56 protein-coding genes and 1 tRNA gene (2 of these 57 cut by a window edge) are annotated in these 57671 nt (G+C 40.7%); 36 read left to right on the top strand and 21 right to left on the bottom strand.

Going from position 1 to position 57671, the window contains the following annotated elements; genetic code table 11:
• On the bottom strand, positions 1 to 1164 hold the 5' portion of the coding sequence (locus tag ABJD64_RS07465; RefSeq protein WP_348180092.1) for an ATP-binding protein. Its footprint begins 816 nt before the window's first position; 1164 of the gene's 1980 nt are visible here — the first part of the coding sequence; it begins with the start codon at positions 1162 to 1164; the stop codon falls past the left edge of the window.
• Between the two features lie 176 nt (positions 1165 to 1340).
• On the opposite strand from ABJD64_RS07465, the gene ABJD64_RS07460 reads away from it, so the two are divergent.
• Complete coding sequence (locus ABJD64_RS07460; RefSeq protein ID WP_348180090.1) at positions 1341 to 2234, top strand: EamA family transporter; 894 nt, start codon at positions 1341 to 1343, stop codon at positions 2232 to 2234.
• A 44-nt stretch (positions 2235 to 2278) separates the two neighbouring features.
• Here the strand turns inward: ABJD64_RS07460 and ABJD64_RS07455 are convergent, their stop codons facing one another.
• Positions 2279 to 3070, bottom strand: a complete 792-nt coding sequence (locus ABJD64_RS07455; protein ID WP_348180088.1) for a hypothetical protein — start codon at positions 3068 to 3070, stop codon at positions 2279 to 2281.
• A gap of 77 nt (positions 3071 to 3147) precedes the next feature.
• A complete protein-coding gene (locus ABJD64_RS07450) occupies positions 3148 to 4635 on the bottom strand; it encodes a polysaccharide biosynthesis C-terminal domain-containing protein (protein ID WP_348180086.1) in 1488 nt (495 codons plus the stop codon).
• A 109-nt stretch (positions 4636 to 4744) separates the two neighbouring features.
• Here ABJD64_RS07450 and polX point away from each other — a divergent pair, with 109 nt between their 5' ends.
• The 3 genes from polX to mgrA all read left to right on the top strand — a co-directional run bounded on the left by polX (position 4745) and on the right by mgrA (position 8156).
• A complete protein-coding gene (gene polX, locus ABJD64_RS07445) occupies positions 4745 to 6439 on the top strand; it encodes a DNA polymerase/3'-5' exonuclease PolX (RefSeq protein ID WP_348180084.1) in 1695 nt (564 codons plus the stop codon).
• A 68-nt stretch (positions 6440 to 6507) separates the two neighbouring features.
• The gene (locus ABJD64_RS07440; RefSeq protein ID WP_348180082.1) at positions 6508 to 7011 is read left to right on the top strand and encodes a histidine phosphatase family protein; all 504 of its coding nucleotides are present in this window, start codon (positions 6508 to 6510) and stop codon (positions 7009 to 7011) included.
• Between the two features lie 155 nt (positions 7012 to 7166).
• Positions 7167 to 8156: an L-glyceraldehyde 3-phosphate reductase gene (mgrA, locus tag ABJD64_RS07435; RefSeq protein WP_348180080.1), complete on the top strand. Its 990-nt coding sequence runs from the start codon at positions 7167 to 7169 to the stop codon at positions 8154 to 8156.
• 68 nt (positions 8157 to 8224) lie between these two features.
• Here the strand turns inward: mgrA and ABJD64_RS07430 are convergent, their stop codons facing one another.
• Entirely contained in the window at positions 8225 to 8878 is a 654-nt protein-coding gene (locus ABJD64_RS07430; protein WP_348180078.1) for a hypothetical protein, read from the bottom strand.
• A gap of 172 nt (positions 8879 to 9050) precedes the next feature.
• The gene (locus ABJD64_RS07425) at positions 9051 to 9929 is read right to left on the bottom strand and encodes a TPM domain-containing protein (RefSeq protein ID WP_348180076.1); all 879 of its coding nucleotides are present in this window, start codon (positions 9927 to 9929) and stop codon (positions 9051 to 9053) included.
• Between the two features lie 41 nt (positions 9930 to 9970).
• Here ABJD64_RS07425 and ABJD64_RS07420 point away from each other — a divergent pair, with 41 nt between their 5' ends.
• From ABJD64_RS07420 to manA, 6 genes are all read left to right on the top strand, one after another.
• On the top strand, positions 9971 to 10564 hold the full coding sequence (locus tag ABJD64_RS07420; RefSeq protein WP_348180074.1) for a LemA family protein: 594 nt from the start codon (positions 9971 to 9973) through the stop codon (positions 10562 to 10564).
• Positions 10565 to 10628: 64 nt separating this feature from the next.
• Positions 10629 to 10925 (top strand): thioredoxin, encoded by a 297-nt coding sequence (trxA, locus tag ABJD64_RS07415; RefSeq protein WP_348180072.1) that lies wholly within the window; start codon positions 10629 to 10631, stop codon positions 10923 to 10925.
• 56 nt (positions 10926 to 10981) lie between these two features.
• Complete coding sequence (locus ABJD64_RS07410) at positions 10982 to 11413, top strand: rhodanese-like domain-containing protein (RefSeq protein ID WP_348180071.1); 432 nt, start codon at positions 10982 to 10984, stop codon at positions 11411 to 11413.
• Positions 11413 to 11712, top strand: coding sequence for an antibiotic biosynthesis monooxygenase (locus ABJD64_RS07405; protein WP_348180070.1), 300 nt, complete (start codon positions 11413 to 11415; stop codon positions 11710 to 11712). The genes ABJD64_RS07410 and ABJD64_RS07405 overlap by 1 nt, the downstream gene beginning before the upstream one ends.
• A gap of 66 nt (positions 11713 to 11778) precedes the next feature.
• Positions 11779 to 11850: transfer RNA gene (locus ABJD64_RS07400), tRNA-Arg, on the top strand.
• 374 nt (positions 11851 to 12224) lie between these two features.
• Positions 12225 to 13430 (top strand): mannose-6-phosphate isomerase, class I, encoded by a 1206-nt coding sequence (gene manA / locus ABJD64_RS07395; protein ID WP_348180068.1) that lies wholly within the window; start codon positions 12225 to 12227, stop codon positions 13428 to 13430.
• A 63-nt stretch (positions 13431 to 13493) separates the two neighbouring features.
• Here manA and ABJD64_RS07390 read toward each other — a convergent pair whose 3' ends face one another.
• The 4 genes from ABJD64_RS07390 to ABJD64_RS07375 all read right to left on the bottom strand — a co-directional run bounded on the left by ABJD64_RS07390 (position 13494) and on the right by ABJD64_RS07375 (position 20782).
• On the bottom strand, positions 13494 to 16709 hold the full coding sequence (locus ABJD64_RS07390) for a M43 family zinc metalloprotease (RefSeq protein ID WP_348180066.1): 3216 nt from the start codon (positions 16707 to 16709) through the stop codon (positions 13494 to 13496).
• 335 nt (positions 16710 to 17044) lie between these two features.
• On the bottom strand, positions 17045 to 18310 hold the full coding sequence (locus ABJD64_RS07385; RefSeq protein WP_348180065.1) for a sodium:proton antiporter: 1266 nt from the start codon (positions 18308 to 18310) through the stop codon (positions 17045 to 17047).
• Positions 18311 to 18434: 124 nt separating this feature from the next.
• Positions 18435 to 19064 carry a response regulator transcription factor gene (locus tag ABJD64_RS07380; protein WP_348180064.1) on the bottom strand — a complete coding sequence of 210 codons (630 nt, stop codon included), beginning with the start codon at positions 19062 to 19064 and terminating at the stop codon, positions 18435 to 18437.
• On the bottom strand, positions 19061 to 20782 hold the full coding sequence (locus ABJD64_RS07375) for a sensor histidine kinase (RefSeq protein WP_348180063.1): 1722 nt from the start codon (positions 20780 to 20782) through the stop codon (positions 19061 to 19063). Before ABJD64_RS07375 ends, ABJD64_RS07380 begins: the two co-directional genes overlap by 4 nt.
• A gap of 128 nt (positions 20783 to 20910) precedes the next feature.
• Here ABJD64_RS07375 and ABJD64_RS07370 point away from each other — a divergent pair, with 128 nt between their 5' ends.
• The 8 genes from ABJD64_RS07370 to ABJD64_RS07335 all read left to right on the top strand — a co-directional run bounded on the left by ABJD64_RS07370 (position 20911) and on the right by ABJD64_RS07335 (position 27743).
• Positions 20911 to 21441: a PH domain-containing protein gene (locus ABJD64_RS07370; protein WP_348180061.1), complete on the top strand. Its 531-nt coding sequence runs from the start codon at positions 20911 to 20913 to the stop codon at positions 21439 to 21441.
• A 109-nt stretch (positions 21442 to 21550) separates the two neighbouring features.
• Positions 21551 to 22225, top strand: a complete 675-nt coding sequence (locus ABJD64_RS07365; protein ID WP_348180060.1) for a DUF4386 domain-containing protein — start codon at positions 21551 to 21553, stop codon at positions 22223 to 22225.
• A 120-nt stretch (positions 22226 to 22345) separates the two neighbouring features.
• Positions 22346 to 22675, top strand: a complete 330-nt coding sequence (locus ABJD64_RS07360; protein ID WP_348180058.1) for a metalloregulator ArsR/SmtB family transcription factor — start codon at positions 22346 to 22348, stop codon at positions 22673 to 22675.
• Positions 22668 to 23135, top strand: coding sequence for an SRPBCC domain-containing protein (locus ABJD64_RS07355; RefSeq protein ID WP_348180056.1), 468 nt, complete (start codon positions 22668 to 22670; stop codon positions 23133 to 23135). Before ABJD64_RS07360 ends, ABJD64_RS07355 begins: the two co-directional genes overlap by 8 nt.
• 12 nt (positions 23136 to 23147) lie before the next feature.
• The gene (locus ABJD64_RS07350; RefSeq protein WP_348180054.1) at positions 23148 to 23384 is read left to right on the top strand and encodes a DUF1059 domain-containing protein; all 237 of its coding nucleotides are present in this window, start codon (positions 23148 to 23150) and stop codon (positions 23382 to 23384) included.
• Between the two features lie 165 nt (positions 23385 to 23549).
• Positions 23550 to 24047 carry a ClbS/DfsB family four-helix bundle protein gene (locus ABJD64_RS07345; protein WP_348180053.1) on the top strand — a complete coding sequence of 166 codons (498 nt, stop codon included), beginning with the start codon at positions 23550 to 23552 and terminating at the stop codon, positions 24045 to 24047.
• Between the two features lie 111 nt (positions 24048 to 24158).
• Positions 24159 to 25457 carry an MFS transporter gene (locus ABJD64_RS07340; RefSeq protein WP_348180051.1) on the top strand — a complete coding sequence of 433 codons (1299 nt, stop codon included), beginning with the start codon at positions 24159 to 24161 and terminating at the stop codon, positions 25455 to 25457.
• A 456-nt stretch (positions 25458 to 25913) separates the two neighbouring features.
• On the top strand, positions 25914 to 27743 hold the full coding sequence (locus ABJD64_RS07335) for a tetratricopeptide repeat-containing sensor histidine kinase (protein ID WP_348194981.1): 1830 nt from the start codon (positions 25914 to 25916) through the stop codon (positions 27741 to 27743).
• A gap of 53 nt (positions 27744 to 27796) precedes the next feature.
• On the opposite strand, the gene ABJD64_RS07330 is transcribed toward ABJD64_RS07335, so the two are convergent.
• On the bottom strand, positions 27797 to 28471 hold the full coding sequence (locus ABJD64_RS07330; protein WP_348180048.1) for an FISUMP domain-containing protein: 675 nt from the start codon (positions 28469 to 28471) through the stop codon (positions 27797 to 27799).
• A gap of 107 nt (positions 28472 to 28578) precedes the next feature.
• Positions 28579 to 30756, bottom strand: a complete 2178-nt coding sequence (locus ABJD64_RS07325) for a transglycosylase domain-containing protein (RefSeq protein ID WP_348180046.1) — start codon at positions 30754 to 30756, stop codon at positions 28579 to 28581.
• A 185-nt stretch (positions 30757 to 30941) separates the two neighbouring features.
• On the opposite strand from ABJD64_RS07325, the gene ABJD64_RS07320 reads away from it, so the two are divergent.
• Positions 30942 to 31823, top strand: coding sequence for an arsenite methyltransferase (locus ABJD64_RS07320; RefSeq protein ID WP_348180045.1), 882 nt, complete (start codon positions 30942 to 30944; stop codon positions 31821 to 31823).
• Positions 31824 to 31859: 36 nt separating this feature from the next.
• Here ABJD64_RS07320 and fdhF read toward each other — a convergent pair whose 3' ends face one another.
• Together fdhF and ABJD64_RS07310 are read right to left on the bottom strand one after the other, a co-directional pair.
• Entirely contained in the window at positions 31860 to 34586 is a 2727-nt protein-coding gene (gene fdhF / locus ABJD64_RS07315) for a formate dehydrogenase subunit alpha (RefSeq protein WP_348180044.1), read from the bottom strand.
• Positions 34587 to 34598: 12 nt separating this feature from the next.
• Positions 34599 to 36245, bottom strand: coding sequence for an NADH-ubiquinone oxidoreductase-F iron-sulfur binding region domain-containing protein (locus tag ABJD64_RS07310; RefSeq protein WP_348180042.1), 1647 nt, complete (start codon positions 36243 to 36245; stop codon positions 34599 to 34601).
• Positions 36246 to 36483: 238 nt separating this feature from the next.
• Between ABJD64_RS07310 and ABJD64_RS07305 the strand changes: the two genes are divergently transcribed.
• From ABJD64_RS07305 to ABJD64_RS07265, 9 genes are all read left to right on the top strand, one after another.
• A complete protein-coding gene (locus tag ABJD64_RS07305) occupies positions 36484 to 37140 on the top strand; it encodes a LysE family translocator (protein WP_348180041.1) in 657 nt (218 codons plus the stop codon).
• 6 nt (positions 37141 to 37146) lie between these two features.
• A complete protein-coding gene (locus ABJD64_RS07300; RefSeq protein ID WP_348180040.1) occupies positions 37147 to 37953 on the top strand; it encodes a hypothetical protein in 807 nt (268 codons plus the stop codon).
• 165 nt (positions 37954 to 38118) lie between these two features.
• The gene (locus tag ABJD64_RS07295) at positions 38119 to 38781 is read left to right on the top strand and encodes a hypothetical protein (RefSeq protein WP_348180038.1); all 663 of its coding nucleotides are present in this window, start codon (positions 38119 to 38121) and stop codon (positions 38779 to 38781) included.
• A gap of 4 nt (positions 38782 to 38785) precedes the next feature.
• Positions 38786 to 39622, top strand: coding sequence for a DPP IV N-terminal domain-containing protein (locus tag ABJD64_RS07290; RefSeq protein ID WP_348180036.1), 837 nt, complete (start codon positions 38786 to 38788; stop codon positions 39620 to 39622).
• A gap of 111 nt (positions 39623 to 39733) precedes the next feature.
• Complete coding sequence (locus tag ABJD64_RS07285; protein ID WP_348180034.1) at positions 39734 to 39967, top strand: thioredoxin family protein; 234 nt, start codon at positions 39734 to 39736, stop codon at positions 39965 to 39967.
• 47 nt (positions 39968 to 40014) lie between these two features.
• Positions 40015 to 40749, top strand: coding sequence for a hypothetical protein (locus tag ABJD64_RS07280; protein ID WP_348180032.1), 735 nt, complete (start codon positions 40015 to 40017; stop codon positions 40747 to 40749).
• On the top strand, positions 40746 to 41009 hold the full coding sequence (locus ABJD64_RS07275) for a DUF2024 family protein (protein WP_348180030.1): 264 nt from the start codon (positions 40746 to 40748) through the stop codon (positions 41007 to 41009). The genes ABJD64_RS07280 and ABJD64_RS07275 overlap by 4 nt, the downstream gene beginning before the upstream one ends.
• A 67-nt stretch (positions 41010 to 41076) precedes the next feature.
• Positions 41077 to 41685 (top strand): MarR family transcriptional regulator, encoded by a 609-nt coding sequence (locus tag ABJD64_RS07270; RefSeq protein WP_348180028.1) that lies wholly within the window; start codon positions 41077 to 41079, stop codon positions 41683 to 41685.
• A 6-nt stretch (positions 41686 to 41691) separates the two neighbouring features.
• Entirely contained in the window at positions 41692 to 42261 is a 570-nt protein-coding gene (locus ABJD64_RS07265; protein ID WP_348180026.1) for a pentapeptide repeat-containing protein, read from the top strand.
• On the opposite strand, the gene ABJD64_RS07260 is transcribed toward ABJD64_RS07265, so the two are convergent.
• Entirely contained in the window at positions 42258 to 42914 is a 657-nt protein-coding gene (locus tag ABJD64_RS07260; RefSeq protein ID WP_348180024.1) for a DUF4159 domain-containing protein, read from the bottom strand. The two genes, ABJD64_RS07265 and ABJD64_RS07260, sit on opposite strands and share 4 nt — an antisense overlap.
• Before the next feature lie 78 nt (positions 42915 to 42992).
• Between ABJD64_RS07260 and ABJD64_RS07255 the strand changes: the two genes are divergently transcribed.
• Entirely contained in the window at positions 42993 to 43583 is a 591-nt protein-coding gene (locus ABJD64_RS07255) for a sugar transferase (RefSeq protein WP_348180022.1), read from the top strand.
• Positions 43584 to 43586: 3 nt separating this feature from the next.
• Entirely contained in the window at positions 43587 to 44699 is a 1113-nt protein-coding gene (locus tag ABJD64_RS07250; protein WP_348180021.1) for a DegT/DnrJ/EryC1/StrS family aminotransferase, read from the top strand.
• Positions 44700 to 44704: 5 nt separating this feature from the next.
• Here the strand turns inward: ABJD64_RS07250 and ABJD64_RS07245 are convergent, their stop codons facing one another.
• From ABJD64_RS07245 to ABJD64_RS07230, 4 genes are all read right to left on the bottom strand, one after another.
• On the bottom strand, positions 44705 to 45160 hold the full coding sequence (locus ABJD64_RS07245) for an RES family NAD+ phosphorylase (RefSeq protein WP_348180020.1): 456 nt from the start codon (positions 45158 to 45160) through the stop codon (positions 44705 to 44707).
• Positions 45157 to 45582 carry an MbcA/ParS/Xre antitoxin family protein gene (locus tag ABJD64_RS07240; RefSeq protein WP_348180019.1) on the bottom strand — a complete coding sequence of 142 codons (426 nt, stop codon included), beginning with the start codon at positions 45580 to 45582 and terminating at the stop codon, positions 45157 to 45159. Before ABJD64_RS07240 ends, ABJD64_RS07245 begins: the two co-directional genes overlap by 4 nt.
• A 77-nt stretch (positions 45583 to 45659) precedes the next feature.
• Positions 45660 to 46556 carry a DUF6089 family protein gene (locus ABJD64_RS07235; RefSeq protein ID WP_348180018.1) on the bottom strand — a complete coding sequence of 299 codons (897 nt, stop codon included), beginning with the start codon at positions 46554 to 46556 and terminating at the stop codon, positions 45660 to 45662.
• Between the two features lie 92 nt (positions 46557 to 46648).
• Complete coding sequence (locus ABJD64_RS07230; RefSeq protein ID WP_348180017.1) at positions 46649 to 47260, bottom strand: class I SAM-dependent methyltransferase; 612 nt, start codon at positions 47258 to 47260, stop codon at positions 46649 to 46651.
• Positions 47261 to 47317: 57 nt separating this feature from the next.
• Here ABJD64_RS07230 and ABJD64_RS07225 point away from each other — a divergent pair, with 57 nt between their 5' ends.
• Positions 47318 to 49936, top strand: coding sequence for a WG repeat-containing protein (locus tag ABJD64_RS07225; RefSeq protein ID WP_348180016.1), 2619 nt, complete (start codon positions 47318 to 47320; stop codon positions 49934 to 49936).
• On the opposite strand, the gene ABJD64_RS07220 is transcribed toward ABJD64_RS07225, so the two are convergent.
• Positions 49933 to 51276 (bottom strand): serine hydrolase, encoded by a 1344-nt coding sequence (locus ABJD64_RS07220; protein ID WP_348180014.1) that lies wholly within the window; start codon positions 51274 to 51276, stop codon positions 49933 to 49935. The genes ABJD64_RS07225 and ABJD64_RS07220 overlap by 4 nt on opposite strands.
• 283 nt (positions 51277 to 51559) lie before the next feature.
• On the opposite strand from ABJD64_RS07220, the gene ABJD64_RS07215 reads away from it, so the two are divergent.
• Positions 51560 to 52435, top strand: a complete 876-nt coding sequence (locus ABJD64_RS07215; RefSeq protein ID WP_348180013.1) for an MBL fold metallo-hydrolase — start codon at positions 51560 to 51562, stop codon at positions 52433 to 52435.
• Between the two features lie 42 nt (positions 52436 to 52477).
• On the opposite strand, the gene ABJD64_RS07210 is transcribed toward ABJD64_RS07215, so the two are convergent.
• Entirely contained in the window at positions 52478 to 52711 is a 234-nt protein-coding gene (locus ABJD64_RS07210; protein ID WP_348180012.1) for a hypothetical protein, read from the bottom strand.
• Positions 52712 to 52802: 91 nt separating this feature from the next.
• Here ABJD64_RS07210 and ABJD64_RS07205 point away from each other — a divergent pair, with 91 nt between their 5' ends.
• On the top strand, positions 52803 to 53399 hold the full coding sequence (locus ABJD64_RS07205; RefSeq protein ID WP_348180011.1) for an HAD-IA family hydrolase: 597 nt from the start codon (positions 52803 to 52805) through the stop codon (positions 53397 to 53399).
• Between the two features lie 26 nt (positions 53400 to 53425).
• On the opposite strand, the gene ABJD64_RS07200 is transcribed toward ABJD64_RS07205, so the two are convergent.
• A complete protein-coding gene (locus tag ABJD64_RS07200) occupies positions 53426 to 53665 on the bottom strand; it encodes a hypothetical protein (protein WP_348180010.1) in 240 nt (79 codons plus the stop codon).
• Between the two features lie 259 nt (positions 53666 to 53924).
• Between ABJD64_RS07200 and ABJD64_RS07195 the strand changes: the two genes are divergently transcribed.
• The 3 genes from ABJD64_RS07195 to ABJD64_RS07185 all read left to right on the top strand — a co-directional run.
• A complete protein-coding gene (locus ABJD64_RS07195; RefSeq protein WP_348180009.1) occupies positions 53925 to 55571 on the top strand; it encodes a Zn-dependent hydrolase in 1647 nt (548 codons plus the stop codon).
• A gap of 89 nt (positions 55572 to 55660) precedes the next feature.
• A complete protein-coding gene (locus ABJD64_RS07190) occupies positions 55661 to 56542 on the top strand; it encodes an alpha/beta hydrolase (RefSeq protein WP_348180007.1) in 882 nt (293 codons plus the stop codon).
• A gap of 148 nt (positions 56543 to 56690) precedes the next feature.
• Positions 56691 to 57671, top strand: partial view of an acyl-CoA desaturase gene (locus ABJD64_RS07185; protein WP_348180006.1) — the 5' portion only. The gene runs 111 nt beyond the window's last position; the window shows 981 of its 1092 coding nt (coding positions 1–981); it begins with the start codon at positions 56691 to 56693; the stop codon falls past the right edge of the window.

Genomic DNA, 57671 nt, shown 5'->3' with positions numbered 1-57671 from the left:
CCTGCAGATTTTATCATGCATGAGCGGTACAGAGATAAGGCTCTTGACACCTTGATGTTGTAACATTGATTTTGAGTGCCCTTCTGGCAAAAGCTGAGTATCTGAGATGTATAGAAAATCCCCTATGAAATGAGGTTCAAGTAAATCATTAAACTCGATCATAGACATTTCTTGAGATTCATCAATGGCCGGCTTTACTCCATCTGCACACCATTCGAAGGTGTTGCTCACGGTTCGGTTGACATAATCAAAATCAAAAAGGTAGGATCGGTCGGCTTGAACAAACTTTCCAATTTCCATTAGAGAGTTATAAATAACTTGGTCAACGTCTGAGAGGGGGGTATTGATATATCTGGAAGAAATCTTCATTAAAATATCTTGTAATTCCGCTTGTGCATTCAGCTCATTTTCCGCTTCTTTTTCCTTCGTAACGTCGCGAACCGTTGCTTGCAAGAACTGTCTTTCACTAAAATCTACTCTCGTGAGCAGTACTGTGGCTGGAAAACATTCGCCGGTCATGCGTTTATGAGTCCATTCAAAAAAGTGAGAACCATTGATCATGGCAGTTTGAATCATGCGCTTTGCCTTTACTGAAGAAAGCTCTCCGTTCGGCTGTACTTCCGGGGAGACTTCCCAAGGGCCAATGCTCGTCCATTCTGCCATATCTTTTACTTTGAACATGTCCAGTATGGTATGATTACCAGTGGTGAATTTCCAAGAAGGTGGCTCCAAAGTCATAATGGCATCCGTTGAAGTATAAAAAAGCCTTTTGTACATTTCGTTTGCCTGATGCCGTTCTTCTTCATGTTTTTGGCGCTCGGTGATGTCAGATACCAATGCTGAAAATCCAAATGTTTTTTTGCCATCCTTCAATGGGGCGTACATTATGTTGTAGTATCTCATTGAGTCCCCATCGCCGAAGGGCCTGATTACGGTGAAACTATCTCCGGCCAACGCTCTATCGAAATGCTCTTTAGCCAATGATCTGGATTGGCCCTTGGCAAAGAAGTCTAAGATACACTCACCTTTCTGAATCTCTTTGCCATACATGTTTTTGAGGAGATTGTTACCACTTCGATTTACGGTTAATACACGGTATTCGGTGTCGAGCGAAAATGCAATAAGCGTATCGTAGCTGTTTAGTATCTGTTCGTGGTAGTTCATTTATCTAGCTGGCTTGTCAGGTTAGGTCGACCCCTCACTAAATATATAACATCGTACGCATAGGAGCAAGCTGGTTTGTTACTTACCAATCCATGTATTACATTTTCTCATCTGCCTGATTAACACTATTCATCAACTAGTATTGTTTAGCTTGCGTTAAATGTGGAACATTGACAATGAATAAAAATCTTTGGTTGTTTGTCATTCCTGCTTTGATCTGGGGATCTACCTGGTTTACTATCAAATTTCAGTTGGGGATAGTGGATCCGTTGGTTTCGGTCGTGTATCGATATTTATTGGCAGGTGTGCTGATGCTTTCCTTTTGTGTTCTGGCCAAAAAGAAAATGAAATTTTCTCTAGGCGATCATGGATTTATGGCCTTACAAGGGTTGTTACTTTTTGGAGTTAACTATTGGTTGGTCTATGAGGCAGAAGTTTATCTTGCCAGCGGACTTATTGCTGTAGCCTATTCTACACTAGTTTTTCTTAATTCTGCTTTTGGTGCTATTTTTCTGAAACGAGCCATTAACAAGCAGGTGATTATTGCGGCCCTTTTTGGCTTGTCCGGTACTATCCTGATATTCAGCAATGAGTTTATGGGGCTTAGCTTTACCAAACAAACAATTCAGGGAACGATTATTACAGTATTATCAGTAGTGATAGCGTCATTGGGCAATATTACTTCGGCTAGAAACTCAGCTAATCAAATTCCGGTCATTCAGGCCAATGCTTTTGGAATGCTCTATGGTGGAATATGGATGTTTATTCTGGCACTGGTACTTGGCCGACCTTTTAGTTTTGATCCGTCAGCAGGCTATATTATTTCTTTACTTTACCTCACTATTTTTGGTTCTATCATTGCATTTGGAACTTATCTCACACTTATTAGTCGGGTAGGGGCGGATAAGGCGGCCTATGCGCTGGTTGTTATTCCGGTCATAGCAATTGGGATATCATTGGTTTTTGAAAATTATCAAATGACTCCATACGCAGCGGTAGGGATAGTACTGATCATGATTGGAAATGTGCTGGCCATACGAAAAAAGAAGCAAGTGACAGCAAAGGTTTAATTCAAAAAGGCTTCAGTCAAACACGCCCAGTGCGTCTTTAGGAATTATTTGATTTCAATTCCATCACACGTTCCTACAAATGGAACTCCCGTTAGCTCAAAAGCATAGGTGATAAGACCTACGTACACCTCGTCAGCATAAGTCGGAGCTTCTCCTGGCAATTCTCCTGTGCCGTTGTATAAGGTCCAATTATCGCTGTTTGAGGATGTATTAGGCACTTGCCAATAGACAGTGATGGAGCGATCTTCATTTCCAACTATTCTAATATCTGCTCTTCCATCGGGAACTGTATTGGCGCCTATATCATTGACGCTAGAGCTACCTTCGTTAGTATTTTTACCTTCAATGGTGAATCGAGTAGAGCCTCTATGACCTATAACCACATGGCTGGAACTTGGAGCGGTCAGGTCTAGCACATGAACCTGAACCCCGCAAAAATTGTAAGGATTGTTGTCGCCGGTTGGAGCAGTTTGGGAGTCATCCTGAGTGCCTATGCCTATGTTTCGAGCAATGAACTCAAAGGGAAATTTCAGTTTTTTGGCATCCAACCTCCCCTGATCTTCATGGAAGTGAAGTGTGATATTGTTTTCGTTACTTGTAAGGTTGGCATGATAACGTCCATTCTTTCTCGTCACATCTGGTAGGGCAGAAGCATTGTTAGTGACGTAGTCAATGAGTTCGCCGTCTCCTTCAAAATTGTCTGAAAATTCACTTGTTACTTCATCATCAGAATTGTCACCAGAATCATCACTTGGATTGGTGTCGCTGTCTTCGCTGCAGAAGGCTAAAAATAGGAACAGAAAGCTTAGGGTAAAAAGTTGGGCTATTTTTTTCATAAGGATGAAACGTATAATGTCTAAAAAACTTATGCTCGGAGCAAATATTAATTACCTCAATCAATCAATCAATCAAGTTAATCAGTAGATGCCTTTTTTAAAAAATGTTTTATTCCGCCGTTGATTTCGGCTGAAACATTAAAGAATAAAACAGCTCCACAATAGACAATGCCGATCACAACAGATCTCACTACAAGATCAACCAGAACGTGCTCAAGACGAGGTAAAGCCAAACCTACAAGCAAAACAACAATTCCAATAAGTAGTAGTATTCCGTTTTCTCGGGAAAAAGGGATGAAACCGAATTTATATTTAATAAAAATCATCTTGGTCATACCGAATATGAAAAGTGCTGAAAGTGAGGCGAATGCCGCACCTGAAATCCCATAGGCTGGTATTAAAACTAAGTTGAGCACAATCATCAATACCGTCAGTAGTGCGATTGTTACTACATTAAACTTGTAGTATTCAGACATAGAAATGATTTGACTGCTGTTGGCAAATGCCATGTCCATGACCTTAGATAACCCTATAAAGTACACCACATAACGACCCGTAGCAAATTCTGAACCATTGGACATAAGGGCAAATAAGTTGTCCAGATTACACACGAGACCTATAAAAAACAGTCCCCCAACGACCATTTGATTGATTGAGGTTTGTTTGTAGATTTTCTCTATTGCGACGAAATCTTGATTTTCCAATAGGTCCGAAACAAGTGGTGTAGTGATTTGTGCAATCACTCGTCGGGAAAGCTCGATCATGACAGCGAAATAGAAAACTGTTGAATATATACCATTAGCGCTGAGTCCAAGTGTTGATGAAATCATGATCTGATCTATATTCAGAATAATATTGGTACTACCCGCTCCGATCATAACGAAAAGCGAATAAACACCTATTCTCCTGATTAAAGACTTGTCGATGAGGTTTAGCTTGAGTGAGAATTTCAATTCACCCATCCATAGAATGTAGCCAATCAGAGAGAGTAGCATCAGCCCGTAGATAATAATTAGCCCATAGGCCAGCTGGTGGAAGGAGATGAATTGCAAATAGTAAAGAGAAACCCCGATGGTCAACATAATCCTTAGAAGGATCTCTTTAATAATATTTTGGATAATTATTTTTAAAAACAAGCGACTGTAGGCTTCAAGTAAGCTATGAAGCGAAAGAAAAAAAATCAGTACAACTACGACTAAAAAATATTCTGATAAAAGTGCAGATTTAGCGCTGAAATAAGCAGTAATAGGTGCCTTGAATGCATACAATACTCCACAAGTGAGTAGAAATCCGAAAAGGACGACGAGCACACAGAAGGTAATCAGTTGTGTAAGCCCCTCTGGTTTTTTCTTAAGCTCAGGGGCAAACTTAAGAAGGGCTTGACCAATACCCAATTGGGCAAATGACATGATCAAAAAGGCCGAGGATGGAATAACCCGCAGTAGACCAATTTGCTCAGTAGTCATAAACGAGGGGTATAGGATGATGGTGTTAACGAAACCGATAGCCGCACCCAAATAAGTGAAAAAGGCAGAAATGCTACTCTGTTTGATGACTACTCCCAACCGTTTTTTGAGCTTTGATACGACGCAATGATAACTTATAAACCGTAAATTGGTATTTATTTCTAAAGCAATTTGTAAGTTTATAATTCGATTCTAAATAACTACCGCAGTGACCAACGCAGAAATAAAAACCAAGCTCAAATTAGCCTCTAAACTCATGGAGCTCCATGGTGAAAACCCTTTTAAAATCCGTGGCTATCAGACCGCTGCAGATACAATCAGTGATCTGGACAAGGAACTCCATGGCCTGACTACAGATGAAATACCTCAAATAGAAGGGATTGGTAAGGGTATGGCGGCCAATATCGTGCAGTTGCTGGAAAGAGGTTCTTTTGACGGCATGGACCAATTACTTACGAATACACCAGAAGGTGTGGTAGAGATGTTTAAAATCTCGGGCTTTGGTCCGAAGAAAATTGCAGTGCTTTGGAAGGAAGGTGGTGTAGAATCACTCGACGATTTATTAAGGTTTTGTCAGCAGGGTAAGGTGGCTAAACTTAAGGGCTTTGCCGAAAAATCTCAAGAGACCTTGATGAACGCTGTGGAGTTTACTATTTCATGCAGAGGATATGAAAGGTATGCGAATGTGGAACCAGTCATGAAAGATCTCCTGTCGTTTTTCGAGAATCACGCGGCGGTTGCATTATTTTCAGAGACCGGTGATTTGAGACGTAGAATGGAGACGGTAAACCAGATGGATTTTTTGGTAGCTTCCGATGATTTTGAGTCGACTCGTAAAGCAATTAATCAAAATGACAAATTGGAAGAAAACGAGCTGATGTCTGGACCATTTAGTTGGTATGGGTATTATGAAAAATGTCCCATTCCTGTTAAAATACGATTCTGTGCTACAGATCATTTTTACAATACTTTAGTTGAGACCACAGCGCATCCCAGACATTTGAATGCAACCATAGAAGGAGAGCGGACATTAAAAACCACAATTGTTGAAAAGGTGTATCCTTCGGAACAAGCAATATATGAAGCAGCAGGTTTAGCTCCGGTGGTTCCAGAATTGAGAGAGGGAGAATTTGAGGTGGAGCTTGCCAAACAAAACAAACTCCCGAACCTTATTGAGATGAATGATCTCAAAGGGATTCTTCATAATCACTCCACATACAGCGACGGAAGGCATACACTTCGACAAATGGCTGAGCACTGTCGAGATTTGGGCTATGAATACCTTGGCATCTCGGATCACAGTCAGACAGCAGTTTATGCCAGTGGATTACAAGATTTTAGGGTCAAGGAACAACAAGAAGAAATCAAAAAACTAAATGAAGAATTAGCTCCTTTCAAGATTTTTTCAGGAATTGAATCAGATATTCTCAATGACGGCTCGCTCGACTATACAGATGATATATTGGCCAGCTTTGATTTCATTGTAGCGTCTGTGCATTCCGGTCTTACTATGGATATTACAAAGGCTACCAACCGCTTATTGGCTGCTATTCACAATCCATATACTACTATTTTAGGACACATGACAGGGCGACTGATTTTAGAACGAGAAGGCTATCCGGTAGACCATAAGGCCGTTATTGACGCTTGTGCTGAAAGAGGAGTGGTCATCGAGATCAATGCCAGCCCCTATCGCCTGGATATCGATTGGAGATGGGTGCATTATGCGTTGGAAAAAGGTGTGATGCTTAGTATCAACCCAGATGCGCATAAGATGGAAGGTTATAAGGATATGTATTACGGACTGCTAGCTGGACGAAAGGGAGGATTGACAAAGGACATGTGCCTGAATGCCATGACTCTTCCTGAGATTTCTAAATACTTTGAAGGGAGAAGGAAATGAAACCAACGTATAAAACCGTTATGATCATGTCATGGCGGTTCCATGTGACCAATAAAAATTATTAACGGATGAAAGCCCTCTATTTAGTCCGCCATGCAAAATCTAGTTGGAAAGACGCTTCATTAAGCGATAGAGATCGCCCCTTAAATAAAAGGGGGGAACGTGATGCACCGCGAATGGCAGAATTCTTGTCTGAAAAAATAACTTGTCCAGACACTTTTATATGTAGCCCGTCTCGTAGAACAAAGGATACTGCAGCGAGTTTTTTGCAAGTGTTTGGTAAAACGGATGCTGATTTGAAACTGGAGGAGGACTTATTCCATGGTTATGAGGAAGATATGGCCAATATCCTCAAACATGTAGATGGCAACTATCAATCCGCCATGCTTTTTGTTCATAATCCAGGTATTACAGATTATGTCAATGAGTTGACAGGTTCTAATATTTTAAATATTCCTACTTGCGGCGTGGCTGGAATCAAGCTTGAAATAAATAACTGGGCAGAAATAAACAAATGTCCTGCTGAATTGCTTTTTTATTATTATCCGAAAGGCCTAAATTTACCCTCATAATTGAGATTTTTCTCAGTTCCCCCCAAAACTCGTAGTAATTTCAATGAATCTCAATTGCGATCGAGGCGAATTAAATCGCCATTAATCGTTTGAGGTAGGAGATTTATTGCCCGAATTTTATGAATTGAAACAGCTAAAAAACTAAATCAGAAACTATGTCTTATAAACCAGCATCCGACAGATACGAAAAAATGAAATACCGCAGATGCGGAAAATCGGGACTATTACTTCCCGCAATATCCCTTGGTCTTTGGCATAATTTTGGCCATGTCGACCTTTATGAAAATGGTAGACGTATGGTCAGACATGCATTTGATCAAGGCATCACACACTTTGACCTAGCCAACAATTATGGACCACCTCCGGGCTCAGCTGAAGAGAATTTTGGTAAGATGATAGAGCAAGACCTGAGGCCTTTTCGCGATGAGTTGATTATTTCTACCAAAGCCGGATATCTTATGTGGGATGGTCCATATGGGGAGTGGGGTAGTAGAAAATACATTCTTTCAAGCTTGGACCAATCGCTGAAGCGAATGGGATTGGACTATGTAGATATTTTTTATCATCATAGACCTGACCCGAATACACCCGTTGAGGAGTCAGCCTTGGCTCTGGATCATGCCGTAAAACAGGGTAAGGCCCTGTATGTAGGAGTATCAAATTACCAGCCAGAACAGACTGAGGAGATTACCAAAATATTTAAGGAATTAAGAACACCATTCATTATACATCAGCCTCGCTATTCTATGTTTGATAGATGGGTAGAAGACGGCTTATTGGATACATTGGAAAATCATGGGGTTGGAAGTATCGTGTTTTCTCCTTTGGCTCAGGGGCTATTGACGGACAAATACCTGAAAGGAATACCGGAAAACTCAAGAGCGGCTAAAGAGTCTGGATTTCTAAAATCAGATCAGGTCACGGAGGAAAAAATCAATAAAGTATTGGCTTTACAAAAAATAGCTGAAACGAGAGAGCAGACTATTTCTCAATTGGCTATTGCGTGGTTATTGAGACGCGATGTAGTAACCTCTGTGCTGATCGGAGCCAGTAGTGTAGACCAGTTGCAGCAAAATCTGGCAAGCATTGACAATATTGAATTTAGTGATTCGGAGCTTCAGGAAATTGAAAATATTCTGAAATGATGTAAATCTAAGAGCCATGACAGCAATAATCAGTCATGGCTCTTAATTCATAGATAGTTGTTGGCGTGCTAGTCTTCAATCCTCATGTCATCAGATAGCTCATTATCTGGTTTGACCACATTGGTAAAGCCGTTATCCAATAGCAGAGCTTCACATTTTTTGATGGCGTTGGCTATGCCTTGTGCCGGTTGGTTGGTTTTTATACCCTCGATCACCAGGCCAAGTATTTCGTTCCAGTCATTTTGTTGAATTTTTGCATTGATGCCTGAATCACCCAGGACCTGCACCTGATGTTCCAACTCGCTGATGTAAATCAGAATGCCGATCCGATCACCGGTATCGAAAACCTGTTCCTGAAGAAAAATATCCCTGGCCTTGGTAAGTACACGATGACCTACGACCTCATTGGGTGTGAAAGACACACGAAGGGAATGGAGAAAGTAGGGAATGGCAAAACCTACTAAGAATGTGACAATACCCAATAAGCAAATGGATAGTACACTAGCAGATGCGGGTAAAAGCCATAGATAGGAAAGTACGGCGATCAAGGAAAGATAGAGTGTCAAAAACACACCAGCTAACTTCCAGCAGGCCATGAGATAGCTATCGCTGCTACGAGCAAAATAGACAACCATTTCGCCCGCAGTTTTTTGTTCTAACTCTCGAACGGCTTCTTTGACTAGTTGCTTATCGGCTTCGGAAAATTCGAATTTCTTTTTCATGTGTTTGTAATTTGACACCTATTGGTCACATGGAACCTCCATGAGATTATCATTCTTTTGCGAGTTGAATGATTTCACATGTCGGTTTCATTTGTTTCAATCATTAGCCTCTAACTGTTGGCTATTAAAAATCATTAATTCTTTGTCATTGTTGAATTAAACATTCAACAAACTACCAGTCTCCGGAAGCACCGCCTCCACCAAAACCGCCTCCACCACCAGAAAATCCACCGAAACCTCCGCCCCCAGAAAATCCACCTCCTGAACCACCGTAGTACCCTCCTCCATAGTATCCACCGCCACCTCGTCCGCCAGTAGAATTGCTGAATAGGACAAAAAGAGATACAATTAAAGAAAAGAAGCCCATAATGATATTGGACATAGCCCAAGCCAATAAAAGTGCGATGAGTACCGCCACTATGAATTTGACGGAAGACTTCTTTATCAGGCTTTTGATTATACTCAATCCTATCAGCCCAAATAAGATCAACCCAATAGAAAAATTCTTACCCGAGCCTTGAGGTTTGTAATTCTTTTTGGTAACAGCAGGGAGCTCCTCTCCATTGATCAAATCTATGATGGCGTCTAACCCTTTGTTGATACCGGTGGCGAATTGACTATGTCTGAACTCTGGTGTAATGATGTTTTCAATGATTCTCTTGGCATATATATCCGGAATGGCTCCTTCCAGGCCATAACCGACATCTATTCTCATTTTCCGATCCTCCATAGCAATAACCATAAGTACTCCGTCATCTACGCCGCCACGGCCAATTTTCCATTTTTCAGCTACACGAATGCTATACTGCTCTATTTCTTCGGGTTTGGTCGAAGGCAAGATAAGCACTGCAATTTGACTTCCTTTATTCTCTTCGAAACGGGCCAATTTATCTTCGAGGTACCCAAGATCGCCATCGGAAAAAGTGCCGGACAAATCAGTAACCCGCTGTTTGAGTTCTGGAATTGCCACATAGTCCTGAGCCATTGTAAGATTGCTCAGAAAAATGAAACTAATAAGGGCAAAAAGAGTTTTAGTATTCTTGATTTTCATTCCAGCTAAAGTACTAGATTTGTTTTTTAACCAATAGAATTATGAATAAAAAGACTTTAATCATATTAGCAGTTGTCGCCATAGCAGTGATCTGGATGTACAGTTCTATAAAAGGAATGTACAATACAATGGTGACCATGGATGAAAGTGCGATTGCTCAGTGGGCAAATGTAGAGACCCAATATCAGCGCAGAGCGGATTTGATACCTAATTTGGTGAACACTGTGAAGGGCTATGCTGCTCACGAAAAGGAAACATTGGAAGGCGTGATTCAGGCGAGAGCTAAAGCCACCAGTATGACCATTGACCCTAGCAATTTAAATGCACAGACTATTCAACAATATCAACAAGCTCAAAGTGGATTGTCTTCTGCACTTTCGAGGCTATTGGTCACCGTAGAGAAGTATCCTGATCTCAAAGCTAATCAGAACTTTTTGGAACTACAGGCTCAGCTTGAGGGTACTGAGAATAGAATTGCCGTAGAACGGAGAAGGTTTAACGAAAGCGTGCAAGGGTATAATACCTATGTTCGTAAGTTTCCGAATACTATGTTCGCAGGTATGTTTGGTTTCGAAAAGAAAGTAGCATTCGCAGCTCAGGAAGGAAGTGAAAATGCTCCTAAGGTGGAGTTTTAGAAATCTAGAGAAATATTAATAGTTACAATGAAACTCCTTTACTTGCTTCCATGTTAATAAGCATATGGCAACATTTTCTGATATGATCAATGCGAACCAGCCGGTGCTGGTCGATTTTTATGCTGACTGGTGTGGTCCTTGTCAGCAAATGGCCCCAGTACTGTCTGAGTTAAAAGGGGAGCTCGATGGTAAAGCCCAGGTAATTAAAGTAGATGTTGATAAGAATCAAAAAGCTTCTCAAATTTATCAGATTCGAACGATTCCTACGATGATTCTTTTTAAAAAAGGACAAATTCTCTGGAGACATTCAGGTACTTCTACCAAGCAACAGCTCAAGTCTGTGATCGAATCTCATATATGAAAGCCTTAGCCTTTGTATTACTTTGTTCGTTACCTATTCAAAACCCACAAGAGGATATGAAAAAAAAGGCTTTTTATACGATGATCAATGCGTTGATCAGCCATTCTGTAGATGAGGTAAAAGCTGATCAAATTACTCAGGAAAACAGGGTTTGGTTAGATGCCAGAGCAAAGGCTGAATTTGATGTCAGTCGGATCGAAAATGCTCAATTTGTAGGGTATGACAATTTTGACATTGAATCGGTAAGTGAGATTGATAAAAATGCTGAAATCATCGTCTATTGCTCTATTGGATATAGGAGTGAAAAAGTGGCTGAAAAGTTGGTTCAGGCAGGATTTACCAATGTCAAGAATCTTTATGGCGGTATTTTTGACTGGCACAACTCTGGAAAACATGTAGTAGACAGTCTAGGAAATCAGACAAATAAAGTACATGGTTTTGGACGAACCTGGGGCGTATGGTTGAATGATGCAGAGACCGTATATTGATGTATAAGGTCATTTGGCGATATCAAGTTAAACCCGAAGGTGTCAAAGAGTTTCTGAAAATCTATGACTCCAGTGGAGAATGGGTACAACTCTTTTCTAGGTCTCCGGATTTTATTAAGACCGAATTATTCTACGAAACCAATGCGATTCAATATTTTCTCACCATAGATTATTGGAAGTCCAAGAAGGCCTATAAGGAGTTTTACAAGGCGAACAAGAAAGAAGTAGGTCAGATTGATGCTATGGGTGAAGGACTAACCATTTTTGAAGAGCGGCTTGGCGAGTTTATCACCAAATGAGTAGAGTTTCCATCCAAACTTGAGTGATAGCAATAAAATTAATAGTTTTGAGCCATCAACTCTAATGGCCTCGTAGTTCAATGGATAGAATAGAAGTTTCCTAAACTTTAGATGCAAGTTCGATTCTTGCCGAGGCTACTTTTAACATGAAGTTTCCTAAAACGATAGATCCAGACGGTGCGCCGTGCGATCGATCCCTGGAGGGGCTACTCGATCAGTTATCCCGTCTTCCTAAACTTTAGATGCAAGCGGTGAGCCGTGAGATCGATCTCTGGATGGGCTACTTTCTCCCATTGATATAAAAGTAATAGTCAACGATTTAAAAAAAAGTATAAAAACTTAACCGGAGAGCATTAGTTTTAGAAATAGAGACACTCAAGAATGGATGTGATGGAGTAACATGACGCTAATTTTGTCAATTCTTCCCCGATCCATATTAACTTGCAAGACCAAACAACATCCGACTCAGTTGATTATTCAATTGTTTACAACACAATTTTTTTAAAGAATCAATGTCGAAGTTATATCCACTTAAAGGGAAAGTGCAGCATTATGCCTGGGGAGGCGAAGCATACATTCCCAATCTATTGAACATCAGGGCTGAAAACCCTCCATACGCTGAATATTGGCTGGGTGCTCATGTCAACGCACCTTCAGTTTTGAAGTCAGAAAATGGAGAACAAAACCTGGATAATTTCATAGAAACAAACATAGACAGCACACTCGGACAGTCTATCGCGGCGAGATTTGGCAGATTACCATTTCTTTTCAAAGTTTTGGATGTAAAAGACATGCTATCCATCCAGGTACATCCCACAAAAGTGGAGGCGGAAAAAGGCTTTGCCAGAGAAAATGAAATGGGTATTCCACTCAACGCGCCCAATAGAAATTATAAGGATGATAACCATAAGCCGGAAATTATGGTTGCCCTTAGTGAATTCTGGTTGCTTCATGGTTTTTTGCCAGAAGTTGACCTAAAAGCTGTTTTGAACCAAGTCCCTGAATTGAGCTATTTGCTTAAAAATTTTGAAAATGGAGGGTATTTTGAACTCTACAAAAAGGTGATGGAGCAGTCAGACGAAGAACGAAATCAAGTATTACGACCGTTAATTGATCGAATTTTGCCCTTGTATAAAGCCGGGCAATTGGATAAGGCCAACCCCGATTATTGGGCGGCCAAAGCAGTCGATTCAGCGGAAGATCGATCGGTGTTGGATAGAGGAATTTATTCTATATACTTTTTTAACATTGTCCGCGCTGAGCCCGGACAGGCTGTGTTTCAAGATGCTGGGATTCCTCACGCCTATTTGGAAGGACAGAATATGGAACTGATGGCCAATTCGGATAATGTGCTTCGTGGAGGACTGACTCCAAAACATGTTGATGTAGCTGAACTACTAAAACATGTGATTTTCGAGGAGACTCATCCAAACATTATGCATGGTGAACTACAACCCGATGGCCTGGAAAGAATATATAAGAGTCCCGCGCCCGATTTTGAACTAAGTAAGATTGATTTGAAATCCTCGGACCGATACTTGTCAAGAGCCAGTACAGCTCAAATTCTAATAGTTCTGGAAGGTGAGGCAGAGGTGACCGAGGGGCAAAAAAAGGTAGTTTTGAAGAAGGGTGAATCTGCGTTTATAACTTCCAATTGTGATTATGAGGTGATAAGCCCTGCACCGACGACTACTATGTATAAGGCTACTGCGCCTTAAAAGGCACTGCGCATAAGATAAAACAATAAAGCCGGTATTGCCGGCTTTATTGTTTATTACTAATTAATCTACTTTTACAATATGATGTACTTCGCGCAATCGCTCAGTTTTAATCTGTAGAACGTAGAAGCCTCCTTCTAAGCTCGCTCCGATTTGCAAGCGATTGTCAGATCTTGTTATAATTTCCTGATACCTTATTGCACCTGTCAGGTCGAATAGAGAGACCTGAATATGATCTTCAGTAAAGGAACTTAAATCAATATTAATATGGTCATTGAAAGGATTAGGGTACATTTTGACCGTTCCGGACACAACTTGATCAGGCTCAGGGCCAGCAGATCCGGAATTTACAGAGACTGAGTAATCTTCTACTTCGCTGAAATACTCGGTACCACACGGATTTGGTGTTCCTCCATAAAGAGTTCTTACACGTAATCTGGTAGTTCCGTTGGATGCAGAGCCAGGTACTGTAATATTGGCTGAATAGCTGCCGCCCGAACCGGAACCTGACAGTACTTCTTCGTTAGCATCATCAAAATCACCATCCTGATTCCAATCGATCCATGCTTTTGCATTTGTACCACTCCAGGTGTTGTGAGGAGTTACAGTAATCGAAGTTCCATTAGATATGGTTGTGCTTTGTGAGGTAAAGTCAGAGTAGCCACTTGCGTCATAAGTTGTGGAATTATCAATTTGACCGATTTCCACTTGCTTAATATACTGGCCGCTAGGTGCACCGTTAGTTACATCGCAATAGTCAGCGGGTGGGTTGGTTGTTCCTGTGATATTGACTGTGTAGTCTTCCACTTCTCCATCACCAATGCTGCCACAAGGGCTAGGTGCAGAGTTGTATTTCATAGAAACTCTCATTCGTGTAGAGCCTAGAGCTACGGACGCATCTGGCGTAATTGTACCGTTGACTGCAGAATTTGAAGCAGAGCCCGCATCAAACACTGATTCACCAGCGTCATCGAAATCCCCATCTTGGTTGTAGTCGATCCATACTTTGAAGTACTCATTGTAAGCAGAGCCCGAAAAGCCCGGAGTCAAAGTGATTGAATGACCTTGTCCTCTGGCTAAATCAACCGTTTGGGCAGTAAAGTCAGAATACAATTGTGCACCTGATGTATGATTAAGGCTTCCAACCTGAACACCGGCAATCCATTCATATTGGACCCTGCTACCGGATGACTCACAATAATTTGGACCTGTGACTGGGTTGACAGTGATGTGATTCGACTTTGTCAAGCTGTTATTTCCATCCGCATTAGTCGCTTCCAAGGTTACAGCATAAGTACCTGCTGTGTTATACGTGACTTGTGGATTTTGATCCGTGCTTGTGGAAGGTGTGCCACCGGTAAATGTCCAATTCCATGAAGTGGGAGAGTTTGTGGATTCGTCAGAAAATGTTACAGATTGTCCCGCGTCTATGGTAGTCGCTGAAGCACTAAATGCAGCTACCGGTGGGTTTCCAGCGTTACCTGTTGTTTGTCCGGCAGTGATTGTTCCGTTGGGATCTTCATTGTAAGCATAGTCCAAAACGGTATACTCATTACCACTGGCAGAAACCGAGACTCTAAACCAACCGTGTACGTTCCATCCCAGGGAATTAGGTGCTTGAAATCCGATATAACCGGTTTGACCATCCCAAACAGAATAACTGCTCGTTCTGAGATTGTGTTCGTCAGGATAAGCACCGCCTGCCACCCAGTTGGATGCGGCACTGATTGGCGTACCACTTGACAATCTTGTCAAATTACGTGAAGTGCCTTCGCAAATCATTGATTTTAGGTAGGTCTCAAATCTCAGATCTCCATTGTCGTACCAGGCCCCGTATTTATTTCCGTTTAAGCTGATCGTAAAAGGTTTCCATGTGTCGGTGGCATTTACAGTCTGATCAGCCATGTTTTCATACACAATTTGGTATGGGTCTATAAAGTCGATAGAAAATGTCATGCTGGCGCTAAACAAACTACCTACGCCTCCCGAAATAGCCGGGTTAAGGAAGGTTATGGATAAGTTGTTTGCACTATTAGAAGCTGCATGGTTGCTAGCGGAACCGGAAATTGTAAAACTGGCTGTCGAATTGTTGCTTACATTAATACTTACATTTAGTCCGTTTGGAATGTTTGATGTAGTATAGTGGATCCCTTCTGTCAAAGTTCCCGTAGTAGCAAACGATGCTCCATTTGCTGTTGTTATACTTGCATTTCCACTGACGAGACCATTGTTGGATTGGTCTTCTCGATAGGAAGAAGTGGACAAAAGAAGATGTGCACCTATGCCATTCACGCCTGTGGCATCCAAATTGGAAGCTTGCCAGAGTGGCTGTCTTGTCGAATGGTTCAGTGCTGCTTCCATACGACTTACCTGGCCTGCGGTAAACATCCGATAACATTCAGAATAATCCATGAAGTTTTCTCCGTTGGCAGGGCCGGCGCCAGTACACTTTTCTATCGTATAGTTGCAAGTACCTGAGTTAGAAGTGGTAGCCGGTGTGTCACTCACGTTATCACCTGGAGCTGCACAATCATTGTCAAAAGTATGCGCTAGGTTTAGATAGTGACCGAACTCGTGGGTTAATACCCTTCTGAAATTCTCATCAGTGTTCGAGCCAATGTATCTCCCATTGTACACCACGCGTGCCAGATTGTTGTTAGACATCCAGTCATCCGGATACCAGGCAACACCAGATCTATTGGTCGTGCCATCGTTGTACAAGTCGAGCATAATGTAAATGTTCATGTACTTGTAGTTATCCCAGGCGTATTGTTGAATTTGAGCATCATAGCCGCTACCGTTACCAAAACCCGACAGTACAGGGTTGAATGTAATTCCCGTAGTTGCATTGCCATTGGGGTCAATCTTTGCAAGTTTAAATTCAATATCAAGCGTAGACTTTATGCCGCTAAACAACGCTGATACATCACCCCAGTCGTTGTTCAAGCCATTAAAATCTTCGTTGGTTTTTTGCAGAGCATCTTCTATGATGGATTGAGTAACTACATCTCCTAAAAAGTCTGTACCAAATACGTGGAATACCACAGGAATGGTGTAGCTGGATGCTGCCGTTTTTTGAGCAGCTTGCGAAGTATTAAATACCTCTGTGAATCGGTTAAATTCTTGAGCTTTTTCTCTTGAACCTGGTCTGGTTCGATAGAGCTCTTCCATAGCTTTTGATGTCCCGCAGCCGATACCCTCGGACTGCGCCATTAAAGTTGGCTGGTTGATAATTGATGACAACAAAATGGCCATCATAATACATAAAGTACCTCTCATAGATTTATAGGTTAGTGAATAAATGATTTACAAATTGTAAATTCTAAGCAATTGAAGGGACTACCAAGTAATAAATTGGCGACTGATGATATGATCTTATCCAGATGATGGAATGTTCTGTTACGGCGCGTGTTTTGTTTACTAAAATTTTGATTTTAGATATAAAAACGGTTGAATATTTCGATAAATTGACTTGTTGTGAAATAACTTAAAATGAACATTTCTGTTGTCACTTAAGGTATTGTCGATTTAGCCAAAGGCAGACTATATAGTATCAGTTGGATGTGAAATGATTGCAGGCAATTAGAAACAGGGGGCTATTTCCAATTCTATCTTTAACTCGATTGATTTTGCACTTGTTTGGCTTGATATGATCTCATCAATCTACCTAGGGTAAGGCCTTGGTAAAGTACCGAGCAAACTACTACGACATATGTCATCGTGACAATAATCTCCTGGCCATGAAATCCGGAAAGGGATAAAGAAACTGCTACAGGTAATCCACCGCGCAATGCACCCCAGGAGAGTACGGAAATTGTGCCATTGTCAAAGGCATGACTACGAGACATCAACTTAATAGGAAGAAAAACACTGAGCCATCGGCCAAATAACACAATGTTGAGGGCAAAAAATCCGGCAGCGAAATAATCGAGTCGCAGTGGAATCACAAGCATCTCAAAACCGATCAATACGAACAGCATAGCAGCTAATGACTCTTCCATTAGTTGCCAAAACTTGAATACATAGTACCCAACGGCACTTTCACCATCCGTCGAAGTTTCTGAATTCCTTATTACCAGTCCTGATATTACGGCAACCATCATGGACGAAATAGAGAGGTAATGGGCTACAAAAGATCCAACCATAACCAATGCCATGGTGACTAGTACCTCCACCTGGGCCTCATCATTGTCTATGTATTTCAAAGCTTTATAGCCTAACCAGCCAAAAAAGAGTCCGGCAATTAGCCCGCCTCCTAAATCTCTGATAAATACCCAGATTGAGCCACCAAGGCTCAACGAACCGGAAACGACTTCTTCTTTATATAGACTCACGAGTACAAGAGCCAAAATGATAGCAATACCGCCGTTCAAAAGAGCCTCGCCTGATATCTTGTTTTCCAACTCACTTGAGAGTTTATGTCTTTGTATCATTTTGGTAATGGCAACGGGGTCTGTTGAAGAAATCAGGGCCCCGAAAACCAAACAGCCGATATAATGCAACTCAATGTTCATAAAATCGAGCAGGTAATAGATTAGCGTACCAATAACAGAGGTAGAGATGAGTACGCCGAAAAAGGCTAGTACTAGTACAGGTACTAATTGATCACCCAACTTACCAAAATCGATGTTGAGAGCTCCGGCGAACAACATGACACTCAATACAAATCTGACTAGTACCTCTTCCATGTCATAGGCCTTTACCTGTTCGGCCAGGTGGAATTCCGGAAACATGCGTCCAAACACCAAAACCAATAGCGATAGAATAAGCGCTAAAATGCTCAACCCAATTGAGGAGGGAAGCTTAAGATAAAAGGTGTTCAGAAATATAAATAATCCTGAGAAAAAGATTAATACTGCAATGATGTCAAATATATGCATGCTTCAAAACTTTGCTTCAAATTAGCCATATAATGACTGATTTCAAGCTACTAAGTTAATTTTTTACACCGAAGGTCTGTCTCTGCATAATCTGGTATACTAAAATCAGTAAAAATACTGAGGTCTAAATGAGCTTTAAATGTGCGGCTTTTTTTATCAATTCAGCTGTATTCTGTACGCTGAGTTTTTTCATCATATTTACTCGATGAGTATCTACAGTACGTGCACTTACGAATAGTTGATCTGCGATTTCTTTAGTCGTGCGCCCTTCAGAAACCAACTCCAGAACTTCCATCTCTCGATCGGATAACTTTTTATGGGACTCTCCTTCTAAGGCCATGTTGCCAATCATCAGCTCCGATATTTCATTGTTGAAATACTTTTTGCCAAGGGCTACTGCATCTATGGCTGCCATTAACTCAATCTCATCTGCATTTTTGATCAAATAACCATATGCTCCATTTCGAACCGCTTTCACTACATATTGTCCTTCGGCGTGCATGGTTAGAACTACAAATCGACAATTCGGATATTTGTCTCTGGCCACTTTTATGGCATCCAAGCCATTTGTTTCTGGCATCGTGATGTCGATCAAAACCACATGAGGTGAAAACCTGTCCATAAGATCGAATAGCTCACTGACAGAAGCCGCTTCTCCAATGATATCCAGAGATTTATTTTTGGATAATAGTGCTATGATGCCCTCACGAAACAATTGATGATCATCAGCTACAATAATTTTGATTTTACTCATGCGGTTGGAATTTCAATTTCTAAGGTAGTTCCGGTAGGCTGACTCTCAATGTCAAGTGTACCGTTGGCTAATTTTACTCGTTCACGCATATTGCGGAGACCATTTCCCTTCGTGCTTTGATCAGGGTCAAATCCGATACCGTTGTCAGACACAAAGAAACTTACGTGCCTTTCGAAGGCAGTAACTGACAGCTTAATTTCATTGGCCTTTGAATGTTTGACAGCATTATTGAGAGATTCCTGTGCAATCCGATATAGTGTGATTTGTATGGAGTCATCAATATTGGCCTCACTCGGCATATCATTTTTGTAGCGAATTTGGATTGCAGAACTTTCATTAATTTGATCTACCAGGTTGCCAATCGCTTCTCCTGCACCAAAGTCTGCAAGTACACTTGGCATCAGATTATTCGACATTCGTCTGACTTCGCTAATAGTTTCATCAATATGATTGAGTAAGCTCTTTTTTGTTGTGTTTTGGAGCCCTGCTGTTTGAATATTCATTCGCAATGTGGTAAGCATAGGCCCCAGTCCGTCGTGCATTTCTTTGGATAATCTGGAACGCTCAATTTCTTCCCCATTCAGCATGGAACGTTGATTTTCGAGTAGTAGGCGCTCTTCATTCTTGTGGTACTCTTGAAGCTTCTCCTTCATTTGCTTCAGCGCCTGACCTAGTTTATCCTTTTCACTTAGCAGCTGATAAGTGGCATTGAAATTTCCCGCACCGATTTTTCCAGCAAATACAATAGTTTCATTCAAGGCATTTACCAATTTGTTTAAAGCTTCAAACATGTGTCCAATTTCATCGTGACGGGTCTGGGTTGAGTAGATAGGATTCAAAATTCCCTTTGACATGTCAATAAGCTTTTGTTCCATTTCTACAACCGGACTTACCACTTTTTTTGAAAGGTAGTAGGACCCTACAAGTACCGCGATGATGATTATCAGCAACATGATCATGAGGTTGTTTTTCAATTCCTCTAATGGGAAAAGAGCTTCCTGATGATTGATTTCCGTTAAGATGACCCATTTCAAACCATTAAGTTCTATTTTTTCATAACTGCTAAATACTTGCGTGCCTCTGTAGTCGGTAATTAGATCTTCCCCAGGCTGATTTGCAAATGCTCTTGTAACACCTTCGGACTTCACACTGACATTTTTGGGGCTGTCACGTAAAAATCGGGATTTAGTTCTAAGCTTGAAGTCACTGCCCACAATATAGGACTCCCCGGTTTGGCCAAGACCAGTTCTTTCAAGAAGGATACCCTGAATCTCAGGCTCTTCAGCCAATGCAATTAAAAACCCGCCATTGATGATTGAAATGAAGCCTACAGTGATTTCGTGAGAAGGGTTGTGCGGAGTCAGATCAAAAAGGCTTATTTGACCAGCATGGACTTCTACCTCGGAGGCAATTGGGTAGCCGAGAAGCGAATCAGGTTGAGTGGCATACACTCCTTCATGAAAAAATAAACCGGACGGAGGGGTCAAATCAGGTTTTTTAGATCTTAAGCTGAAAGCCTCATACCTCTCATTAAGCTCTTTTCTTATTTTCACAATTTTTAGCTGCTTCACCGAGGAGAGTTGTAACAGGACTCTTTCTTTAAGTGCGGCATCAAACTGGACATAAAACAAATAAGATAAAAATGCTGATACTACCAGCGAAAGCCCAATCATAATTAGAGCCAACTTATTGCCAATATTTAGTCGATTAAATAGCATCGATACAAAAATAGACTTTCTAGGAACTCAAGTAATATTAACTATTCAAATATATGAAAGAGCACGGGGTAGTATAGCATTACAATGTTTTATATCTTTCAGATGATGTAATCGACAAAAGACTTACTATGACAAAATCATCTGCTACCATTAGAGAAGCCGAATTCAGCCCCAATATCAAGTTATATACCTTATTGTACGTTTCTTTTTTTATAACCATTTCTTTTATAGGAATTGCCATACTGCCCATTTGGTTTTTTGGTTTGGGTCAGTACATCAGTAGACGATATTATGAAAGTTTATCCTGCCAATTGACTGCTCATCATCTTCAGTTCAAAAAGGGAGTGATGTTTAAGGTGGAGAAGACTATTCCATTGGAGAACATTCAGGACCTGACCTTTATTGAGAATCCGCTGCTCAAATGGCTCAATTTGAGAATTCTTAAAATCGAGACAGCGAGCCAAAGTCATCCGATGAGAAGTGATATGCAACTGGTGGGGATCGTAGACCCCAATGAATTTAAAGAGGCTGTTCTTGCTCAACGCGAACTGTTGTCCAATCGAAAGGATGGAAATTTATCTGACTCGAATGGCCAGAACGAAGTTGTGGAGATATTGAGAGATATAAAGGAGCTTTTGATCGAATTGAAAAATAAATAAACCGATTATCAATACTTGGAGCTTGGCTGCTGATGAATAGACCTTTTCTAATGATGCAACCTTAGCTGAAATAATGGCATCATCATATCAACTCAAAAAACCAAATAAAATGACCAGCACGAACAAAAAAGTAAGAATCATAGGAGTATTATTCCTATTGCAAATCACCACGGCCATCGTGAGCTATAGCGTGATGTTAGACCCCATTTTGTATGATCTGAATTTCATCCAGCTACTGGCAGCCAATGAAGTCACAGTTACTGTTGCTATGATTTTGGACTTAATATGCGGATTATCTGTATTTGGAATCGCAGTTTTGCTTTTTCCTATACTAAAAAAGTACAACGAACGGATTGCACTCTGGTATGTCGGTCTAAGGTTAAATGAATTGGTAACGTTTGTAATTGGTGGTGTAATGCTCTTGACACTGCTATCCTTGAGTAAAACTTATCAGGAAGCTGACTCATCCAGTCTTGACAGTATGGCCATATTGGCCAAGTCACTGTTGAGAGCAAGAGGAAATACTCAGGATATCAGTCTTTTTATCTACTGTTTTGGGACCTCGATGTTTTATTACTTATTGTTTCAAACCAAATTGATTCCCAGATTCATTTCTGTCTGGGGTCTCATTGGCGTTGTTCTGCTCTTCGTGGAAATAACAGCCAACATTTTCAAGACGTCAGCGGGAGGTATGATGATTATGATGCCTTTGGGTTTGAACGAGATTTTCCTTGGATTCTGGCTCATCTTTAAAGGATTTGATGAGCAAAGGTTAGACGCATAGACTCATTACTGCATACTACACCAACTAGAGTGCGAGTAGATAGGTGAAAAAATTTCTCATTAAAATTTGCGTAACCGATTAGTTACGTTTATACTTGTAACTGAACGGTTACTTAAAATAATGAGACGAGATGTTTTTCAGGCCATTGCCGACCCCGTAAGAAGAGATATTATAGAAATGCTGGCAGAGGAGGCACTTACAGTAAATACGGTAGCCGAAAAGTTTGATGTCAGTCGACCCGCCATTTCAAAACACTTGAAAATATTGAAAGAATGCGGCATAATAACTATCGACAAGCAAGGAAGAGAACGGCTTTGCCAAATAAAGCCTGCGAACCTTATTCCCGCTTTTATGTGGATAGAGCAGTACCGTAAGCTTTGGGAAGACAGACTGGATTCTTTCGAAGATTATTTAATCAAATTACAATCAAAAGATAAAAAAGATGAGTGACAAGAATGATTTAAGTAAAAGGACTCTGACCCTGGAGAGAACTTTTAATGCACCTATCAGATTGGTATGGGAGGCCTGGACGCAACCTGAGCATATTGCTAAATGGTGGGGACCTAAGGGAATGGAAACCAAGGTAATTGAACACAACTTCAAGGAAGGCGGCGTTTGGAAATTTTCAATGACCATGCCTGACGGTAAGGAGTTCATTACAGAAGGAGTGTACGCTGTAATTGTAGAATTTGAAAAAATCATCTCATCAGCTGATTTCAAGCCCATGACAGAAGGAGTGGAGATTCAAGCCTATTTTAAAGAAAATGGAGATAAAACCAATTTTACCTTTAGCGTGGTACATGAAACCGAAGAATACTGTAAGCAACAGGAGGAAATGGGCTTCTACAACGGATGGGTTTCAGTATTTAATAACCTGGAAGAATTTTTAGGACTAATAGTCAACAAATAAATTGATAAAATCATGAAGACAATGACTTGTAAGCAACTTGGAGGGGCCTGTGAAAAAGAATTTCATGCAAATACTTTTGAAGAGATGGCTAAACTAAGCAAAGAACATGGAACTGAAATGTTTCAGAAAGGTGATGAAGTACATCTTGAGGCCATGAACGAAATACAAAAAATGATGCAAAAACCGGATGCTATGCAGCAGTGGATTGAAAGTAAAAGAAAGGAATTTGAAGCTCTTCCTGACGATTAGTACGTGAAAAAGATGATAGCCTTGTCCGTTTTAAGCCACAGGTCTTCCAAGACAATCATTGGATGAATCAGTTGTTTATAAAACTGATGTAGATCATCATAAAACCCAAGTCAATCCTGGCTTGGGTTTTGTATTTTTATGGAAACCCCGAATGACAAAAAGGAAATGGCAAGACCAAAAACAAAAGGTGAGTTAATCAGTCTTAGTAATAAGAACTTTGACAAGTTGATAGGCTTCATAGATCAGATGTCTGTTGAGGAGCAAGATGCCGAATTTCCAAAAGGGACACTTAATAGGAATATTCGTGATGTACTGACTCATCTCCACCATTGGCATTCCATGCTACTCAACTGGTACAAAGTGGGTTCTTCAGGCAAAATACCAGAAATGCCAGCCAAAGGGTATACCTGGAAAACTACCCCTGAATTGAATAAGAAAATTTGGAAAGACTATCAAAAGGTTGAACTCAGCGAGGCCAAAAAGATGATAAATGGCTCTTTTGCAGAAATTCAAAAAATTATTAACAATCACTCCAATGAAGAACTCTTTGAGAAAAAGAAATACAAATGGACGGGGAGTACTTCATTGGGTGCTTATCTGATTTCTGCTACTTCGAGCCACTACGACTGGGCGCTCAAGCTGATTAAGAAAGCAATGAAATAACAAGCTCCTGATCCCCTTTCTCAATCTTCTGTAAATGAGCACAAGGATAGATTTCGTACAACCATATTGTGCGGCCTAAATTAGAATATTTATCTTAGGTGAAAAACACCTATGCTTAAGTCAAATATATTTCCCATCCTGTTGGTCAATTTCATCGGAATTTTGGGAATCAGCGTGGTCATACCCATCTTGATCTTTATTGTGACAGATTTTGGTGGAAATGGTTTTGTTTATGGCCTTCTCGGCGCTACCTATCCATTTTTTCAATTCATCGGAGCACCCATTCTCGGCAAGCTTTCCGATAGGGTAGGACGTAAAAAAGTACTTGTTATCTCCCAAGCAGGTACATTTTTTTCATGGTCATTATTTCTTCTTGCATTTTTTCTACCAACGATAGAAGTATGGAAGCAAACCACTTCTTGGACTGGAAGCTATCTAATGACGCTTCCATTACTGATCATTTTTGTTGCAAGAATGCTGGATGGTTTTACCGGTGGCAATATTTCTGTGGCCAATGCGTATATGTCGGATATTTCGACCGACGAAGACAGAAGCGAAAACTTCGGAAAAATGGGTGCTTCATCAAGTATGGGCTTTGTTGTTGGTCCGGCCCTAGCTGGATTACTTGCAAGCACCATTATGGGAGAGATACTGCCGATCATTATTGCTTCAGCGATATCTCTGGCGGCCATTTTCATTATCATTTTCAGACTGAAAGAGAGTAATCCCTGTGTGGTGGATACCAATAGTATTTCCTTTAAAGGGTTTAGGCAATTCTTTCAAGTGTCCCATAAACCATGTTATACTGAAGGGCAGGTGGAAATGGAGAAAGAGTCTAATGATGGTTGGCGATCAATTATCAAAGTGGAAGGTGTCCCGTCTCTGTATGTTATTTATTTCATCACCTTTTTGGCATTTAGCCTGTTCTATGCTGGATGGCCTGTGTATGTAAGTAGCCAGTTGGGTTGGTCATCTATCCAGTTGGGCATCTTTCTGGCCTATTTTAGTTTGGTTATGGTTTTTGTTCAGGGCCCGGGATTGAAAATTCTATCCAAGCGATTAAGTAGTAAACGTCTGATCCTGTATGGATCTTTAGTGCTCAGTGCTGGTTTCGCGATATTGACGACAGGAAATGAGATGATATTGTTTGTCGCAGCTACGGTGATGGCCGTCGGCAACGGTGTCATGTGGCCTAGCTTTATGGCAGTCTTGTCCAAGGCTGGTACATCCGATTCCCAAGGCAGTATTCAAGGATATGGTAGTTCTATGGGAAGTATAGCAAGCATACTTGGTCTGGTGATGGGAGGGTTACTTGTACAAAGTTTAGGGACCTGGGTTTTTCTAATGGCAGCTGGTTTGTTTTTGATAATTGCTGCTTTCTGCTTTAGTATAGATAGCCAAGACGGCTGACTGTAATCCGTATTCTTACTTTTTTTTCGAATCTTTTCTATGAACTTAAGGGGTAATTTTTCCTTGAGAGGGTATTTGTTTAATAGTGCCAATTATTCTTTGTATCAGCGGATATATAGAGATTTATGATATTTCAAGAATAAATACTTAAATTATTCGATCGGACTATTGACCTGACTTGAAGACCCCAATCTTAACCTTGGCACCAATTAATACCTAGAACGCAATGCCTTTTGAGCGGTTTAGAAAAGGTTGAAGCGTAATTGTCAATCTGAAGCTATGGAAATGATTAGATCAATATTTGTCATATTACTTATACTGTCAACCTTACATAATTTAAATGCACAAACTCCGGAACTTGACAGTTTGGAGGCAATTTTAAAAGATTATGCTGCCGAAGATACGTTCAAAGTTAATTTGTTAAATAAAATTGGCTTAAAGTCTAATCGATATGACTTGAACAAAACATTCTCTTACGGGCAAAAGGCTGGGCAAATTGGAGAATCCATTGGCTTCAAGAAAGGACAAGCTGAAGGCCTTAGACTGGTCGGTGAGTATTATATGCGAAAATCTGAGCCTGATAGAGATTCTGCATTATTAAATCTCGAGCAAGCTTTGCACTTATTTGAAGAGCTGAATAATAGACGAGGCATAGGGCAGACCTATAGAAGTCTGGGTACTTGCTATTTCTTTCTCAATAACTTTTATAAATCTCTTGAATACTCACACAAATCATTGAGCATACTGGAAGAACTTGGACTCAAAGAGGAAATAGCTAACATACTGACCAATATAGGGTCTCTTCACTCCATACAGTACAACCCCAAGGAAGCGCTGGATTATTACACAAAGGCACTGAATATTTTCGAAGAACTGGGAATTAAGTTTAAACGAGCCGTCTGCCTATACAATATCTCCGACATGCATATCAGAATTGGCAGTTACTCAGATGCCCTCGATAACCTTGAAAAGTCTATGGTCATTCTGGAAGAACTCAATTTGAAAACCATGATACCCAGTGGACTCAACAACCTGGGGAACATCAAAAAACTACAAAAAGACTATACAGAGGCTCTTACATACTATAACCGCTCGCTAAACCAGAGCGAAAGTTTGGGATTGAAGGGTACAGCATGCGACAATCTTATAGGTTTGGCCGAGGTGCACTATGCACTGAAAAACTTTAACAAAGCAGAAGAATATGGTATACGAGGTTTGGCTCTAGCTGATGAAATGAGCATTCTCGAACGACAAAAACAAATCCACGCTGTTTTATCAAAAATATATGAGGTAAAAAAGGACTATAAAAAGGCATATACTTTTCATAAACAATTCAAAATACTCAGTGATAGTCTCTTTAATGAGGAAAATATCAAAAAACTTGCTGGCTTGGAGTATCAATACGAATTTGATCAGGAGAAACAAGCCATACTACTCGAGCAGCAAAAGAAAGATGTCCTGCAGGCCGAAGCATTTAGAAGACAAAAATTAGTTAGAAATGCCTTTATCTATGGCTTTGTATTAGTGCTGCTATTGGTCCTGGCCATCATGTACAATTTAATTCAAAAACAAAAGGCGAATAAGAAGCTGACGGCTTTGAACAAATCTAAAGACGATATCTTTTCCATTGTGGCGCATGACTTAAGAGCACCGGTAGGCAACATCAAGGCATTCATTGAACTTATTCTTTCAAATCAGAAGAATTATGACCATCAGGAAACCATGACCATCATGGCTCGGTTAGGAACACAAAGTGCCTCCGTATTTAATATATTGGAAAACCTTTTCGCCTGGGCGAATAGTCAGCGACAGAACATCGTTCTAAATGCCTCCAGTCAACCTTTGAATCACGCGATTGAAAGCAACATTAATCTGTTAAAGGACAGCGCAAAGGCAAAAAATATTAGCATTACCAATAAGGTTAATTCTGAATTAGCTGCCTTCTATGATCTGATGCTTATTTCTACTGTAGTTAGAAATTTGCTGGCCAATGCTGTTAAATTCACGCATGAAAACGGAGAAATCATCATCAACGCAGAAGAAGTAGAACAATATGTTCAGGTGTCAATAACCGACAGTGGAGTAGGCATTGATCCGAAGAAAGTCAAATCTATATTTGATCCTGAAGTCTATGAAACCACCTTGGGAACAAATTCTGAAAGAGGTTCGGGTTTGGGATTAAAATTGAGCCATGAGTTTGTAACGAAGCACAATGGCAAGATCTGGGTGGAAAGTGAAGTAGATAAGGGAAGCAAATTTGTTTTTACTTTGCCTAGAGAAGAGTAAAAAAGTTTCTTACTAATTCGACATAAAAACGTGTGGGAATGACTTCGGTCTTTTTACTGATCTTCCTTAATGCAGCGTATCAAGAACCTTCTAAGTAATTCCATCTCGTCCAATTCTAAATGATGATCATGAGAATGAATAACCGTGAATTCGTTGAACAAATGTATGTGAGATTTACCCGGGTAACTGATTTTCACAGGCTTGTAACCTTTATTATTTTGCTCCCTTTTCTCTGTGGTCAAATTCTGTAACCAATAATCAGCACTTTCTGGTGCATACATAAAGACTGATCCTTGAAAAATGCCAGCAGGAACAATATTCAAAGGATTATCTGCCGTGAACAAATCGAAATGCCTAGAAAATTTAGTTATTGTAATATCAGCTTTTCTTGAGTTAATTTTGGGTGCAGCTCCTGTCATTTTTGATAGAAGATCAAAGTAACCAATCCAGTCATCAGCTGTTGGAAGCCGCCAATCCACAGGGCAAATTGAATCCAGTTCATTCATATGATACCAACGTCCCTTTATCTGAGGGTATCGAATTTCTTCTTTGGTGCTTAATTTTTTGGATAAATCTGTCTCCAAATTTAGGTTCTCCAGCATCCATATTTGCCCGTTTACCTCTCCGATACCGTAAGACTGATCATCTCTTTGGTCCACTAAAACCTCAGATTGTGCTAAGGTGTTCAACGGCAAGCAAAGAGCAAAGAACCAAACGATTTTATTCATACTCGATCAATTTTAGTATTGAAAATTAACAGAGAAGGTTTATAAAAACAGCATGGAATTTACATTTTTCTATTAGTACGCATTTGTACTAGGTTTACCTTTATCTCTCACTTTTTCTTCTTAAAAATATCCCAAAACCGCTTCTTTTTCTTCTTCTTAGGTGTGTCTGATTGATTTTCAGATTCTTCCTTGCTTTCCGAATTTTCCAAGCCACTGCCCCTATCCTTTTTGGTTTTCTTCTTGAAAGCCTTTACCAGGAAGTTGTCCTCACGATGGAGTTCGCAGTCCGCCAGATCATTAGGAAATGAGAAGTATGAGTTAAGTCGTTCGGACAGTTGGGAATCATTTTTCACCTTCAGGTGAAACTTGGCCCAAATCGGTAAGGCCATGTTGGCACCCTGACCATCTTTGATTGAACTAAAGTGCAAGCCAGGGTCATCAGCACCGACCCAGACAACACCGAGCCATTCCGGCGTGTAGCCTACGAACCAACCATCAGCATGATTCTGCGTGGTGCCGGTTTTGGCAGCAATTGGGTCGTGTATACTATACCAGTTACGTATTCTTCTGGCTGTCCCCCGATCCGCAACGGATCGCATCATGTTGGTAATTTGATGGGCCACTCGGGCGGAAAGTACTCGCTCAGATTGTTCAAGTGCATGACTGTATATGTCGTTTCCATTTGCATCTTCAATCTTGGCAATGATCATCTGCTGATGTTGCCAGCCCCCACTCGCGAATGGCGTGTATATGCGGTTGATTTCTTCTACGGACATGTTGGCTACGCCTAACGCAATAGAAGGTACTTCAGGTAAATCGTCCTTAGCACCCAGTTGCTCTGCAAAGGCAATTACATCTTCGATGCCAGATTCCATTAATAGCTTTACACTAATCGTATTGATGGAATGGGTTAGACCACCGAGCAATGAAGAACTACCATCATATTCTCCGCTACTATTTTGAGGTGTCCAGTCATCATATTGCGTGTATTGCACCTGTTGGTTCGAGATGAAGTCACAAGGTGCGTAGCCATCATCCAAAGCTTTGGCATAAACGATTGGTTTGAATACTGAACCCACCTGTCTTTCTGATAAGATATGGTCGTATTGTGAAGCTTGGTAATCACGTCCACCCACCCAGGCCAGCACCTGCCCATTGTGAGGATTGGTCACTAGAAATCCGGATTGCAAAGTGGCATCAATCTCTTCAGAAAGCTTGCCCTGCTGTTTTAAGTCCGAATCAAAGGCTTTTTGCAGCTGATTGAGATGAGCCACCACGGCCTCTTGTGCATACTGTTGCATACGTGAGTCAATAGTCGTATATATTCTCAAGCCATCTGTTTCCAAATTGTACGCATCACCTTCCTCGTTAGAAAGATCTTCGAGCAGCTTTTGTACCTGTTGCCGCAGGTGCTGCGTAAGGTGCAGGGCAGACGAAGCTTCGCTTGTATTTCTGCTATATTTTAATTCTAAAGGAAGATCCTTTAATTGACTGGCTTCCTCTGATGTCAAAAAAGTTTGCTTTTCCATCTGGGACAGCACCACATTTCTTCGCCTTTTGGATTTTTCAGGGTTCAGTCTGGGATTGTAAGAAGTGGGTGATTTTAGCATGCCTATAAGCACGGCCGCCTGCTCAGTTTTGATATCAGCTGGAGAGGTGGAAAAGAAGCGCTCACAAGCCGTTTTGATACCATAAGTGTCTTCACCAAGTGATACCGTATTGAGGTACAATTCCAATATCTCATCTTTGGTGTATACCTCATTCAGTTTGTTGGCTATGATGATTTCGCGTGCTTTCACCGCCGGCATGGTCAACCAACCATGGTCTTGCCTTCCGAATACATTTTTGGCCAACTGTTGGCTTATGGTACTGCCGCCGCCGGCATTTTGTCCCAGAATGATTGATTTTACGACCACACGAATCATACTCTGATGATCCACCCCTCGATGTTCATAAAATCTGGAATCTTCAGTGGCGATGAGCGCATCAATGATAGTTGGAGAAATGTCTTCGATAGCAACTTCCGATCTGTTTTCCAGAAAGTACCTTCCTAGAACCTGACCATCTTTACTATAAACTTCTGAAGCTTGAGCATTGATCAAATTTTGCAAATCTTCATTAGTAGGCACCGGGCCAAATACACCTACATAAACAGCACCGAAAAAACCAATAAAGAATAAAAGGCCAAGTATGGTCAGCCTAAGTGACCATTGAAACAGGTGGATAACCGGGCTGGTGCTTTCTTCTTTTTCTTTGCTGGAACTCTTTCTCTTTTTGGAACTCATAACTTGCTAGTGGAACGCAATATTCTTCAAATATTTTATCATTTAGTAGCTTCTCACTGATATCTTATGATGCATACTACAAAGCACTTCATCAAACCATGATAATTGTCATTTTTGTAGGAATTCCAGAACTTTCTTAACCATTTCAAATACTTTATCGTATTTTTACAATAAATAGAAAAATCATGAATACTTCTGAAGAATTAAAGCAAATCGTAAAAGACAAATACGCCAAAATTGCTACGCAAGAAACAGCTATCAACGCGTCCTCCTGTTGTGGAGCGACACCTTCGTCTGGGGAAGTATATAATATCATGACTGATGATTATAGTCAGGTTGAAGGATATAACCCTGACGCTGATCTGGCTTTGGGATGTGGATTGCCTACGGCGTTCGCGAATATTCAAAAAGGAGATGTAGTGATTGATTTAGGTTCAGGAGCCGGAAATGACTGTTTCATTGCAAGACACGAAACGGGAGCCGAAGGAAAAGTAATCGGTATCGATTTCACGGAGCCTATGATCGACAAGGCCAGAATCAATGCTGATAAATTAGGGTTCAATAATGTAGAGTTTAGATATGGAGATATAGAAAACATGCCAGTTGCTGATAATACTGCTGATGTGATGGTGAGCAACTGTGTCCTTAACCTGGTTCCCAACAAAGAGCGTGTAATCTCAGAGATTTATCGAGTGTTGAAACCCGGTGGTCACTTTAGTATTTCAGATATTGTATTGATTGGAGATTTGCCGGCCGAACTGCAAAACGACGCTGAAATGTACGCTGGATGTGTGTCTGGAGCCATTCAAAAAGAGGAGTATCTAGGGTATATCAAGGGTTTGGGTTTTGATAACATGGTCATCCAAAAAGAAAAGACTATCGATATCCCTTACGATATTTTATCTAAATACCTGGATGCCGAAGGACTTGCACAGTTCAAATCCGGGACAACTGGTATCTTCAGTATCACCGTATATGCTGAAAAGCCAGGATCTAAAACCAGCAAGCCTAAAATGAAACTATCAGAATTGCAGGATAGCTGTGCTCCAGGCAGTGGGTGTTGTTGATTAGCGATTAGCCAGTTGCCAAAAACTAACGGCCAATTATGCTTCCGCCAATTGTTTATGTTTCCCTTTGCTTTTTCGGATACGAACAGACACCACCTTATACTCTGGACACATCGCTTCTGAGCAATGCTCATCCGAAGTGATGATATTTAACATGACTTCCGGAAAATGAAAGGTTGAACTCAATATGCCAGGTTTCATTTGTTCAGTTACAGCAGCCTTAATATCTACTTTCCCTCTGGCACTTTCCACGCAGACAAAATCGCCATCAGCGATGCCCTCTTTTTTGGCATCAGCCGGATGAACGAGAAGTAGATCTTCTGTGAGTATCTCTACATTTCCGGTTCTCCGAGTCATAGCTCCACAATTGTAGTGTTCCAACTCTCTGTTTGTCGTAATAATGTAGGGAAAGTCCTTTTCGTTTCTTTCAACCTCGCGAGACTTCTGATAGTCGTAGTACTGAAATTTACCTTTTCCTCTTTTAAATTCTTCAATATGAAGCATTTGGGTATCAGTACCATCTTCCAGTACAGGCCATTGCTTACCGTTGTCGCCCAGCTCATCCCATTTGACTCCTTTGAAGAAAGGTACGATCTGCGATATTTCTTCGAGCATGCCTTTTGCGGTATAGTCAGGCTGCTCATAACCCATTCTGTTCATTACATCCACGATGATCTGACCGTCTGGTTTACATCCTTCCAGAGGCTCAACCACTCTGTTTACGCGCTGAATTCTACGCTCTCCATTAGTGAACGTTCCTTCTTTTTCAAGGAAAGAAGCACCAGGCAGGATCACAGTCGCTCTCATGGCGGTCTCCGTCATAAAGAGTTCCTGTACGACTAGCAATTCCAGGTTTTCCATCGCGGCGATTACTTTGTTGGTGTTAGGGTCTGTCTGCACGACATCCTCACCAATGATCCATAACGCCTTCAAATCTCCAGCAATGGCCGCATCAAACATTTCAGGTATCTTGAATCCTATGTGACTAGGTACATCAGCCCTGTAGAATGCATTGTATCTGCTGTTGACCTCAGGGTCAGTTACATCCAGGTAGCCTGCACCCTGGTGAGGTTGCGCACCCATATCAGCCGCCCCCTGTACATTGTTTTGTCCGCGCAAGGGATTTACTCCTGCACCCTTTTTACCTATGTTTCCGGTAATCATTGCCAGATCAGCAATCAACTGGACAGTAAACGTGCCTTGCAAATGCTCAGTTACGCCCAAACCATGAAACTCCATGGCAGCTTTTGAGCTGGCATACGCCAATGCCGCTTCTTTTACTAAATCCTTATCTACTCCAGTCTCCTCAGCCATTTCATCCATGTCTAGCTTCAGAATTTCGGCTTTCATTTCGTCGTATCCTTCAGTACGCGTTTCTATGAAAGCTTTATCTTCAACACTTTCCGAAATGATATAGTACAGCATCATATTCAAAAGAGCGACATTAGTACCTGGCTTCAACTGTAGGTGATAGGTAGCATATTTCGCCAATTCGATCTTTCTTGGATCAATCACAATACTTGGAACCCCTTTCATCATCCTTTGTTTGATCTTGGCGCCCGTTACAGGATGTGCGTCTGTTGGATTGGCCCCGATCACAAGGATAAATTCGGCAAAATCTAAATCTTCAATGGAGTTGGTAGCTGCACCAGTTCCGAACGAACGCTGCATTCCAAGGGCAGTAGGCGAATGACATACACGTGCGCAACAGTCAATATTGTTGGTGCCCACGACCGCTCTGATGAATTTTTGCATGAGATAATTCTCTTCATTGGGTGTGCGTGCGGAGGATATACCTGCAATCGCATCTGGGCCGTTACTGGCTTTTATTCTATTGAATTCACTTACGATATGGTCATAAGCCTCATCCCAGGTCACTTTTTCAAATTCACCATTTCGTTTGATCATCGGACTGGTCAATCGATCAGGGTGATTGTAAAATTTAAATGCATATCGGCCTTTTAGGCAAGTATGTCCTCCATTAGCTGCTGCATCATATGGGGCTTGAATGCTTAAAATCTCACCGCTGGAAGTGGAGACTTCCAGATTACACCCTACACCACAGTAGGTGCAAATGGTCCTTGTTTTTTCAGTGGCCTCAATGGCTTTGGATTGAAAGACGTCCGAGATCGCTGAGGTAGGGCAGGCCTGAGAGCAGGCACCACAACTTACGCAGTCTGATTCCATAAAGGTTTCGTCCTGTCCTTTGATAATCATAGAATCAAACCCTCTTCCCGCCATGCTAAGTACCATTTGGCCTTGTACTTCGTCACACGCTCGAACGCATCGATAGCAATTAATACATTTGGACATGTCCGAGGTCATATAGGGATGACTCAAATCCTTTTCCCTATCCAGGTGATTGTCACCGGCAGGGTAACGGACTTCTCTGATACCCACCTGTGCAGCCACAGTTTGCAGCTCGCAGTTGCCATTTACTTCACAGGTAAGACAATCCAGCGGATGGTCGGTAAGTACCAGTTCCAGGATGTTTTTTCTTAACGATTTAATGGAAGGTGTATCGGGATAAATATACTGACCTTCGACTACGGGTGTATGGCAGGAAGCCATAGTCTTGGAGTTGCCGTTTTCTTCAAGCGCCACATCTACACTACACACCCTACAGGAGCCAAAAGGGTCAAGGTTAGGTGCATCGCATAAGGTGGGTACGGCATTTTCTCCTTTATGTCTTTTAAGAAAGGAAAGCATGGTTTCGCCTTCTTTGATCTCAAATTTCTGGTTGTTAATGTATGCGTATTTCATAGTCTCTATCCCTTAGTTGAAGTACTGCTTCAGTTCATCCCCAAAATATTGTAATGCATTTCGCACCGGTAGTGGAATACCACCTCCATGTGCGCACAATGAGCCCTGCTCTAAAGTGGTAAGCAAATCGTCAAAAAGAGCCTGGTCAATTTTGTAATCGGATACCAGCGCTTTTGTCGCCAACTCTTGTCCTCGCTTTGTTCCAAGCCTGCATGGAAAACACTTCCCGCAACTTTCATAAGAAGCAAAATCAAAAAGATGTTCAATGAATTTCATCAGTGGGTAGTCGTCAGGTATACAAACAATGGAGGCATGCCCCAATAAGAACCCCTGTGTGGCAAACGATTCAAAGTCAATTGTTAAGTCTTCAATTTTGGATACCGGAACAAGACCGCCCAGCGGGCCCCCGATCTGCATGGCCTTTACCGGTTTTTTAAATCCACCACCCAATTCGTTTACCACGACCGCAAGCGGGGTACCCATGTCCACCTCGTATAGACCAGGGTTGTTGAAAAAACTGTCCAGACATATCAGCTTGGTGCCAGATGATTGTTCTGTTCCAATAGCCTTCCAGGCTGCTCCACCATTTTCCATTACAAAGTGCATGGCAGCCAAAGTTTCTACGTTGTTTACCACCGTAGGCTTATTGAACAACCCTTTTTGTGCAGGATAGGGTGGTCGTACCCGGACCTCAGGTCTTTGACCCTCGATGGAGTTAATTAATGCCGTTTCCTCACCACATATGTATGAGCCCTGCGCCCGAATCACCTTAAAGTCGAAATTGAACCGGCTACCCTCAATGTTTTCACCAATCAACCCTTTGGTTCGCAATTCGTCAATGGCGTTTTGAATAACAATAGCCGATTCGGGATATTCAGCCCTGATATAGACCACGCCGTGACTGGCACCTGTGACATAACCTGAGATCAACATGCCGAAAAGTACCGAATGCGGTTGGTGTTCCATCAAATACCGATCGGAATATGCGCCTGGATCACCTTCATCGGCATTACAAATAATGAATTTGGTGTCGCTGGAGGTATTTCGGCAAAATTCAAGCTTAGTTCCTATCGGGAAGCCAGCACCCCCGCGACCTCGAACAAAAGAGGTTTTTATTTCTTCCAAAACCACAACAGAATTCTTTTTGATCGCCGCTTTGAAGGGCTCGTAGTATTCGTCCACGGTTGTGAATGGAGCAGTGAGTATTTGCTGTCCGGCGGCCTTTATATTATACTCATCATTGCCTGTTCCTGATTCTTTGAGAAGATCTGATATGGGCCGACTGGTCCCGGAGTAATTTTTTCCGTCATAATGAAAAGCATTATTCTCGTGGCATCTTCCCAGGCAGGTCATATGCCCGATTTCTTCTTCCTTAAAATGAGATTTTAGGTTATCAATCAGGCCTTCTTGTGTTCCCGCGCAGAGACAGGCTGTGCCATTGCAGACATATACTTTTTTTCCTTTGTTTTCAGGCTTGAGAAAATCATAGAAGGTTGCCGTACCATAAGTATTTGCTTTGCCTATTAAAAATTCGTCAGCAAGCCGATCAAGATCTTCTGAGCTGGGTGTTCCTGTCGGCTCAGCCAACTTCCCCAATCGATCAAACAGGTTATCTTTTAATCCTTTTCTCCCTGATAATTCACTTAAATTTTCTGACATGTCAGCGTATGTTCCCAGGACTTGCAGCAAGTCTTGAGAGTTTTGGGTTAATAATAAAAAAACTGCGAGAATAAAGTTAAAGAATTAATTGCAATGGAGAATTGCAGATGAGCATGAAGTATCACCTTATGATTATTGGTGTCATTTATGATCTTTATTAAAAAAAGAGCGTTCTATTGATGAATCTATCACACTGACTTATATTTATCTTTAGTCATACGATAAAAAATTAAATCAAATGATACTACCAAGTCCTGACAACATCCTTCTATTTATTACGGCTGCCACTATACTAATTATCGTACCCGGACCTGCGGTGCTCTACATTATGATGAAAAGTATGGAACAAGGTTATAAAGCAGGCATTGCTTCTGTTCTTGGTGTGGGCATTGGCGCTATGGTCCACGTCATAGCCGCGGCTGTTGGTGTATCGGCACTGTTGGTTGCTTCGGCCACTGCCTTTTCTTTATTGAAATATCTTGGAGCATTGTATTTGATCTATTTGGGTATTAAGAAATTGACTGATAAGACACCGGTGATAGAGGAGAAAAAGATTGATAAAAAGTCGCTCTTTAATATTTTCTATGAAGGAATTATTGTAAATATTCTGAGCCCTAAGTCGGCTATTTTCTTCTTTGCATTCCTACCACAGTTTATCAATCCGGAAAGAGGAGGAACGACCTCTCAGATACTCTTTTTGGGTTTGTTGTTCTTCATAATAGCCCTGATCAGTGACATGTGCTATGTGCTCTTGTCTGGCAAATTGGTCAAGCAATTCAGGGCAAGCACACTTTATCCAAAAATTCAGAAATATGCCAGCGGCTCCATTCACATTGCATTGGGTTTATTGACACTCACGGTCAATAAACCAAGTGATTTTACTGGGTCAAAATAGTAACCTGTGAGGTTAAAAAAAATTACAACGCTTCTTGCAGGAACAGTTGTATTTATACTCCTGACCGTTCTCACTCAAATTGGTGGTCTCATATTTGTCATCGGACTTATTGTCAATGAAAAACTTAATGTCAAAAGAGCCTTCTACAAATTCGGAGTTATGTTGGGTCTGTATTTTCTGGGTACCTATCTGATGGTTCCGATACTTGCCGGACTATTTGGAAGGGAACGAATAGTGACTACCCAAAATATAAGTCCTACCAACTACATGACTGTTTTCCTTAACCGAAATTACGTACGACCTGAACTCAATCATATATTATTGAATGCAGAAAAATCCTTGAAGGGAACAGGAATTGAAATTGGTTATTTAGATGCCAGTTTTCCCTTTGTGGATGGGTTTCCGCTACTTCCTCATCTAAGTCACAAAGACGGCAAGAAGCTGGATATCAGCTTGATGTATGAAAATGAACTTGGAGAACTAACGAATGATAAGGTGTCAGTGAGTGGCTACGGTGTTTTTGAAGAGGCAAATGATATGGAAATCCAACAAACCAGCCTCTGTAAAGCCAAGGGCTATTTCCAATATGACTACCCAAAGTATTTGACCTTGGGACGAATTAATGAAAACCTGAAGTACTCAAATAAAGGAACTCGCCAACTGGTTCAAGCACTATTGTCTGATGCTGATTTGGGTAAAATGTTTATTGAACCGCATCTCAAACAAAGGTTAAAAATCAATGATAGTAGAATAGCCTTTCATGGATGTAGAGCAGTAAGACACGATGACCACATTCACATACAGCTAAGATAGTAGGCATCCATTAATCCCAAACTTCACGTTCTATCACATTGCTGTTAATTCTGGTTGCTGAAAGTCGTAAAATAGTGGCGTGAAACCAGCATGTAAGGAATACACCGCTTCGGCGGACCAATCTCGGCGAGGAACCGCTGGCCAGAAAAGACAAAATATAAACAGATGAAACGAAGAATAATTACTTTTCTTATGCTTTTGGTGAGCTGGGTGTCCCTGGCACAGTCCAAACTAATCACTACTAAAACCGAGTCTGGCAAGACTGTCAAATTTATTTTGCACCTGCCCAAATCATACGATGCTTCCGAAGTCTATCCTGTAGTAGTTGGCCCTTCAGAACTGGAGAATTTGAATGGCTCGTATTATTGGAAAAACTTCAAGTCGAATGATTCCTGGATATTGATAGATGCTGAAACCTATAAGGGCACAGGTCAGGTGAATGCACTAAAAGCGATTCGAAAATATTTGCAAGCCAATCATAGTATAGAAGGGGATAGGTTTCACGCGGTATGTTTCAGCGCCAATAGCTCACCCATTTTTAAACTGGTAATGGCGGCTCCTGAACTTTTCCATAGTGTAACAGGCATGCCGGCAAGCGTTTCAGCAAGTGACTCGGAATACAAAAAACTTGAGGACGTGAAAGTACAGTTCCTCGTAGGAGAGGATGATGGATACTGGTTGAGAAGCAGTCGATCGCTTCATGCAAAATTTCAAAAATTGGGTCTTGATTCGAGATTGGAAGTTTTTCCGGACGTAGGGCATTTCTTGATTTTGGTTCGAGGCCAACCTCTGATGGATAGATTGGATAAGTTCAGACCAAAATTATAGTAGAATGAAGCTTCTATTTTTTGCACTATGTATTTACTCATCTGTTACTTACGCCCAAGAGTATGAAATCCTCTTTACCAAACAGGTAAACAACAACGACAATATTTATAGCCTCAATCATTTGGGTCAGCTGACGCAAATCACAGATAACCCGAGGAAGGACAGTAGTCCTATGCTATCACCGAATGGTAAAAGGTTGGTATTCACATCTGAAAGAGTGGGGTGGTGGAAAATCTGGCTGATGGACATGGAAAAGAATGAATTCCGGCAGTTGACTAATTCAGGCAGGGCGGAATACAATCCATCCTGGTCGCCCGATGGACAAACCATCCTTTTTGTATCAGGTCGCAGCGGTGGGTCGGAGATCTATACCATGAATTTGGAAGAAAAAGGTGTAAAGCAATTAACCAGCAATGGAAGTAACACGCTACCGAGCTGGGCTACGGATGGAAGGATATACTATTCAAGTCAGGTCTCTGGAACCTACCAGGTATGGAGCATGAAGCCGGATGGTGCTGACAAAAAACAATTGACTTACAGCAAAGGAGACAAGCTGATGGCTCAGCTTTCTCCAAATAAGAAGGTCATCCTATATTATGGCAATCAGGATGGCAATATGGAGATATACGTGATGGACTTGAACTCCGTTCAGACCAATCGTTTAACCAATGATAATCTGATGGATATTCGTCCCAGGTGGTCTCCTGACGGCAAGCAGATCGTATTTGAGCGTGGCAACAAGCGTAATGACCAACAAATCTATATCATGGATGCTGACGGCCAAAATCAACGGCAACTGACTCAATCTGGATACAACTATGCTCCTTCTTTTGCTCGATAATTGATTTTAGAGTGACTCTCTGATATTAAATGTAACATTTTCTTTTATAAAGTAAGGAATCCTTACTAATATTGCTTCGACGATTTTGTCAAACACGTAAAATTTAGAGAAATGAAAAAGTCAACTTTTTATCATGCAGGATGTCCGGTATGCGTAAGCGCTGAGCAGGACTTGTTGAATCTGATCAATCCGAAACAGGTGGATATCATCCATCTTGGAGATCAAAGGGAGAAACTCTCTGAGGCTGAAAAGTTAGGTGTACAGTCTGTTCCTGCTCTGGTTACACCAGAGGGTAGTGTACTTCACATCAATTTTGGAGCAGCACTGGCTGACCTTAAGTCTTAATATTTTTTTAGTTTATAAAGTTAGGAATCCTTTCTAAAATTGAAGCTATGATAAAATTTATAACAATAATTTTTCTTTTGTTTCTCTCGGCCACTACCGGTGCCTGCGAGGACAGTCCGGAAATTGGATCAGACGATCAGAATTTCAAGGTAAAAAATGTGCAGGTAACTAACCTGAAACGGTTCGGGATAAATGTTTGGGAAATCGAAGTAGAGGGTCAAGCTGGAGCTACCATTCCCACGGGAGTCGGTCAGCTTGATGGAGCCCCAGTGATGGGATATGTTTTTCCTACCAGTCTAAAGTCTACAGACGTTGGGTTTTCTGTTGCTGAAGGAATTCTTGCACTGGCATTAACTTCTCATCCTGATTTTGACGATACACCGTTGTGGGATGAAAACAATGATACCTCATACGATAACGATGGTGTTATCTGGCACGCGCATTGGGTACTGCTCGTTGAAGACGAGCGTGTGGCCGGTGGACTGGCTGTCAGGCAGTTTGATACAAATGACGCTCAAGTGAACTTGCCACCTACTAATCCGGGTATGCCTATGTTTATGGACTCACCTGGCTTCCAGGTGATTACCGAAGGCTCATTTATTAGAGTGGTTGTACCGATGTATCGAATGAACAATCAGACTGATTTTAACTATGACGCTGTGGCTGTCTATATGCAGGTAAACACCTCTAATTCAGACCTACCTATGCTCGGTGTCTATGAGGTCTATAGTGTGGCTAGTGGTGATTTGTCCCTTCCTTATTCAGTAGAGATTGAGCCATGAAGGTAGCAGTTTGGGACACCTATGTAAAAAGGCAGGATGGCCTGCAGATGCACTTTGACATCCTGGTGCCAGAAGAGGTTCGTAACAGCGATCAAGTATTTGAATATATCGATCAATACCTGGGGCAGAAGAACTTCTTAGCTGAGGATGTACGATCTGGCAGATGTCAATTTTGCCATATGGAACAGGCCTCAGAAGATGTGAAATCCATAATTGATCAAAGAGGTTATTACATTTTAGAGTTTGAAAATTGTAATTGAGATTTGTCTGATTAATTAGGAATACTAACTTTGTCCGGCGGGTTTCTAAAACCTGTCGGACAATTTTATGAAGAAAAGCGCATTCGATATAGAATCACAACAGGAGAACCTGACAAGCAAGGTGGTGGTAGGCCTGGAGCGCATTTCTGAAGTTTTCAAGGCATTGCTATGGGATCAGGCTAAGGCTACCGGTTTGAGTCCAATTCAAATTCAAATTCTTGTTTTCGTCACCTATCACAAGCCAGAGTTGTGCAAGGTAAGTTACCTGGCTCAGGAGTTTAATGTCACTAAGCCTACGATTAGCGATGCGGTGAGAGTTCTTTTGTTGAAAGGACTGGTTGAAAAAAAGGATGCAGGCCAGGATAGCAGAAGTTATATAATTGGCCTTACAGAATCAGGACATCAAATAGTAACTGGAATTGAGCAGTTTGCTGCGCCCGTTAGCAGCCAGGTAGAAAAAATGTCTGCTGAGCAACTTTCTAGTATTTATAAATCTCTTGCTGATCTGATTTATCAATTGAACCGATCTGGGGTTCTGAGCGTGCAAAGGACTTGTTATTTGTGCAACTTTTATGAAAATCAAGAGGACGGGCATTACTGCCATTTTCTTAAGCAAAAACTAATGGAAACAGAGATTCGCATAGATTGCCCCGAATTTGAATCTAAACCAAGTTAAAGTATAATGGAGTCCTTTTACGACCTGACTTTCGAGGGTGTTAATTATTCAATGGAAGGTTTTCCAGAAGGGGAATTTGAAAGTTGCACTTTTAAAAATTGCATTTTTTCTGAAGTCAATTTGTCGCACCGAACCTTTATGGAATGCGAATTCCACGATTGTGATTTTACGGGAGTAAAACTGGGAGATACGGCATTTAAGGATGTGAAGTTTGTAGAAAGTAAGTTATTGGGAGTTGACTTTTCATCTTGCAATCCGTTCCTATTGGAAATGGGTTTTGATCGGTGTGTGATGAATTTGACCTCATTTTATCAACTTAATTTGAAGGGCACTTTTTTCAGCAATTGCAGTTTGGAAGAAGTGGATTTTGTAGAGACTAACCTAACTGAGGCAAGATTTGTTGACTGCAATTTGGCCTTGGCACAATTTGATCAGACCAATTTGGAAAAGGCTGATTTTAGAACGTCGATTAATTTTTCAATTAATCCATTAAATAACCGAATGGCAAAAGCGATATTCTCCAGAGAGGGCCTGATTGGTCTTTTGGACCCATTTGATATCAAAGTGGAAGGCTAGAAATTCATAAAAGCATAAGACAAAATATTAGCACCCATCTTTAGTGCTTCCTGCCTTTTACTCTCCGGGTCATTGTAGATAGATCGATCTTCCCAGCCATTGCCGAGGTCAGATTCGTAAGAATAAAAGCATACGAGCCGTCCTTCATAGAGGAGTCCAAATCCCTGAGGAGGCTTGCCGTCATGCTCATGAATCTTGGGTAAACCGTTCTTGAATTTAAACTTCTGATCATAAATAGGATGATTGAATGGAAGCTCAATGAACTCCAATTCAGGAAAAACCTTTTTCATTTCCAGTCGGATAAACTGGTCCATTCCGTAGTTGTCGTCGATATGGAGAAATCCACCTGCAATCATATATTTCCTTAGATTCTCTGCCTGTCTGGAATTGAAGACCACATTGCCATGACCAGTCAGGTAAATGTATGGGTAGAGAAAGATATCCGGACTGCCTACTTCTACTACATCATCTACCTTGTCTAAATTCATGCGCAAATGACGATTACAGAATGAAGCCAGGTTAGGCAGCGCAGTCTTGTTGGCATACCAATCACCTCCGCCGTCGTATTTGAGTTTGGCTAATTTGATTTTGTCCTGACCGTGCACATTGGTGGACAAGAGTAGAACGAAATAGAGGAATATATACTTTGACATAATTGTAGGATAAACGTAATATATTTGTTCGAGATATTAAGACGTTCTGAACAAAGAATTTCACAAGAACTAATTAAGATGATTCCCTGCTACAAATCGACTAAGCTGGTTATTGATAAAATATTAGCTGCATCATTGTTGGTATTGCTGTCTCCTCTATTGCTCCTATTGAGCATATTGGTTTATGTGGATCAAAAGGACATTTTCTTTTCACAAAAAAGACCTGGACTCTTAGAAGAACCATTTCTGCTTCTGAAATTTAAAACCATGCGAGATGGAATTGCTGATGATTATGAGAGAATTACTGTTATTGGCCAGTGGCTTCGAAAGTATTCCCTGGATGAACTACCTCAATTGTGGAACGTACTGAAAGGAGAAATGAGTCTGATCGGCCCAAGGCCGTATCTGATGGAATATATCGGTCTCTATTCTGATGAACATAAGCAAAGACACTGGGTAATGCCCGGTATAACTGGCTTGTCACAGGTTGAGGGTGGCAACGAGTTGGCCTGGAAAGAGAAATTGGATTTGGATGTCTATTATGTGCAGCACATGAGCTTTTGGCTGGATCTTAAAATAGTATTAAAAACAATTCTATTACTGGTCAGTGGAGAACGAAAGCATCATTCAGACACACAATTTCTTGGATATCAGGAAAAAACGAGCTAATCCTTGAGCAAAGAACGAATTTATCTGTCTCCTCCTCATCAGACCGGTGATGAACTTGATGCCCTTCAAAAAGTGCTATCCACAAATTGGTTGGCTCCTATGGGCCCCGATCTCCTGCGTTTTGAACAGGCGATCTGTGAAGTAACAGGCTTTAAACATGCAGTAGCTACTTCTTCAGGTACAGCCGCCCTTCATTTGGGACTCAATATTATGGGAGTAGAGCAAGAACAGGACGTCCTATCCAGTAATATGACATTTGTTGGTGCTGTTAATCCGATCATATACCAAAGTGCAAAGCCAATATTTATTGATTCTGAATCAAAATCCTGGAATCTGGATATTAAAAAGGTGAGAGACTATTTAGAAGGTAATAGTAAAAAAATTGGAGCCATGGTTTCCACTCACCTTTATGGCATGCCCGCCGACGTAATAGCACTGGAAAAACTGGGAAGGGCATTTAATGTACCCATATTGCATGACTTGGCAGAGTGCTTGACAGGAAGAGTAAATCAAAAACGAATCGGAGAATTAGTTGACCGGGGGGTACTTTCTTTCAATGGCAACAAGCTGATCACAACTTCAGGAGGCGGGGCTTTTGTAACCAACATCAAGGAAGAGGCCGACCGGGCTTTGTATCTGGCCACACAGGCCAAGTCCAATGCAAGTGGCTATCATCATGAAGACATTGGGTACAATTATAGAATGAGTAATGTACTAGCCGCTTTAGGATGTGCTCAATTATTAAGTCTGGAAGAAAGAGTAAAAAGCAAGAAAAAAATATTTGAAGCTTACCGATCTGAATTATTGCCATTAGGGTTTGAGTTTCAAGAAGAGCCCGCGGGAATCAGTTCAGATAGATGGCTGACATGCGTTTTGACTAATTCTGAGATGGCTACAAATATTGAACGTGTTGTACAACGTATGGAACAATACCATATTGAAGTCAGACCACTTTGGAAACCAATGCATCTGCAGCCTGTTTTTAGAGGAGAAAAGGTAGTTGGAGGCAAGGTATCCGAGAATTTATTCTCTAGAGGCCTTTGCCTGCCCTCAGGTTGCGGACTAACTGAGGCTCAGCAGGCTCGTGTGATTAACCTGCTAAAGTCTTTAGTTTAAGATAGTTAATTTTCTGGAAATCGATGATCCCAAATAAAATCAGTAGTGTCTAGGTGTTGAACTTTTGACTCAAAATCAGGATGCGTCTTATTCAATATGAAATTATTCTCCTGAGAAATTATTGCTGAGGGAATTTTTAACAACAGCGACTGTTTGGATTCATACCAAGAACTTCCAAGTTGCTGTGTATAGGGGTAGCTAGATAGTTCCTGCCAATTTACAGGAAGGGATTCAGAGGAAACGTTTGTAATGCCAGCTGCCGGTTCGATCTTAATATGCATAATACAATAGGTACCAGCCGGTTTAATTCCAGCACTGTGAGCTAGTAGCTCCAGAGCGCAAAGAGAGATACTGCCGGAAGCGTATATTACATGCTGTTCATTTTTGTTCCATCGGTTCGCACGACCCGAGCTCATCAATTGATCGGCAAACTCCTCTTTTGTAATACGGTAGACGGTCATACATTGTCTCCATATTCAATGGCACTCAAACGACCATCCACATGAAGAATACCGCTAATGGTGTTCAGAAAACTAATCGGAGCATCGTTATCAAAGAAATAATTTGTTTTCTCTAACCACTGATTGAATTTTTCTTTGGTGCCAAATACAGCAATTCCATGCTTGAATAGAGACAATAAAGCAACAACATGTTCTTGTACATATGGTTTAATGGGCATAGGTGCAAGTTTGTAGGATCTAAATGTCTTGGTATTCATATTCAGGGTGGTAGAAAGCAAATCATCCTTTAGTCCGGAAAGGTCCTTAAGCATGGTAATGTGGCCAGAATTTATATTTTGCTTCCTTATGGCGTATAAAATGTCAGGCTCAGAAACGACAGAAGGTAGACTGTCCGTGCTTTTATATGTTTTTTTCTTGCCCATATCCAAAGGTATACATTTTAGAAGAAAAAGAGTAAAATTACCTCAAAAAAAAGTACTTTTTACTTTTTTGAATTGACTTAGTCATATGCAGAAGGCTTGCCTAAGATTTTTTCTTTACGTCGTCTTCCATTTTTTCCTTTAAAAAGGTCTTGCGGAAGGTAAAGCTCAATATTTAAATTGATTAAAAAATATCCATCATTCTTTCCATTGCCGCGCTTAGCGCCGGGCACAAAACTGTCATAGGCGGCCTGATTAATTTCTGGTACCTCATCTTTCCTGTTGCTGAGCGATGCCTCAATAGATCCGTCGTTGAATGGTCCTGCAAATCTACCGTTCACATCGTCTAAATGCCCTGTGAAGGTAAATCTATAACCCATATCCATAGATAGGTTTAGAAATTCGTTCAAGGCTGCCTTTACTCCCAGGTTGACAGGAATAATCCAGCTGGAGTTGCTATATGATTCTGTCTCGGTACCCAAAGATCTCAGATCATAGGTCGTAGTGATATCATTGATATCTGTATGATCAGCTTTAGGGTTGTAATAGGTCTTACCAAATCCAACCGCTAGATACGGTTCGTAGGTTCGTCTTTTGTGGTATTTTCCTCGATATTTTAGAAAGTAATAGACGCCCTGGACCTGCCACTCTAGGTTCTTTGAATGAAAAGACAGATTTCTTTGTCGATTGAAAGAGCTGTCGGCTGCATTCTCGTCAGATCCTTCGAGTTTGTATTGTGCAAATTGCACACGCGCCCCAATGCGTGAATATAATCTGGCCTCAATACCTACATTGTAATGTGATAGGCCATCAGTAAAAGGGCTGCCATTAGCGAGGTCGCCAATGTACCCGGTCCAACCCGTACCAGCATAAATGGAAAAATAGCGATCGTGCAATTGCCACCCCAAAAAACTCTGCGAATGGCTAAGCTTTGCACTTACTATTAAAAAGGAAAGAAGAATTATTCTTTTAAACATATACACCTCTGCAATGCAGTAAATTTAATGCAATCAATGAAAAGATAACGGTCTGCTACAAGCATTATGCTATTAATCTCAAATTTCCTTGGTTAATTTTTTTTCAGGACCAGCGTAGTCATGCATCGCTGGTTGTCGACAATCACAGTCTTGACTGGCTCGATTTTGGCATATCCAAAATCTTGCAAAATAGTTTGAATTATTTCTTGTGTAATCAAGAATCGCTGACTGCCATCAGGCAGTTGAAATAACTGGTTGTCTAATTTAAGATGACCTGTAAGACCGATGTCCGAAGTCATACGAATAAACATTACACCTTCTTTTGCTAATACTCTGTCCAGCTCTTTGAACATTTGCCAGAAGTGTTCTTGAGATCTGGCGAAATGTAGAACGGCAGAGCAGATAAGGTAGTCAAACTGATCGTTTTGATAGGAAAGATGGGATAGTTCACCCACCTCAAACCGGTTTTTTGGACAATCAGGGAAACTTGAGCCGACTATGAATTGGAGCATTCTAATGGCATCGGGGTTTTGATCGATACCCCGGACATCAAATTCATTGTTCAAAAAATAAATAAGGTTTCTACCTTCCCCGCATCCTGCATCCAATATTTTGGACTTTTTATCGATATTGTTTTTTAGTATTTGATCCAGCAGGTACAAATCTATATTTCCCAAAAATTTATTCAACTGCTGTATAGTCATGAGAGGTGATTCTTGTTGTTGAGTATATCATGGCGAATTTATTAATTTAGCCACAGTATGAAAAAAGGACTTCTTTACTTTACGGCTTTGTTGCTTTTTGTTCTGCCAATACAATTATCTGCAGAAAAGACCAAACAGGCGCTTCGCGCACTTGACAAAGGTGACTTCGAAAAAGTGGAAGAGATTTTGACTAAGTCCATGAGAGAAGATAGTCTTAATCCCGCAACTGAATATGTATGGGCCCTGCTCTACTCAAATGAAGATTATCCGAAATATCATCTTGACACAGCCCATATATTTATTCAGTATGCATGTGAACATTTCAGACTTCAGGACGAAGATCATCTGGATGAACTCGATGATGCTGATTTGTACGAGTATGATCTGAAAAACAAAAAAATTGCCATCGACAGTCTGGCATTTGCACGTGCTACCTCTTTACATACAATCAAGGGTTATGAGCACTTTATTACCTATTATTTTGATGCGGCAGATTTTGCTGAAGCTGTTTCGATTAGGAATCAATTAGAATTTGAGGAGGTGCAGTCCGAACACACTTGGCAGGCTTACCGTGAGTTTATGAGCAAATTTCCCTTTGCCGCGCAATTTCCAAAGGCAAGAATACAGTATGACAAATTGGTATATGAAGCTAGAACTAAAACGGGTCGTATTGATGAGCTCGAAGAATTTCTAAAAGATGAGCCTAAGACACCGTATAGACATTCGATCGAAAAAAAAATATTTGAAGATTATGTCGGAGAATTGAATCCTGAGCGAATGATGGATTTTTTACACTCTTATAGCAATCCCGTATTTTCTTCAAGAACACTTAAAATGCTTTTTCATATCGACGGATTCGACTTTTCTTCAATAAGCGACCTTATTCAGGTTTCCGACAATTTTATGGATTCCGTCTCACAGTTGGAGGTTCTCAATAAGATGCCTTTGACGGTTACACTTAGGAATGATAGATTTCATTTTTTGGATTTAGAAGGAAACCAATTTTTGACTGATTCCTTTCAAAGTGTCAAAGACAAATACCGATGCGGTAATGTACTTGATGACCTGTTGGTGGTTCAATCTCAAAATAAGTCTCTTCTTCTTAACAGAAATGGTGCCATCGTTTTTGAGGGAAATTTTGATCAGGTCAATGATTTGGGTAGTGGTTTGCTGGCTATCACCGAAAACGGCAAAGTCGGCCTTATTCATAAATCCGGCTTTCGACTTCTACCTGCTGATTATGATGATCTCCTGGCTTTTCACAATGGGTTATTGGTATTTGAGCAGGAAGAGAATTTGGGAGTAATGGGTGTTACCGGCAACGAGTATGTCCGACCACAATATGATAACATCAGTATTAATGAATCATTTTGGGTGTTTGAAAAAAATGGCCTTTTTGGTGTCGCAAACATTAGCAAAATTAAGGCTGCCAAAGGCAATCTATTTTCGATAGAAATGCCATTTGAAGAAGTTGAGGTTATCAATAAAAAGTATATCATAGGTTTTGAAGATGATGCCGAGGTTCTGATCGACCATGACCGGCAAGTGCTAAGCCCTCCTTCCACCAAACGAATCAATACTCGCCATGAGACCTGGGTATTGGAACTGGCTGACGGTTACACCACTTTTGATCCCGAGTTGGGTAAGCTATCGTCCAATGTCTATCAAAATGTGACACAAAATATTGAATGGCTTGGACTAGCGAGAAATGACAAGTGGTTTGTCTACAATAAAAATATTTATGACGAACCAATTATAGGAGTGGATTCACTCAAATTGTTGGGAGAGGATATTGCAATTATTTTTAGAGGTTCTGCAGGTATGGCCATATTCCCGAATAAGAAACTGGTGGAGATAGTCGAAGACCAATATCTTAAATCTATTGGCCCAAAGCTTCAGACTGATACACACTACCTTGTAATCAGAGAAAAAGGAGAAAATATTCTCTTTAAAGATGGAGTTGAACAATTTAGGATCGTATGCGACGAGCTTGGATATATTTCAGATAGTGCATTTTATGTAAAGAAAAATGGAAGTTATGGTGCGGTCGGTTTAGATGGAAGATTGATCATGAGAATTCGATATGACGCGATTAGCCAGGCAGACAATGGTGTGGCACCTGTATTATATAGAGGGAAGTTCGGAGCGTATAATTTCTCAGATAGAATTCTGCTAAGAATGGACTATCAAGAGAAGCTAAAATCATATAATGCTGATCTGTTCATCGTAAATGCAGATGCGAAATATGGACTTTTGGATCGTTTCAATCAGGTTCGTGTAGTGCCTGAGTATGAAAAGATTGCCTATTGGTCTGACACGACTTTTTTGGGACAAAAGGATGGTCAATGGGCTATTGTCGATGTGAAAAGTAATGAAAGTGTTTTATCAGGAGTACATTACTATGAATATATTAAAGACTCACCAGATGAGAAAATACTACTTATTCGCAATGAAGACGGATATGGAATATATCATAGTGCAAAGGGAATTATCATACCAACAGTTTTTCACGACGTGATAAATCTGGGTAATGATGAGAAGCAGCTTTACTTTACAGAAACAGCCGTTTCTGAAGCAGGCATATATGTAGTAGTATATTATGATTCCGAAGGCAACAAGATTTCTTCAGAGGCCTATCGAAGTGATGTATATGAAAATTTAGTATGCGAAGATTAGTTGTTTTCTTTCACTGCTTGGATCACCTTTCCATACCATTCGTTAAAATCAAAATTTTTACGATTGTAAGTGACTCCAAGCCTGACAATGACTAGTTCCATCGATGGAATGATCATGATTCTCTGGCTATGAAACCCATTCAAGCTATAAGCATCTAAGGGTACATTAGTGAAGTTCCCTCCACTGTTGATCCAAAAGTGTCCGCCATACAGACGATCCGACCCGTCAGCAGGCTGTTGAACAAAAGAGACCCAATCTTTGGATAAAATTCGCTGACCCTCCCAAATTCCATTTTGCAAATACAATTGACCAATTTTGGACCAGTCTCTTGCTGTCGCCCAGGCATAAGACGAGCCCACAAACTCTCCAGTGGCGTCAGTTTCTATCCTCATGCTATACATACCTAGTCTACTAAATAAACTATCATATGGAAATCTTAGGTAATCGTTTTGAGAATCAAAAAACCTTCTCATCTGGCTTGATAAAACATTACTGGTTCCTGATGAGTAATTCCAGACAATACCAGGTTTAGATTCTACTGGTACGCTCAATGCATATTGACCAATGGCATCGCTATTGAATAGCATGGTAACTGCATCACTCAGGTCGGCGTAATCCTCCTTCCATCGAAGTCCGCTATTCATTTGAAGCAGGTTTTTCCAGGTAATTTTTGAGCGGTCATCTTGTGCCCATTCAGAAATACCTGTAGCGGAATCAATATTTACAATTCCTCGATCCGCCAGCATTCCAAATAGAGTGGATGTCAGGCTTTTGGTCATTGACCATCCGAGTAGAGGGGTATTAGCGTTGACCTCAGGTGCATATTGTTCACCTACAAGCTGACCTTTGTGAAGAACTACCACGGCTCTCGTATTTTTTGCAGGTTGTTCAGGATCGTCCTCTATAAATGCGCTGTTGATGGCAGCAGCCAATGCTTCGCTTGTAGGCTGAGTTCGGGTAGCAAACCAACCGGACAAACTATCATGAACTGTTTCATTCAGTTTGAAATCTGCCTTATAAGCTTCATCAGGTTTTAATTCAGATACAAGGGCACATCCAAGTTCATTTCGAAAGACAGCGGTTTTAGGATGCAAGCCAAAGACTGAAGCCGTTGCTGTTTTCTTTTCATGGTCAATTTTAAACTTAACCAGATTAAGTGGATTGAAATTAAGTTCCTTTTGGTAGATCGATTCTTCATCCAGATTGGCAATAAATGTGCACGAACAGGCCATCTTGGCGGCATAGCCGGACATGATTACCAGTTTAGGGTAATAGGTAAGCACGGCAGTTAAAAAAACACAAAAGGCAAACGCCAATAGAATCCATCTAAACTTTTTCATATCCTTGGATAATTCTTCATTCGAAACTTATTTACTTATATCCGGTTCATTAATTACTAACTTAGCATGAGATGCCTATATTATAAAGTGGTGAAGCTAGATTCCTTCAAAAAATCAAAATTCGTTTTGGCTACTTCTCCTTAAACCATGTGCACATCCGATCAGGCAGAATTCGGATTTCTTCTAAAAATTTTTGAAAATTACATTGAATTCGAACTGCACATGGCCGAGAAAAAAAAGACAGATTTAATTATTAAATTGGGCTTGCTTTAACATTAAAACAATGTCAAGATCAATCCTAATAATTGCAACATTATTGTTCGCAGCTTGCTCGAAAGACAGCGAGTCCCCAAAGATTACAAAGTTTACGGAAAGTTGGTACAATGTTGAAGAAATCAACTCCCAAACCTGGATTATGCAAGAAGGTCGTAGTCCTCAGGGCAATGTGAGCTACTTGGTCTCAGGTTCAGAACGAGCTATTATGTTCGACGCCGGTACTGGTGAAAACTTTGGACAAGACGGCAGTAGAATTCTATACAAAATCAAAGAAACGACAGACTTGCCGGTTACTTTACTACTTTCTCATTTTCATTTTGATCACAATCAAAATATAGCTGAATTTGAAAATGTTGCTTTTCCTGACTTGGATTTTTTGAGGCAGTCAGTAGATGAAAGTAACGTTTACCATTTTAGCAAAGAAGACCTTTTTGTGGGGACAAGTCCTGCTTCTGTACAAGTAGGAGAATGGCTGCCATTAGAAACTGATATCGATTTGGGCGACCGACTCATTCAACTTGTAAATCTACCCGGACATACAGATGAGTCTGTAATCATAATTGATCACGAGAACAAATTGGCCTTTTTAGGAGACTTTTTGTATAGCGGTGAGATTTATGTTTTTGATCCTCAGAATTTGCAAGTCTATGCAAATAGTATGGAGAAACTGATGACCTTGATAAATAATGAGTACGTCTTATATGGAGCCCATGGGGCCCCACAAGTTAGTTATCAGCATTTGCTAAACTCCCTGAGCCTATTGAATTGTATTTTAAACAGTGATTGTTTTACTGAATCGGGAACTTCTGTTTTTGGAAAGTCTGCTACCCGGTATCATTCGAAAGATGGAGCAACGACAGTACTTTTAGTTCATACAGATTAAATAATTCAAAACAGATTATCAGGTTTGTTGAATCCATTCTCATTAATCAATCCATTTGTCGCAGCGACAGTCGTACCAATCGTCCATGAATTCTTTATATTCTTTTAAGAATTGGTTGATAGCAGCAACACCAACCACTTTTTTATTTCCTTCGTGAATTTCGGGTTCGGAAAGTGAAGGGTCAATGATAATTTGATGTGCAACACACCACTCTTTGAGTTGGTTTTGCCATATCAGCTCTTCAGAAATGGAAGATGTAATATGAAGATCAATCATAGGACAAAAATACTTTGATAAATTTATGATTACCTAACAAACACAAGTTGACAATTGTTCAATTAAAATCTAGGTTTGCCAAAAAATAAGAATGGAGACAATTGAAATACCTGTACCTAAAGGTGTATTGGGTCTGATTTTTGACTTGGACGGAACAATTCTGGACTCAATGCCCTTGCACCATGATGGATACAATCATGCACTAGCTCCATACAATGTCTCTTATTCCAAGGAAGTATTCCTCAGTGGCGGTGGTATTCCTACAAAGGAAACACTATTGATGATAGCCAAAGAAAATGACATTAAGAATTTTGATGTAGAGGCAACCTTAGAGGCCAAGCGCTTATTTGTTGAAAATCATTTGGAACGCATCCAATTAATAGATCCGGTGTTTGACATCATGAGCGCATATCATGGGAAATTGCCTATGGCCATTGGTACCGGAAGCAATCGAAAAGTTGTCAACGAAATGTTCGAAAGGTTTCCATTAGTAGGGCAATACGTAAGTCATGTGGTAACAGCCACAGACGTAACTCATTTCAAACCTCACCCGGAGACATTTTTAAAATGTGCTGAACTTATCAATGTTAGGCCGGAAGATTGTGTTGTATTTGAAGACGGGAAGCCAGGCATGCAAGCAGCTCAAGCCGCTGGAATGAAGGTTATTGACGTGACCAAATATCTGTAGCTATAAAATATAAAAATAGATTAGACTTAAGACGAGGTCTTTTTGCCCTTATTTTTTCCATCTATCCACTTGCCATCTTTCACTTGACCCAAGTAGTTTACAATTTTACTTTTCTCGTATTGCTTAGTGGCAAATTCTATTTCGGCCATGCTGTTTCTGCGCAACTTAATGGCAGAACTAGAGCCTTTAGTTCTTAATTCAATATAGTACCCTTCTTTTAGCGCTACCGGTTTAGTTGCCGGTCTTCCTTTTTGCTTTTGCTCCATCGCTTATAATTCTAGTTTACATAAATAACCAACGTCATTTGATGGTTATTAGTTTCTTATGGAATATAACCCGATTTTTCTAATAATCGATGTTTTGTCCAATTCATTTCATTTTACATAGCAAAAAACGTACCTCAATGCTGATTTTTAATAATTTTTATTCGCGCAAATATTATGTTTAAAGTGGTTGACCTCTCACTACACTTTAAATTGCTATTATCATTTACTATATTCACGATCAATCTAAACATCTATCCAAATGAAAAATGTCACCACCCTCATATTTTTAAGTATACTCATTTTTAGCTGTGCACCAAAAGAAACGCAGGTCCAAACCAAGTCATCCCCAATGACGGATCGTGTAAATGAGTACGCAGAATACACGCTGACGGCGGATTTAAGCCGTTTATCTGACAATCAACGACAAATGATCCCATTACTCATTGAGGTCTCTGACATTATGGATGGACTCTTTTGGAAAGAAGCCTATGGAGACAAGGATGCCTTGCTTGATAATTTGGCAGATGAAGCAACCAGACAATTTGCAACTATCAATTATGGGCCCTGGGATAGACTCAGAGCAGACGAATCTTTTGTTGACGGGATTGGCGAAAAGTCAAAAGGAGCACAATATTATCCTGAAGATATGACAAAAGAGGAGTTTGATGCTTTTGAAAATCCTGACAAAACGAGTCTTTACACTTTGATAAAAAGGAATGAAGAAGGTCAGCTCTACACGGTACCGTTCAATACAGCCTTTGCTGATGAAGTAGAAAGAGCGGCACACCTGCTTCGACAGGCATCAGAATTGGCTGATGACGAAGGATTTAGTATATACCTTAGCTTACGCGCGGATGCCTTGCTTTCAGATCAGTATTTGGCGAGTGATTTGGCTTGGATGGAAATGAAATCCAATATGATCGATTTTGTGGTTGGCCCTATTGAGAACTATGAAGATAAACTCTACAACTACAAAGCTGCTCACGAGGCTTACGTACTGATAAAGGATATGGAATGGAGTGAAAGACTTACCAAGTTTGTCTCCTTTTTACCTGAACTTCAGGCCAACTTACCAGTGGAGGATCAGTATAAACAAGAGTCTCCTGGTACTGACTCCGATCTCAACGCATATGATGTAATTTATTATGCCGGGGATTGCAACGCTGGTAGTAAAACCATTGCGATCAACCTTCCAAATGACGAACGAGTCCAATTGGAGAAGGGGACGCGACGATTACAACTGAAAAATGCGATGCGAGCGAAATTTGACAAAATCATGGTACCCATCAATAATTTACTTATTGATGAATCGCAACGCAAACACGTGACATTCGATGCCTTTTTTTCCAATACCATGTTTCATGAGGTGGCTCATGGTTTGGGTATCAAAAATACTATAACAGATAAAGGTACAGTTAGGCAGGCATTGAAGGAACACGGATCGGCGCTTGAGGAGGGCAAAGCAGATATTTTAGGCCTTTATATGGTCACACAGTTGCAAGAGAAAGGTGAGATTGAAGGTGAATTGATGGACTACTACACTACTTTTTTGGCTGGTATTTTCAGGTCCGTGAGGTTCGGAGCAAGCAGCGCACATGGCAAGGCGAATATGATTAGATTCAATTATTTCAAGGAGAAAAATGCATTCAGCTATAATTCAGATAATGGAACATATAAAGTGAATTTTGATGAATTTCAGAATGCCATGAATTCTTTGTCAGAATTGATTCTCACCTTGCAAGGCGATGGTGATTATGAGGGGGTTGATGCACTCTTTATTGAAAAAGGGATAGTAGGAGAGCAGCTGCAGAGAGACTTGGACAGGGTTGGAGAGTCCGGTATCCCAAGAGATATTATTTTCCGACAGGGTGTTGAGGTACTAGGTCTTCAAGCTGACAACAGCTAGGCAACCTCTACCGGCATATTTACATTGGAATAGATGGAATTGGCTTGCTCTTAATTGGGCAAGCTATTTTTTTCTAAAAAAATCACCAAATGAAATTTATTTCCGGAACCTTACTTCTAATGATAATGATGGCTTGTCAATCCAACAAGACTCAGTCAGTCATTCAAACCAATGAAATATTGAATACTGATCAATCTCAAATCAGTTATTCGGACTGCGGGCAAGGCAAAATTACTTTGCTCTTTGTTCACGGATGGAATATCAACAAATCATATTGGTCTCAGCAGCAAGAGAGGTTTTGTGGCGATTATAGAGTAATAACATTGGATTTACCAGGCTTTGGTAATTCAAAGAACCTCATTGGAGATTATTCAATGACCTCTTATGGAAAAGATGTAAGCATGCTAATCGAACAGCTCGGTTTAAGGAATGTAGTTTTGATAGGACATTCAATGGGTGGACGCGTGATCCTTGAGACGGCACAGGCAAATGATCGAGTCATTGCCTTGGTGGGTGTCGACAATTTCAAAGAAGTAAGCCAGCAAATGACAGATGAACTAATGGCAGAAGTAAATGGGTTTATGGATTGGCTAAAAGTTGATTTTGTAACCAATTCACCAGCTTATGCAGATCAATATCTAATTCATTCAGAAACAGATAGTTCTGTCCGAAGAAGGATCTTGCATGATTATAGCAATGCTAATAAAGAATCTGCTATTTCTGCGATTGAGGCGTATCTAAGTTATGAGTTTCAAGAGAAAGATCAATTGTTCAAGCTAAGCATCCCGCTCTATCTTATTTCGAGTGATATGTCGCCGGTAGACACCCTTGGTTTGAAAAGTACAGGATTAGACAGCAAGGTATATGAAATGAACCAAACAGGTCATTTTCCTATGGTGGAGCAACCCGAAATATTCAATGAATATCTGTCCAATGCACTGATCGAAATCATGCAAACAATTGAGAATTAAACCGTATGCTTGCATGAATTAGTCCTATTAATTCTTTTTAAAATCTAACTGGTTATTAAATGTAGCCTGATACTTTCGGATTGATGCAAATTGTGGCACTACTTATTGCTACTTAACCTATATTCCTACTTCATATAAGCAGAGAAGAATGATAGATGCACCGGTTGTACGATTTAAGGGTACGCACAATACTGATTTCATAAGCGAATTAAGACAGCGCGTTAACAAGTACTTTTTAGATAACAACCTTTCTAAGTTTGGAAACATAAACATGCAGTTGAAAACTGCATTTATGCTAGGGTTGTACTTTATTCCTTTTGTAATTCTGATATTGGGCAGTGTACAGTCATTTGGTACTATGATTGCTCTCTGGTCAGTGATGGCCTTAGGTATGTGTGGTATCGGCTTGGCTGTGATGCATGATGCAAATCATGGAGCCTATTCCAAAAGAAGGGTGGTCAATAATTTATTAGGGTATCTTTTAAATGTAATTGGCTCTTACCATATCACCTGGAAGATTCAGCATAATGTACTGCATCATTCTTCTACCAATGTTCACGAGTATGACGAAGATTTGAACAATCAAATCTTGAGATTTTCTCCTAATCAGAAACACCGCTCAATTAATAAATACCAGGCCTACTATGCGCCGTTTTTGTATGGGTTGCTGTCCCTGTATAAAACCTTTAGCAAAGACTTTGAACAAATTTCAAGATTCAATAGGAATAATCTATTGAAGAGTCAAGGTCTGACTTTAAAAAATGCTATACTCCAAATCACAGTAAATAAACTGTTGTATTTAGGTGCAACTCTACTGTTGCCGATGCTAGTGATGAGTCTACCTTGGTGGCAAATTTTGATTGGCTTTATTACCATGCATTTGATATGTGGGTTGATACTGGCACTGGTATTTCAATCTGCTCATGTCCTTGATAGTACAAATTTTTATAAGGCTGATGAAAATGGGAGTATTGATAACTGCTGGGCCATACACCAACTGAGCACCACAGCTAATTTTGCCAAAAAAGGCAAACTATTTTCCTGGTTGATTGGAGGATTAAATTATCAGGTTGAACACCATTTGTTTCCTAATATTTGCCATGTTCATTATACTGTCATTTCGGATATT

This window comes from Reichenbachiella sp. (assembly GCF_039944555.1).
Taxonomy (GTDB): Bacteria; Bacteroidota; Bacteroidia; order Cytophagales; family Cyclobacteriaceae; genus Reichenbachiella.
Note: the sequence above shows the minus strand (reverse complement) of the source record. Positions and strands in the feature narration are given on the sequence as shown.

Excerpts from the sequence above, each read along its gene's own strand:
- ABJD64_RS07380 (WP_348180064.1), bottom strand. The coding sequence starts at position 19,064 with ATGAGTAAAATCAAAATTATTGTAGCTGATGATCATCAATTGTTTCGT.
- ABJD64_RS07390 (WP_348180066.1), bottom strand. The coding sequence starts at position 16,709 with ATGAGAGGTACTTTATGTATTATGATGGCCATTTTGTTGTCATCAATT.
- ABJD64_RS07295 (WP_348180038.1), top strand. The coding sequence starts at position 38,119 with ATGAAACGAAGAATAATTACTTTTCTTATGCTTTTGGTGAGCTGGGTG.
- ABJD64_RS07190 (WP_348180007.1), top strand. The coding sequence starts at position 55,661 with ATGAAATTTATTTCCGGAACCTTACTTCTAATGATAATGATGGCTTGT.
- ABJD64_RS07385 (WP_348180065.1), bottom strand. The coding sequence starts at position 18,310 with ATGCATATATTTGACATCATTGCAGTATTAATCTTTTTCTCAGGATTA.
- ABJD64_RS07260 (WP_348180024.1), bottom strand. The coding sequence starts at position 42,914 with ATGTCAAAGTATATATTCCTCTATTTCGTTCTACTCTTGTCCACCAAT.
- ABJD64_RS07375 (WP_348180063.1), bottom strand. The coding sequence starts at position 20,782 with ATGCTATTTAATCGACTAAATATTGGCAATAAGTTGGCTCTAATTATG.
- ABJD64_RS07420 (WP_348180074.1), top strand. The coding sequence starts at position 9,971 with ATGAATAAAAAGACTTTAATCATATTAGCAGTTGTCGCCATAGCAGTG.
- ABJD64_RS07220 (WP_348180014.1), bottom strand. The coding sequence starts at position 51,276 with ATGAAAAAGTTTAGATGGATTCTATTGGCGTTTGCCTTTTGTGTTTTT.
- ABJD64_RS07270 (WP_348180028.1), top strand. The coding sequence starts at position 41,077 with ATGAAGAAAAGCGCATTCGATATAGAATCACAACAGGAGAACCTGACA.
- ABJD64_RS07360 (WP_348180058.1), top strand. The coding sequence starts at position 22,346 with ATGAGACGAGATGTTTTTCAGGCCATTGCCGACCCCGTAAGAAGAGAT.
- ABJD64_RS07320 (WP_348180045.1), top strand. The coding sequence starts at position 30,942 with ATGAATACTTCTGAAGAATTAAAGCAAATCGTAAAAGACAAATACGCC.
- fdhF (WP_348180044.1), bottom strand. The coding sequence starts at position 34,586 with ATGAAATACGCATACATTAACAACCAGAAATTTGAGATCAAAGAAGGC.
- ABJD64_RS07410 (WP_348180071.1), top strand. The coding sequence starts at position 10,982 with ATGAAAAAAAAGGCTTTTTATACGATGATCAATGCGTTGATCAGCCAT.
- manA (WP_348180068.1), top strand. The coding sequence starts at position 12,225 with ATGTCGAAGTTATATCCACTTAAAGGGAAAGTGCAGCATTATGCCTGG.
- ABJD64_RS07225 (WP_348180016.1), top strand. The coding sequence starts at position 47,318 with ATGAAAAAAGGACTTCTTTACTTTACGGCTTTGTTGCTTTTTGTTCTG.
- ABJD64_RS07275 (WP_348180030.1), top strand. The coding sequence starts at position 40,746 with ATGAAGGTAGCAGTTTGGGACACCTATGTAAAAAGGCAGGATGGCCTG.
- ABJD64_RS07215 (WP_348180013.1), top strand. The coding sequence starts at position 51,560 with ATGTCAAGATCAATCCTAATAATTGCAACATTATTGTTCGCAGCTTGC.
- ABJD64_RS07330 (WP_348180048.1), bottom strand. The coding sequence starts at position 28,471 with ATGAATAAAATCGTTTGGTTCTTTGCTCTTTGCTTGCCGTTGAACACC.
- ABJD64_RS07325 (WP_348180046.1), bottom strand. The coding sequence starts at position 30,756 with ATGAGTTCCAAAAAGAGAAAGAGTTCCAGCAAAGAAAAAGAAGAAAGC.
- trxA (WP_348180072.1), top strand. The coding sequence starts at position 10,629 with ATGGCAACATTTTCTGATATGATCAATGCGAACCAGCCGGTGCTGGTC.
- ABJD64_RS07280 (WP_348180032.1), top strand. The coding sequence starts at position 40,015 with ATGATAAAATTTATAACAATAATTTTTCTTTTGTTTCTCTCGGCCACT.
- mgrA (WP_348180080.1), top strand. The coding sequence starts at position 7,167 with ATGTCTTATAAACCAGCATCCGACAGATACGAAAAAATGAAATACCGC.
- ABJD64_RS07265 (WP_348180026.1), top strand. The coding sequence starts at position 41,692 with ATGGAGTCCTTTTACGACCTGACTTTCGAGGGTGTTAATTATTCAATG.
- ABJD64_RS07195 (WP_348180009.1), top strand. The coding sequence starts at position 53,925 with ATGAAAAATGTCACCACCCTCATATTTTTAAGTATACTCATTTTTAGC.
- ABJD64_RS07230 (WP_348180017.1), bottom strand. The coding sequence starts at position 47,260 with ATGACTATACAGCAGTTGAATAAATTTTTGGGAAATATAGATTTGTAC.
- ABJD64_RS07430 (WP_348180078.1), bottom strand. The coding sequence starts at position 8,878 with ATGAAAAAGAAATTCGAATTTTCCGAAGCCGATAAGCAACTAGTCAAA.
- ABJD64_RS07255 (WP_348180022.1), top strand. The coding sequence starts at position 42,993 with ATGATTCCCTGCTACAAATCGACTAAGCTGGTTATTGATAAAATATTA.
- ABJD64_RS07345 (WP_348180053.1), top strand. The coding sequence starts at position 23,550 with ATGGCAAGACCAAAAACAAAAGGTGAGTTAATCAGTCTTAGTAATAAG.
- ABJD64_RS07245 (WP_348180020.1), bottom strand. The coding sequence starts at position 45,160 with ATGACCGTCTACCGTATTACAAAAGAGGAGTTTGCCGATCAATTGATG.
- ABJD64_RS07425 (WP_348180076.1), bottom strand. The coding sequence starts at position 9,929 with ATGAAAATCAAGAATACTAAAACTCTTTTTGCCCTTATTAGTTTCATT.
- ABJD64_RS07285 (WP_348180034.1), top strand. The coding sequence starts at position 39,734 with ATGAAAAAGTCAACTTTTTATCATGCAGGATGTCCGGTATGCGTAAGC.
- ABJD64_RS07340 (WP_348180051.1), top strand. The coding sequence starts at position 24,159 with ATGCTTAAGTCAAATATATTTCCCATCCTGTTGGTCAATTTCATCGGA.
- ABJD64_RS07310 (WP_348180042.1), bottom strand. The coding sequence starts at position 36,245 with ATGTCAGAAAATTTAAGTGAATTATCAGGGAGAAAAGGATTAAAAGAT.
- ABJD64_RS07455 (WP_348180088.1), bottom strand. The coding sequence starts at position 3,070 with ATGAAAAAAATAGCCCAACTTTTTACCCTAAGCTTTCTGTTCCTATTT.
- ABJD64_RS07205 (WP_348180011.1), top strand. The coding sequence starts at position 52,803 with ATGGAGACAATTGAAATACCTGTACCTAAAGGTGTATTGGGTCTGATT.
- ABJD64_RS07350 (WP_348180054.1), top strand. The coding sequence starts at position 23,148 with ATGAAGACAATGACTTGTAAGCAACTTGGAGGGGCCTGTGAAAAAGAA.
- ABJD64_RS07290 (WP_348180036.1), top strand. The coding sequence starts at position 38,786 with ATGAAGCTTCTATTTTTTGCACTATGTATTTACTCATCTGTTACTTAC.
- ABJD64_RS07460 (WP_348180090.1), top strand. The coding sequence starts at position 1,341 with ATGAATAAAAATCTTTGGTTGTTTGTCATTCCTGCTTTGATCTGGGGA.
- ABJD64_RS07200 (WP_348180010.1), bottom strand. The coding sequence starts at position 53,665 with ATGGAGCAAAAGCAAAAAGGAAGACCGGCAACTAAACCGGTAGCGCTA.
- ABJD64_RS07370 (WP_348180061.1), top strand. The coding sequence starts at position 20,911 with ATGACAAAATCATCTGCTACCATTAGAGAAGCCGAATTCAGCCCCAAT.
- ABJD64_RS07210 (WP_348180012.1), bottom strand. The coding sequence starts at position 52,711 with ATGATTGATCTTCATATTACATCTTCCATTTCTGAAGAGCTGATATGG.
- ABJD64_RS07305 (WP_348180041.1), top strand. The coding sequence starts at position 36,484 with ATGATACTACCAAGTCCTGACAACATCCTTCTATTTATTACGGCTGCC.
- ABJD64_RS07240 (WP_348180019.1), bottom strand. The coding sequence starts at position 45,582 with ATGGGCAAGAAAAAAACATATAAAAGCACGGACAGTCTACCTTCTGTC.
- ABJD64_RS07440 (WP_348180082.1), top strand. The coding sequence starts at position 6,508 with ATGAAAGCCCTCTATTTAGTCCGCCATGCAAAATCTAGTTGGAAAGAC.
- ABJD64_RS07235 (WP_348180018.1), bottom strand. The coding sequence starts at position 46,556 with ATGTTTAAAAGAATAATTCTTCTTTCCTTTTTAATAGTAAGTGCAAAG.
- ABJD64_RS07355 (WP_348180056.1), top strand. The coding sequence starts at position 22,668 with ATGAGTGACAAGAATGATTTAAGTAAAAGGACTCTGACCCTGGAGAGA.
- ABJD64_RS07365 (WP_348180060.1), top strand. The coding sequence starts at position 21,551 with ATGACCAGCACGAACAAAAAAGTAAGAATCATAGGAGTATTATTCCTA.
- ABJD64_RS07405 (WP_348180070.1), top strand. The coding sequence starts at position 11,413 with ATGTATAAGGTCATTTGGCGATATCAAGTTAAACCCGAAGGTGTCAAA.